This is a genomic window from Flavobacterium sp. GW821-FHT12A05 (assembly GCF_058807735.1).
Genome location: NZ_JBXAQY010000003.1, coordinates 230686 through 288356, shown reverse-complemented (window position 1 = coordinate 288356; position 57671 = coordinate 230686). Strand labels below are relative to the sequence as shown.

Genomic DNA, 57671 nt, shown 5'->3' with positions numbered 1-57671 from the left:
ATGAAAATTCAGCTGCCAATCCAGTTGAAGAGGACGGAAGTACGGTAGAATTTAAAAACAAAGAAGGACAGGTTGTTTTAAAACGAACCTACAACGCAAAGCAGCCACACGACACTTACTACGTATACGACGAATATGGTAACCTGACCTATGTAATCCCGCCAAAAGCAGACGGTGTAATTACAAATGAAATTCTCGATAACCTATGTTACCAATACAAGCATGATGACCGTAACCGTATGGTCGAAAAAAAAGTACCGGGAAAACAATGGGAATTTATCGTATACAACAAGCGTAATAGTATTGTGGCATCGGGTCCTGCTTATTCTCCTTTTCAGGATGACAATACAGCAGGCTGGATAATAACCAAATACGACGTAAATAACAAAGAAGCTTATACAGGCTGGATCAATACAGCCTGCAACTCTGAAACAAGAGTAACTTTGCAGCAAAGCCAAAACAAAGCAGCCGTATTGTTCGAAAAACCCAGCACAATAACTTACGGAGATGGTTTTTATTTATGGCACACGAATAATATAGAACCAACCAATTTTAAGTTTCTTACAGCAAACAGGTATAACAATCATTTATTAGAGTATCATAGAGTAAGACCATTAACAACGGCTGCATCAACTGCATACGAAAACACCCAGCTGACATACGATTATAGAAACAGAGTAATAAAAACAAAACTCACCAACCATTTAGGTGGTTATACCTATACCGACTATAATCTTGATTTTACAGGAAAAAATAATTCTATTATAACAAATCATGTGGCTGCTACAGGAATTAAAGGAGTAATCCTGGGGGATTATTTTTCTTATTCGCCTCAGGATCGATTATTAACCCATACTCACAAAATAAATTCTGCAAACGAGCAGTTAATAGCCGATAACACTTACGATTCTATGGGACGACTCATAAAAAAGAATGTAGGCAATACTAAGGCGGCTCCCTTAGAACAAACCGACTACGCCTATAACATACGTGGCTGGCTTACCAATATAAATAATATAAGAGGGAAACTAGATAATAACACAGGAATAAAATCTTTAAGTCTGTTTTCTCAGCTTATAATGTATAATGAAAATGATTTTGAATACGGAAAAACAAAACGAATGTATAATGGTAATATAGCCGAGATAACGTGGATAACATCTACAAGCGGTGTAGTAATTCGTAACTATGCGTACGAATATGACCAGTTAAATCGTTTAACTAATGCTGTTTATCAAAAACCGAACCTTATAGACAATAAGAACTATTTTGGAGAAAGTCTTGAGTACGATAAAAACGGAAACATACAAAAACTGCAGCGTAAAGGTATTGCCGGAACATTAGCCTATGCTTATGCAGATGATATAGATAATTTGGCTTATTTCTATAAAAACAACTCCAACCAGCTCATGAAAGTCACAGACAAAACCAATAACCCGCAGGGCTTTAAAGACGACAGTGACGGTTCCAACGACATTGAGGATGATTACGACTATGATGGCAACGGCAACTTAACAAAAGACCAGAATAAAAACATAACAGAAATAACCTATAACCATCTCAACCTGCCTAAAAAAATAACATTTGCAACAGGCAATACGATTGATTATATTTACAACGCCACTGGAGAGAAATTAGAAAAAAATATAACCGAAAACGGGGTTGTTACCAATACGAAATACTTAAACGGAGGATTTCAGTATAAGAATAATATTCTGCAGTTTTTTCCAACGGCAGAAGGCTATGTACGAAACACCAATGAAACTGATGGAGCTTATAAATTTCAGTATGTTTTTAATTATTTAGATCATTTAGGCAACGTTCGTGTTAGTTATGCCCAGAATCCAACAACAAAAAAAATAGAGATTCTAGAGGAAAATAATTATTACCCTTTTGGGCTCAAACATCAAGGGTATAATACGGATAATTTACAGCCAAATTATAAGTATAAGTACCAAGGACAAGAGCGTCAGGACGAGCTGGGACTAAACTGGGACAGCTTTAAATGGAGAAACTACGATTATGCAATTGGCAGGTTTATGTCAATCGATCCTTTAGCAGAAAAATATGCATATAACTCAACTTATGCATTTCAGGAAAATAAAATGGGAATGGGCAGAGAACTTGAAGGATTAGAATTAGCCCCAAGAAATCCAACTGCCAGTTTTGGAGGATGGTTTGCAAGCAAATATGATTCCGCGGTAAGTTCCGTACAGACAGCTGCTTCAAATGTTATGCAGGCGGTTTCAAGCGCGATTTCTGGAGTTGAAATAAAACCGGTAGATGGCTATAGAATAGGCGGGGTAACAGTTGGAAAAAATGGTATTGGAGGAACTCCGGGATTATTTAATCCATCACCCGGAGCAACAGCCAGCGGAACAATTGATGGCGATTTTCTTCAAGGCTTAGCTGCTGCTTACAGCCCAATTTTAGGCGGATCAAAAGTTATGAATGGCGCCAATATCTTTTCAAATTTAGCACAAGACCCAACTTTAAATAATCTTTTCAGCAGTGGTGGTAGTGGTGATGGTAATTCTTCAAATACAGCTACAGTTGGTTCTAATGGGAGTGAAAGTACAATTACGGTACAAAGAATAAATTATTCTTCTACGGATGTTCTAAGAGGAAATGCTTCTCAGGTACATACACCTGCGCCTAAAGATACTGTTGTTAAAACAAAAGATAAAAATTTAGTTCCAGTTATGAATACGAAAGACTCCATCAAAGCTGTAAAAGAAACAGAAGCTAAAAATAAATTACCTATAAAATATTAATATGTTTACAAAAAAAGCGATATCCGTAATTTCAATTCTTTTATTAGTTGTTCAATCATTAATTTCTTGTAAAAAAGAAAAAATAAAAGAAAAGAAAATAAAAGAAGTTAATGAAAGACCTATCGAATATGTTATTGAGTTTCCAGATACGGTAATAGTCGATGAATTGAACGATGGCGTTATTCGATATAAAAGTAAGTTGGATACCATTATTACTACTTTTGGAGACAGAAAAAAAAATAGATATACTCGTTTTATTCTAACCGCAACTAAAGATCCAAATTATGATTTCAAACATTTGAAACAAACAGTTAGAGATACTTTTGGAGCTATAAATAATAGAAAGATTCCTTTTTATAGTATCACATTTTCAAAATCAGGTATTTATTATTTAGATGGTATTATTAATGATATAGTTTTAATTGATCTCAACAAAAAAGATAAAGAGGGTAATGATTTATCTAGATATATAGAGCAGGAAGAACGTGTTACTAAAAAAGTTGTTGTAATGGAGAAAAAGAAATAACAGATAAATATAAATACCCAACTTTTCGAAGACTTTTAATGAAAGGCTGTGCAAATATCTCTGACTTTGCACCCGCAACAATAAAACATATAAATAGTAAAACCTCGCAATTGCGAGGTTTTTTTGTCTTATTTTTTTATGAATAAAACTTTTAGAAGTCATTTAAGTGTTTGTTATAAAGTAAGTTTGAAGAAATCGGTTCTGCGAAGTTTTGCGATTTGAATAAGGAACATACAAACAGTAGCGAATTCGGGAGACTTCGCAGAGCGGTGCAACTATGTCAAACATTATAAAATCAATTCCTATTGGTACTACAAAAGAGAAAGGCGGATCTGGTCCTGGAGCAAACGGAATTGCATTTTCTGACGGAAAAAACAATCAAAACCCAAGTGCATTACCCAAAGGAGGCAGAGATGTGCCGTGGATAGATTTTGGAGGATATCTAGAAGCTATGACTACAGTAGCAGCTTTTGAGTTAAATGTCAATTTTGCACCTATAGGAAAAGGAACAAACGGAGGAAGAGCAACAATAGAAAATAAAGTGGATGATGCAATAACTGCAGTTGATAATGGGGCTAATGCTGTCAAGGCCATAAAAGAGATAATAGATGCAAAAAGTGATAAAGAAAGCAAGCAAAAAGTCACTGATTCAGTAACTGTTCTAACATATGATAAAAATCAAGGAACATTAATTAATGAAGAGCGTAAAAAAAAGTAATAATGAAGAACAAAATGATATTATTGAGTATTTCTATTACCATGCTTATTGGAATAGGAATGCTATTTTTTTCCTACAAAAAGGATAAAGTACATGTTTTGAAGAAATATGATTCTAAAACAAAAGAGACAACAACCTTAGAATATATTATAAAAAACGGTGATACTATTTTTCATGGTAAATTTAATTGTTATAGTGCTGCAGGAAATAAAACATCAGAAGGTAATTTTGTAAATGGACACATTAAAGGAAAAAATATCTATTATTTCGATAATGGGAATATTGAATCAATACATTATCGTAAAAGCAGTAAAGTAATAGAAGAAAGTATTTATAATTACTCTGATGGTAAGGTGAGGAAATATACAATGTATGATGATTTCGGAATACTTGATTTTTTGATCACTTATGATGAATCTGGTAATATAAAAAACTATCAAGGTTTACCATTAATTGAGATCTATCAATATAAAATTGCAAATAGAAAACAATTCAAAATTAAAACAAATCAAGTTTTAAAGGTGGGAGATACTTTAAAATATCATTATTTAATAGCTAATATACCTACTGCAAAACGTAGTTTTAAGATTGAAAATCTCGATGTAGATAATTCTAAAACAAAAAGAATATTTGAGCAAATACCACCAGTGGGTATTCATGTAAAAGAAGTCCTAACTCAAAAAGGAACAAATACGATTAGAGCAATTGTTAAGTATGAGTTTCATGATAAAGAAAAAACAATTATTAATGATACGATTTCTTTTAGTGTAAACGTGAATTAGTATTTTGTACAGCTACCGGATCACTACACTTCAAAAAACAGAAAAGATAGTTGATGGAAAAACTGTTAAAATCGAAAAAAACAATTAAGATGGAAAAGAGAAATATTAATAAATTCTTGATGTTATTTGTATTGTTTGGGGTTATGTTTTATTCCTGTAAAAAAGAAAACACAAAAATAGGTGTGTTAAAAACATATTTTTCTAAAGATAAAGAAATACTTTTTTCAGCATATTTTATTAAAAAGGGTGATACTATTTTAGATGGAAAATATATTCTTTGTAAGTACAATGGTGTAAAAATAAAATCAGGTATATTTAAAAATGGTGAAGCAATAGGACCGGTTATTTTTTATTTTGAGAATGGTAATATTGAAAGCATTGATTACAAAAATGAAAAAAGATTATCTGAAGAAACAACGTATTATTATGAGAGTGGAAAAATTAAGAGATATGCATTGAGTGATGATTCAGAAAGAACGGCTTTTATTGCAAAATTTGACACAATTGGAGACATAAATAGTTGGCAAGGTTTTCCGGTAATGGAAGTATATCAATATAAAAAATCTAGTAAACAAAAAAATGATCAACATCTAAAAGTTGGAGATGTGTTTATACATAAATATATTGTTGCTAATATACCTAATACAAGACGTAGATTTAAAATTGAAAATCTTGGTTCTGATAATTCAAAAATTAATAGAAAAATGTTAAAAACTTCACGAACAAACATTGATGTAAAAGAAGTTCTAACTCAGAAAGGAATAAATACAATAAGAGCAATTGTTAAGTATGAGTTTAATGATAAAGAAAAAACAATTATTAATGATACGATTTCTTTTAGTGTAAACGTGAATTAGTATTTTGTACAGCTACCGGATCACCCCTGCTGGCGCGAGCATCTTGCTCGTGAACGCAAAGAATGTAAAAGAAAACCTCGTCAGAAATTGCGAGGTTTTTTTGTCTTATCTTTTTAAGAATAAAACTTTTAGAAGTTATTTAAGTGTTTGTTATCGAATAAGTTTGAAAAAAAATGTGTGGCGCATACTTAATCGGTAAAGAAAAAAACTTTTAGCAAGTTAGGATCTTTCTTAAAATGCATTCTAAAACTAGATTTTAATTAGCATATAGCCACACGAAAGGATTCGTGCGGGAGCGGGGAAATACAAAAAAAGGTGAGAAACCATCAGATATGATTTACCTTGTTAAGGATGATAAAAATCCGAATAATAATGTTCAAATAAGAAGAGAAGATTTTGAAGCTCAACAAAAAAAATAAAAATTAATGAAAAGGATAAAAATAGTTGTTATACTTCTGATTTTAATTGTTTTATATTTTTGTTTTAAAGATGAAAAAACGCATATTTTAAAGGAATATAATCAGTCAGGTAAAATAGTTAAAACACACGAATATGTTATAAGATCTGGTGATACTATTTTGGAAGGAAAATTTGTAAACTATAATGAAAAAGGAAGTAAAATTGCAGAAGGAACATTTTTAGAAAACGAACCTAATGGAGTATGTTTCTATTATTATGATAATGGAAAATTGGAATCTGTATTTTATAGGGAAAATAGTAATATTACCTTAGAAAGCACTTATTATAATCAAAATAATTTAATTAAAAAATATGTTATGTGTGATGATTCGGGTGAGCCAAAATTTATTATTGAGTATGATAATAAAGTAGTAAAAAGGTATACAGGCTATTCAACATATCCAGTAAGACAGTATAAAATCGAAGACAAAAAACAAATTGAAATTAAAACTGGAGACATACTAAAAGTAGGGGATCATATAAAATATGACTATTTTGTAGCAAATATCCCTTACTCTCAAAGAACCTTTAAAATAGAAACTGAAGGTAGTGACAATTCAAATGTAAAACGAACTATCACTAAAGAAGTGCCGACACGCATCACTGTGGAAGAGATTTTGACTAAAAAAGGACTCAATAGAATTCAGGCAATTACTAAATATAAATTTAATGATGGAGTAACCCAAGTAAAGAATGATACAGTTTCTTTTGATATTAATGTAAAATAAAAAATGATAGTAATTTCAAAATTCGAAAAACTTTATCTTTTGAGAAAAGCTTTCTTACCAATTATTTGCATTGGCTTAAGTATTTTGCTTTTAGATGTTAAGTTTTATTATAAAAAAGATGCTAATGTAATGTTTCCCCTGCTGGCGCGAGCATCTTGCTCGTGAACGCAAAGAATGTAAATAAAAAAAACTCACATTTACTGCGAGGTTTTTTTATAAACACTTAATTCACAAAACTAATTCGCGCGGCTTCTTTCGTCTTCATTTTTAAAATTTGCCTGTTTTGATTTAATATTTTCATTACCGAATTTATAACTTACTGAGATTCTAAAACCTCTCGTATCACTGTAACTTTTTACATTCGTTTTAATACCGTTTGAATCATAACTGATTAATGGTTTTTGAGCATTTAAAAGATCCTCTCCAAGAAGCGTAAGCGATAATTTTTTATTTAATGCAAGTACTTTAACCGAAATATCTAAAATATTAAGCGTTGAGATATTAAAAATCTGATAACGTCCCGGCAATTGTAAACCATAATTCAAACCAAGGAAAAATGTTTTAGAAGGATTAACGGTAAAATCATTATTGCTGTAAATATATCCGTTGTAGCCATCGGTCGATTTAATGAAAGCTGTTTTCGATTTCACATTTTGATAATTCAAATTAAAACCTGTAAAACTATTCCACCATGACCATTTATTGAAATTATACGAAGTTGAAAAACCAATTTGATACGTATTCGCATAATTTAAAGGTGTACTTCTGGTTACGTTGGTAACAGGATCGATGATCGATAATTCCTGTCCGAAATCTGAAATCTGAGAAAAGTAAACAGAATTGACCCATTTCTGATTTCGGATAAACGAAAACTCAAAATTATCTATTACAGAAGGTTTCAAATACGGATTTCCTTCTGAATAATAATACGGACTTGTTTTCACCATAAACGGATTTAGATAATCAAAATCAGGTCTGCGGATTCTTCGGCTGTAATTTAACGAGAAAGTATTGTTTTCATTCGGTACATACGTTACGTAAGCTGTTGGGAATAATTTAATGTAATTATTGGTATTGGTTTGATTTAAATTTTCGGAGAAACCTTTTGTCTGTGTAGCTTCAAATCGAAGACCAATCTGCGTTTCCCATTGTGAGTTTATCTTTTTACTTCCAGAAAAATACAAAGCCTGATTGTACTCTTTATAATTAAAAACATTCGACTGATTGGTATTCAAAACCGGATTTCCTGTTTCATTATCATACACCACCAGATTGTTATTTGTGTTGGTATGAAAAGCTTTGGCACCAAAACTAAAGTCAGCCCAAGTATAAGGCAGTGTAAAATCTATAGCTGCCGAATAATTGTTTATTTTGTTAAGATTGCTGTTTGTAGAAGAAAAAAAGCGGTTAGAAATTACGTTTTTAGAAGCATCCAATTCGTTTCCGGAAAAAAAGCGGGAATCGTTTTTTTGATAATTGAAATAATCAAAGTCAACCGAAATATTTTTCCCTAAAGTATCCAAAGCAAAAGTATTATGAAGGTTAACCGCATTCATTTTTGGAGCATTTTCAGCCTTTACATCAGCAGCGATATAAGAACTCGCCGTATCATGATTATAGATAGTCGTAAACGGATTATTAGCCGAAACACGATCATTAAAACTACCCAGATAACTTATTCCTGCAGACCATTTTGTGCTTAGTTTATAATCTATTCCTAAACTTAAACTCAAAAAATCATTTTTAGATTTATTGGCAGTTTCCTGTTTCCATAATTCATTTGGGTAATAAATTTTACTTTCAGAATTCGTTAAAAGTTTTCCTGTTCCTTTGCTTATAGAAGTCTGCAAAGAAAGTTTATCCTGATTATAGGTAAACAATCCGTTGAGGTTCCCGCCAGCGTATGTTTTTTGTGTATACGAACTTCCAATATTAGCATTCCAAGAATTCGCTTTTGCCGTTTTCAGCTTAATATTAATCAAGCCGCTGTTGCCTTCCGCATCATATTTTGCCGGAGGCGTTGTAATCACTTCAATACTTTTAATATTATCTGACGGAATAGATTTTAAGAAAACCGTTAAATCCTCCGGAGTCATTTTTTGAATACGATCATCAATCATAACCAAAACTTCGCCTTTGCCCACAATAGAAATAACCTCATTTTGCACGCGTACTGTCGGAGTCGATTTTAGTGCGTCTAATGCTGTTCCGCCCGTTGCCGTTACCGAGTTTTCGACATTAAAAACAAGTCGGTCGACTTTTTGTTCGATTAGTTTTTTTCTTGATTTTATGGTTACACCTTCTAACTGTAGAGATTCCTTAATTTCAATTGTGCCTAAATCAGTATTTTCATTTAAAGCAATCTCTTTGGCTGCATATTCGGTTCCAAATTGTTCCAGTAAAAGCTTGTAATTTCCTTTTGCCGCTTTCATTTCAAAATTTCCTAAACTGTCGGTAGAAACAGATTCAACTATTTTATTGTCTTGTAATAAACTGGCCGTTACAAATTCGACCTGTTCTTTATTTTGGTTGATTACTTTTCCTTTTAGAGAAAACTGCTGGCTTAATACATGGGTTTGGTTGAGAAGAATAAACAGTAAGAAGATAATTTTTTTCATGGTTTTTAAATTAATTACCTTGCAAAACTGTATCGAAAAAAAGCCGAAAACTACTTTTATCGACAAACCCCCGCGATTTATCTACAAACCCTGTTTATTGCTTTTTTATGAATGTATATCTTTGAGAAAAATTACAAAACATGCATAAGGGAACATTATCAAAAAAGGCAGAATTACTCATTCATATTATCTACTGGTTTTTGATGGCTTACTTTACATTCGTGAAAAACCCAATAGGAGCAGCGTTTTCTGTACCTGATTTGTTTTTTGTTACCTATTTAATTGTTTTTATACTGACTTTCTATTTTCATTATTTCGTAGTAATGAAACTGGTTTTTAAGTCTTTTCAATGGAAAAGATTTTTTGCAGGTGTACTTGTTTCCTATTTGGTTTTTACCTTTTTAAGAGGATTGATTGAGCAAGTTGCAACCGAGATTTTATTTCATAGAGTTAATTATACCGATACAGAATTTTTAAACTACATGCTCGATAATCTGCAATACAGCAGTAAGGCTGTTATTTTGAGTTCGCTGCTTTGGTTTGTTATTTATTTTATAAGGCTTTTAGAATACAATCAGATTATTTTAGAAGAAAACAAAAGCACCGAGATTAAATTTTTAAAGGCCCAGATAAATCCGCATTTTATTTTTAATACGCTCAATAACATTTATTCGATGGTTTATTTTCAATCGGATAAATCGTTAACGGCTATCGAAAAACTGAGCCAGATTATGCGGTTTACGACTTACGAATCGCAGAAAGAAAAGATTAAATTATCAGATGAAATCGATTATATAAAAGCCTATATCGAACTCGAACAATTAAGACATCAGGAAACTTCTTTTGTAGATTTGAAAATAGAAACCGAAAATGAGTTCGAAGAAATTCCGCCTTATATTTTATCACCTTTAATCGAAAATGCCTTAAAACATGGCAAAGCTTCTAATGAAAACCCTATAAAGATTGATTTAAAAGTAAAAGATAGAAAACTCAATTTTAAAGTCCTGAATGACATCGGAACACAAAAAAAAGACAAATTGGGCGGGATTGGATTAGAAAACCTGCAAAAACGATTGGAAATTTATTATCCGCAAAAACATCAACTAACATTTACAAACCAAAACAATCAGTTTACAGCCGAACTTGAAATAGATTTAAAATGAAAAAAATAAATTGCATCATATTAGACGACGAACCTTTTGCAGTAAAATTAATGGCAGATTATGCTTCAAAAGTGCCAAGATTAAATGTTTTATATGCCGATTCTGATGTTTTTAAAGCTATTGAAATATTAAATACCGAATCGGTAGATTTGGTTTTTATTGACATTCAAATGCCGCAATTAACGGGCTTAGAATTAATGCAGATGTTCAATCAAAAGCATAATTTCATTATTACATCGGCTTATCCGGAATATGCTTTAGATGTTTTTCAGTTTCATGTTATCGATTATCTGCTCAAACCCATTGTTTTTAATCGGTTTTATCAAAGCGTTGAAAAATTCATCCGCTGGCAGGAAACTTTTCAAAATCTGGATACCGAGGATTATTTATTCGTAAAAGCCGATAGAAAACACCACAAAATAGCAACAGATCACATTTTATACATTGAAGGTTTAAAAGATTATATCCGAATTCATACCAAAGACGAAAAAATCATGGTTTTGGAGAACATGAAAGATATTCTGGAGAAACTTCCGTCTAATCAATTTGTGCGCATTCATCGTTCGTTTATCATCCCCAAAAACAAAATAAAGGTCATCGAAGGCAACCAGATTAAAATGACAAATGGCGATTTTCTGCCCATAGGCGAAACCTATAGAAAACTAATAAGCGGCTGGTTAAGTTAAAAAGTAAAAGGCTTCCAAAATTATTGGGAGTTTTTTTGTTTATAAAGCGTGTTTTCTTCATAATAAATTAAAGTTTGGGTTTAATAAATCAAATGTTTTCAATGCTTTATCATGTGGGAACTATGTAAATTTAAAATGTAATTATTTCAATTATATCGGGACGGGCATAGTAACTTGAACTTTCAAAACAACAATGCACGAATGATGAAAAAATTACGAATCTCATTAATTAATATACACGGACTTTTAAAAGGATCTGGTCTTGAAATAGGGCGCGATGCTGATAACGGCGGACAAACGAAATATGTATACGAACTGGCCGAATTTTTATCGCAGCATAAAGATGTAGAACACGTTCATTTATTTACAAGACTGATTGATGATCCTGCACTTTCGCCTGAATATGCAGTTCCTGTTGAGGTAATTAATGAAAAATTAGATATACGCCGAATTCCGTTTCTAGGGAAAAAATACAAAGCCAAAGAACAATTATGGGAAGGACTCGATACTTTTGTAAACGGTGTTGTACAGCATATTAAAGAGCATAATATTTTTCCGGACTGGATTCATTCGCATTATGGCGATGCCGGATATGCCGCTGCCGAATTATCAGCCGTTTTAAATATTCCGTTTGCACATACAGGACATTCCCTTGGATTTTATAAAAAGAAAAAATTACTCGAAAGCGGTTTAAGCGAAGAAGAACTCGAAAAAAAGTTTAAGTTTAAAGAAAGAATTGCCGCCGAAGAAAAGACATTAGAATTATCTGAATTTATTGTTACTTCTACGGAACAGGAAATCGAAACCTACAAAGCTTATAAAAACTTTGAACTGGGAAAATACCACGCGATTTCTCCCGGAATCGATACCAGAAAATTTGCTCCTTATTATTTTCAGGAAACCGATATTGACAAACAAATGGAAGAAACCCAGCGAAAATATTGGGTTTCTGAAACCATTTCTAAATTCCTCACCAATCCGCATAAACCCTTTATTCTGGCACTTTCAAGACCAGACCGACATAAAAACCTTCATACACTTATAGATGTTTACGGTAAAGACAAAGAACTGCAAAGCATTGCCAATCTGGTCATTTTTGCCGGAATCCGTAAAGACATCGCCAAAATGCCGGAATCTGAAAAAGACGTTTTAACCGATTTATTATTGTTGATGGATAAATACGATTTGTACGGAAAAATGGCGATTCCGAAAAAGCATGATGTCGAAAATGAAGTTTCTATTATTTATCGATATGCCGCCGAAAAACGAGGCGTATTTGTAAATCTGGCCTTGCATGAAAATTTCGGTTTAACCGTAATAGAATCGGCTAGTTCAGGACTTCCGGTTGTGGTTACGAAAAATGGCGGACCTTCAGAAATTATTCCCGTCTGCCAAAACGGAGAACTGGTAGATCCGCAGGACGAAAATCAAATTAAAAAAGCCCTTCGAAATATTCTAACAGATGAAAATCAATGGAAATACTATTCGAATAACGGCGCTATAAACATTCAAAAACATTACAGCTGGCTGAGCCACGTAAACCAATATGTAGAATTGGTCAACGAAAATTTATCCTTGTCATCAGGCGCAGGAATAAAAAAACTGCATTATCCTAATATTAATGTAGATCGTTTAAAAAGGAAAATCGATCATTTATTGGTTTCGGATATTGACGGAACGCTGATTGAACCCAAATTCAACAATCCGGGATTGAAAGAATTGAAAACGCATCTTGTAAACCGTACAGAAAAAATGGCTTTTGCGATGGCTTCGGGCAGAAATCTAACGCTGGTAAAAAAAGTTATAGACGAAGAACAATTTCCGCTTCCTGATTTTATAATTTGTTCTGTTGGCACAGAGATTTATTACACCAACGGTAAAGATTATATTTTAGACAAAGGCTGGGCAAAATTCCTGGCCGGACGATGGAAAAGAGACGATATCGTGAATCGACTAAAAGAGATTAAATGGATAAAACTTCAGGAAGAAAATGCTCAAAATCCGTATAAGATTTCCTATTACTATGAAAAAGAGCATTACAATCACGAAGAACTGATTCGGGTTTTAGGAACAGGCTGGTACAAAGTAAATATAATTCCGAGTCACGGTCAGTTTTTGGATTTTATTCCCAAACGTGCTTCAAAAGGCAATGCCATAAAATTTTTGTGCCGTAAATGGGCCATTCCGCTAAGTAATGTAATTGCCGCCGGAGATTCAGGAAACGATATTGATATGTTTAGAGGCCCCGTAAAAGGAATCATAGTAGGAAACCGAAGCGCAGAACTGGCTGAATATGAAACCAGCAAAAGTATTTATGTAGCCAAAACCTTTGCTTCCGAAGGTATTTTAGAAGGATTAAAACATTATAAAATAATTAAATAACTAGGTTGGTTTAATGTAAAAAGGTGCTCCAGCGGAGCATAATATGTATAGCAATTATGTACACCGTGGTTTTAAGCTCCAGAGGAGCGAAATAATGTGTTAAAAATTATAGCCAACAAATTAAATAAGTAATAAAATGTATTCAGGATCAGGATTTAGCAACTGGGAAATAGGAGACGTTGATATATTTATAGACGAAAATGGAGTGCATCATTTATTTCACTTGATTATTCCCAATCACGATTATATTGCACATGCAGTATCAAAAGACGGACTTTCATGGAAAAGGGTTAAAAATGCCCTTTGGGTAGGAGAACCGGGAGAATGGGATGATGATATGTTATGGACGATGCATGTGAGCAAAAAGTCAGATGGGGGAGGATATGAAATGTATTACACCGGACTCAAACGTCAGGATAAGGGAATTGAACAAAAAATAGGACGAGCTGTTTCGATAGATTTAATTCATTGGAAAAAAGAAAATCTGTACGGACTTCCTTTTAAAAGTGAAGCACCGCATTATGAAAGTCCGTCAAATAATCCGAGACAATGGATAAGTTTTCGGGATCCTTTTAAATACCATTATCAAGGAGAAGATTATCTGCTGATTTGTGCCCGAAGCGCTTCAGGCCCAACGTATAGAAGAGGCTGTATTGGTGTTGCCAAATTAGAGAATGATGGATTTGTGCTCCAAAAACCGCTTCATTTTCCGTATGTGTATGATGATGTCGAATGTCCTTGTGTAGTCGAAATTAAAGGTTCGCATTATCTTTTGGGATCAATTAGAGAAGACATAAAAGTCAGGTATTGGATGGCATCTGATTTTAAATCAGAATATTGCGCCTTTCATAATAATGTATTGCTGCCACAGGGAAATTATGCGGCAAGAGTTGTAAAAGACGGCGATCATTTTTTAATCTATAATTTTTATTTTGCCGATGGAAATGTAAATACCCACCGCGTAATTCCTCCTCCAAAAGAACTCGATATTGATAAAAGCGGCCGACTTTTATTGAAAACCTATCATCATTGGGAGAATTTGTATCAAAAGTCGATTTTGCAGAAAGATCTTCCGCAGCCATTACCCATTTTAGGAAATCCAACAGCCGAATTTCAAATCGAAAATGAAAACAAATGGAGATTTGGATGCCGAAGCGGTTATGAAATTTACTGCTTCGAAAAACCTTCAATGGATTTTGTCTGGGAAGGAACACTTTCGGTAGAAGGAATGGGAAAAACCGGATTTGTAATAGAATGCGATAAAGAAGGAACTGGATATTATATTTCTATCGATTTTATGAACGGTTTTGTACAATTTAGAGCTTGGGGATTTAATGAAAAGGATGTGAAGAATAATTTCATTTTTGAAAACATTCAGACGAATCAATTTGAAATTCATGAAAACAAACAGATTTATTTCAAGATAATCCGTTATGGAAACTATTACGAACTTTCTATAAACGATATTGTAAAACTGACTTTACTGGATTTTAAATACAGCGAAGGAAAAATAGGAATCTACGTTTGTTCTGCCGTAGTAGCCGTTACAGATTCAAAAATCCACACCATCCCGGAACCTGAAAACGAATACGCCGCTTCGGATCCGGATAAATATTTAAAAGATTATATGAGAATCAATCAAATTCAGCCTTAGTGCTTAAAAAGACAAAAACTCCCAATATACTTGGGAGTTTTTCGATTTATGCAGCTTTTTTTCTTCTAAAGAAATTAAAACTTGTTGGTTTTGCTTTCTACAATTTTACTCACTTTAAATACCAGATAAATGGTCAGTAACATGATAGCAGAAGCAACCATAGCCAAAGTATCATAATGTTCCAGTGGCGCATAACTGTCCTTTTGATAGATAATGAATCCGGCAAGTACTGCTCCAAAACCTCCGGCCATTTGCTGTAAAGACGAGTTGATACTCATAAAAGCACCACGATCCTGCGGATCAGGAATTGCCGACGTTAAAGTTGTAGACGGAACCATTCTGCTCATGATAGTGGCCATCATAAATACGTTAATAACCAATACAATCCAAAATGGAGTTGGACCAAAATGAGAGTAAATGTTAATTAAAATAACCGCCATAACCGTTGCAACAGCAAAGATTTTAAATTTATTTACCTTATCACTCAGTTTACCAATAAACGGCATGGTAAATAAAGTAGCAATTCCGGTAATCATAAATAATAAAGGTAATTCTTCATTGGTTACTTTAAGATTGTTTATGGCAAAAGCACTACCAAAAGGCATCATCATAAAACCACCAATAGAAAGCAGGGCAGTAGATAAAAAACCAACCTGATAATTCTTTTTAGAAATAGTATGTACCAAATGCAGTAAAGCGGTTTTCTCTTGTTTTAATTTTAAATGCTCTGTAATAGGATTTAATTTTAAAAACAAAACCATGGTAATAAGCGCTGCCATTGCTGCGATCCATAAAAAAGGAACGTGCCATCCCCAGGCATTGGCGATGTATAAACCAATCGGGATTCCAAGAACCTGGCTTACACCAAATCCCATTTGAATAAATCCCATTACTTTACCACGCTGCTGTAAGCTGAATAAATCAGCTACGATAGCCATAGAAATAGAACCAATTACACCGCCAAATAAACCGGTGAAGATTCTGGCCGCTACCAACAGAAAAAAGTTGGGTGCTATTGCGCAGAATAAAGTTCCTATTGTAAAACCAATGTAAAAGAAAAGCAATAGCTTTTTTCTATCAAATTTATCTGCAAAACCAGCCGTTAAAAGTCCTGAAATACCAGCACTAAAAGCATAAGCAGAAACGGCAATACCAAATTGCGATGCCGTAATTTTTAAAGTTTTCATCATAATATCGCCCAGAGGAGACATTACCATAAAATCAAGCACAACTGTAAATTGTGTAATGGCTAAAAGAAAAATAACAAGTTTTTGATAGCCATTAAAACTTGGTGCAGAAGTTTGTTTTTCGTTCATATATATTATTGTAGTTCTTTGCAGTCAAAATTGTGAAAATTCAGTAATTCAATTATTTGTCCTGCGTTAAGTTTCTCGCTTATAATCCGTAATACACAATCAATATCTTCTTGGTCAATAGTCCATTGCAAAATAGATTTGTTTGCATTTAAAAATGTTGCGATTTTATCCTTGTTTTTTTCTGTTTTTATATTAGTTGCAAATATCAAGACATTCATAACATAATTATTTAAGGTTTTAGTGCTTTAATTACTAAGCTTAATGCTTCTTGTTGAATCTCGGCTGTTAATTTAAACGGAGTGGAGCCTCCAAGTCCTTTTCCTTTTTCATGAAAACGCAGTAAATTATATAAAGGTCCATAAGCAATACTCCAGAAAACTTCTTTTGATACGGGTACTATTTCTTTTCTTTCAATTGCTCTGTTTAAAAACTGCGTCATAATCTCTTTTAATTCCATCAGGCTTTCGTTTACGATATATTCTCCATAATTAGAATTTTGAAGAATTTCCCAAAAGGCAATTTTGTCTTTGTTTTTCAGCATAAACTCTGATCTGTTTTCCCACTGCTTGGCAAGACCTTCTGCAAAAGGCATGTCAGGCGAGAAATCTTTTAGGGAACTTTTAAAAAAATAAGTCCCCATTTCAGTCCCAATTTTTTTGATTAAATCTTCTTTGTCAGCATAATAAATGTAAAGAGTCGCTACTGAAATACCGCATTCCTTGGCGAGACGGTTCATCGCAAAGCCCTCAATGCCATGCTTTACGATCATTTCTATAGTTTTTTGTTTAACTAATTCTTCTTTATTAACATCTCTCGTTCTCAATCTAAAAGGATTTTAATTGGATGCAAAGATATAATAATAAATGAACGATCGTTTACTTATGATAAAAATATTTATTGAAAACCGAAAATTTAAAGTTTAGATAACCTGTTTAATACCAAAATTTAACCTCCAAAACTTAAAATATTGGGTTATTATTTTCTGACTTATTTTATGTTTTTATTAGTAAGAAACCCTTGTAAATAAAGGGCTGATAATAATTTGAATTCTAATGTTATTCTAATGTTGCGATAAAAATTTAGTTTTAACTTGCGCCCTTAATTTATTTTTTTGCAATGCTCAACAGAATTAAAAATAGTCTTTTATGCAAATGCCTTCAGGCGTTGCTAATCGGCTATTTTTTAATGAGCAGCATTAATATATCGGGTACTTTTGGCCGAATCATAAATGATAATACCGAAACTCATTCGGTTAAAGGCATGACCTGTAACTTCCTGAAGAAAATCTTCAAATGCGACGGCATCCCGGAAGAACTGGACGATTACGAAACTAAAGACACTAAAACGACGAAGCTTGCAAAAGGAATTTTGTTATTAGAATATTTAGTACCGGCTTATACTTCATTAGCTGGTTTTTCCTTTCAATTAAAGGGGCAGCGAAAAAACTACATTGATAACGCTGTTTTTTCTTTTGGCTTTCATGGTAAGATAGATTTACCGCCTCCTCGGGTTATTATATAAATATTTAATTTTGTTTGGATTATGATTTTTTTTGTAATCCTGAATGCGATTTTTTTCGTACTTTAATATCATCTATTAATCTTGTATTTATATATAAATTCATGACACCCTTAAAAAGATTTTTCAACTTACTAAGGCTTGATAAGCGCGACGTATACCAAATTATATTTTATGCTGCTTTTGCAGGTTTGGTAAACCTTTCTCTTCCTTTAGGAATTCAGGCTATTATCAATTTTATTCAAAGCGGACAGCTTAGTGTTTCCTGGATTGTTCTTGTAATTCTGGTAACTATTGGCGTTGGTTTTGGCGGCGTTTTAACCATCTTGCAGCTTCGAATAGTAGAGAATCTGCAGCAGCGAATTTTTGTTCGTTCTTCTTTTGAATTTGCCTACAGAATGCCTTTAATTAAGTTTAAAGAAATGTATTCTGAATATGCGCCCGAAAAAGCAAACCGTTTCTTTGATACCTTAATGGTGCAGAAAGGAACAGCAAAACTATTACTGGATTTTTGTACAGCGTTTTTGCAGGTTGGTTTTGGTATCATTTTATTGGTTTTGTACCATTCCTTTTTTATGGTAATAGGCCTTTTGTTTATTGTGATTTTATATGTCATTTTTAAATTTTCGTACCGCGACGGACTCGAAACAAGTCTTAACGAATCGAAATTTAAATATAAAGTAGCAGCCTGGCTTCAGGAAATTGCACGCAACCGCGAGAGCTTCCGCAGAAAAGGAGGTTTCGAATATGCATTAGAAAGAAACGACGGCTATGTGAGTCAATATGTAAATTACCGTGAAAAGCACTTTCAGGTAATGAAAAAGCAATACATTCAGCTTACTATTTTTAAAGTTATTGTTACGGCTGCCTTATTGTCGATTGGTGGTTTTCTGGTAATTCACCATCAAATGAACATTGGGCAGTTTGTGGCAGCTGAAATTGTTATCGTATTGCTGATCAATTCGGTAGAAAAAATAATCTTTGGTCTGGAATCCTTTTATGATGTTTTAACTTCTGTAGAAAAAATCGGCCAGGTTACCGATATGGAAATTTCATGCATTCCAAACACATCAGACGTAAGCGATACCGGAATTAATATCGAAACCGAAAACGTAGGTTACAATTATCCAAATCATAATAAAAAGTCACTTAAAAATATTAACCTGAAAATTAATCAGGGCGAAAAAGTATTATTAAGAGGAACAAATGGTGCAGGAAAAAGTACTTTATTGCGATTACTTTCGGGCGTATTAGAACCGGAAAGCGGCGCTATGTATGTAACCGATAATTTCATGAACCGCGTTGACGAAGATACGTTTAGGGCAGAAGCCGGAACTTTTTTACAAGGCGATACGCTTTTTGCCGGAACGATTAGAGAAAATATTCTTTTTGGAAACGAAATGCTGAATAACGAAGATTTAAAATGGGCTTTAGACAACGTAGGTTTAACGCCGGATATTAAAACTTTCCCGAACGGACTCGAACATCAGATTCATCCGGGCGGACGCGAACTTTCGGCTTCAGATGTTCAGAAAATACTTTTGGCACGAAGCATTGTACACAAACCTAATATATTATTCCTTGAAGATCCTGTTGATAAAATGGATGAACTGACTTCGGCTAAAATTGTAGATTTTTTACTTTCCGAAGAACACGAATGGACCGTAATTGTTACTTCAAAAAATGATATCTGGAAGAGCAAATGCGACCGTATGATCACGATCGATGATGGAAAAATTATTAACGACATAAAGCTTTAATTATGCTCAATATATCAAAAGATAATCATGTAATTATCGCACCGGGCAAATACAAATCTATCACCAGTGTTGCCCGCAGACCTCATTATAAAATATTAAACAGAGTAATAATTGGTTTTTTATTGTTTGGAGTGGCCTGTCTTTTCCTTCCCTGGACACAAAATATCTCCGGAAGCGGTTCTGTAACCACTTTAAAACCAGATCAAAGACCGCAGACTGTACATAATGCCATTGCCGGAAGAATCGAAAAATGGTTTGTACAGGAAGGCGATTATGTAAAAAAAGGCGATACGATTTTGTTTATTTCTGAAACTAAAGAAGATTACTTAGATCCAAATTTGGTTGGAAATACCAAAGATCAGGTCGATGCCAAAAAAATGGCGGTAGAATCGTACGGCGATAAAGTAAACTCATTGGATGTTCAGGCACAGTCGCTTAATACCGAAAGAGAACTGAAATTACAGCAGGCTCAAAACAAAATTAAACAAGCCCAGCTGAAAATAAAAAGTGACAGCATGGATCTTGAAGCGGTAAAAACCCAATTGAGAATTGCTAAAACGCAGTTCGATCGTTCGACAGCGCTTAACAAAGAAGGTTTAAAACCTTTAACAGATGTGGAGCAAAAGAGATTGAAACTTCAGGAATCTGAAGCATATATCATCACACAGCAAAACAAGCTTTTAAGCAGTAAAAACGAATTGATAAATGCGAGAGTAGAAATCAACCGAATTTCGGCAGAATACGCAGAGAAAATTTCGAAATCAAGAAGTGATAAGTTTACGGCTTTAAGCACGCAATACGACACCAAAGCACAGGTAAATAAATTAGAAAATCAATACGTAAATTACAGCTTAAGAAATGGTTTGTATTACATTACAGCGCCTCAAAGTGGTTATGTAAACCGTGCGTTACTGGCGGGTATTGGAGAAACAATTAAAGAAGGAACTCCTATTATCAGCATTATGCCGTCAAGTTATGATATTGCGGTAGAAACCTATGTAGATCCTATCGATTTACCGTTGGTACACCGCGGTGCAAAAGTGCGTGTTTGGTTTGACGGATGGCCGAGAATTGTATTTTCGGGCTGGCCGGGATTGTCTTACGGAACCTTTGGCGGTAAAGTAGTGGCGATTGAAAACTTTATCAGTGCCAACGGAAAATACAGAATTCTGGTTTCGCCGGATGGAGAAGATAAATGGCCAAAAGAACTGAGCATTGGAGCAGGAGCGCAGAGTATTGCCTTGCTCGAAACTGTTTCGGTATGGTATGAAATATGGCGAAACTTAAACGGTTTCCCGCCAAACTATTATAATTCAGGCGAAAAAGAAACAAAAGATGGTAAAGACAAAAAATAAATTGAAATACGTTGCGGCGCTGTTTTCTCTCTTATTTTTATTAGGCTTTTCTAAGGCATACAGTCAGGATTTTAATAAAGAGGAATTAAGTTACAGTGAGTTTTTAGGATACGTAAAAAAATACCATCCGTTGGTAAAGCAGGCTAATTTAGAGTTAAGCAATGCTCAGGCCGCACTTATGGTGGCGCGTGGCGGATTTGATCCTAAAATTGAAGTTGATTACAGCAAGAAAGAATTTAAAGGAACCGAATATTATTCGCTTTTAAACAGCAGTTTTAAAATTCCAACCTGGTACGGTGTTGAGATAAAAGCCGGATTCGATGATACTGACGGACAATATTACAACCCGCAGAATCGTACTCCGGAAGCGGGTTTAACCTCTTTAGGAATCACCGTTGCTTTGGGGCAGGGAATGTTTATCAATCAGCGTATGGCCGATGTAAGGGAAGGAAAACTGCAGCTGAAATTAAGTGATGCACAAAGAAAACTAAAAGCAATTGAAGTTTTGTATAAAGCCAGCGAAGCTTATTTTGAATGGAGAAAAAGCTACAACGAAGCAGAACTTTACAAAAGCTATCTCGGTTTTGCAAGTACCCGTTTTAAAGGCGTTAAGAAGCTGATAGAATTAGGTGATTCTCCTGCAATTGACAGCGTCGAAGCAGGAATTACAGTTAGAAATCGTGAACTAAATGTAGAGAATGGAAATTTGAAATTGGCAAAAGCCAAACTGTATCTTTCTAATTATTTATGGATTGAAAATGTTCCGGTTGAATTAGGTGATGTGGTAAGACCGGAAGATAATTTAATCCTGACAGTAGAAGGAACACTTAAAACAGATGCCATGATGGTGAATGTAGAAAGTTTGGAATCGCATCCTAAAATTCAGGCTTTGGAAACCAAAATGGATATGCTTGAAATTGGCCGAAAACTAAAAGCCAATTCACTGCTTCCTAAATTAAATGTAGGATATAATTATATTTCAGAACCTGCTTATTTTGATTCTTTTAATGCCGATGATTATAAGTTTAATATTGATTTCAGTATTCCAATTTTCCTAAGAAAAGAAAGAGGAAGCCTAAAAATGGCAAAACTTAAAATTCAGGATTTAAAATTTGATATCGAACAACAGCGATTAGAGCTTAAAAACAAAATTAAAGCACAGCAAACGGAAATTGCGTCTTTAAGAAGACAGAAAAACGTAATTGACAATCTGGTAAAAGATTATACCACAATGCTGAATTCAGAGGAGAAATTATTCTCTTTTGGCGAAAGCTCGATCTTCCTTATTAATTCAAGAGAAAACAATTTGGTCAGCGCCAAACTATCTCAAATAGGAATCGAAAATCAGTTTTATATTTCAAATGCCGAATTGTATAAAATTCTGGCCAACCCTGATTAAATTTAGATTCTTGGATAAACAAAAAAGCAGCAATATTTGCTGCTTTTTTGTTTTGATAACGTTTGTCAGTCTGAGCGAAGTCGAAGACCTTCTGTACATGAAAGTGCTTCAATTACGCTCAGCATGACAAAATGATAATAAATCTGCGCAATCTGCGAGAGACTTAAAAAACTTTGTGCCTAGTGCCTTAGCGGCAAAAAGAAATTAGAATTTCGATGCAAATTGCTTCGCAAAATCTTCCAATTTAGTTTCCCCATCTACAGATAAACCGCTTGTTAAGAAATCTTCGGCAATTTTACCGCTTCGTAAACCAGTTCCCATTTCAGTATATAATTGAGCAATTTCTTCCGGTAATCCTGCTTGAGTCATTCCTTGCAAAGATTGTTCATCTGTAAATTCAACCCAAGGTAAATCTGCTTTTCCAATTGCAGTTCCTAAAACTTTAGCAGCATCTCCCGGAGTACGAACATCACTTATAATATAACGAATGTTTTTTTCAGACGGAGATTTAACTAATTCTTCGGCTGCAGCCTGAGCAATATCTTCTGGATGAACCAAAGGAATTTTTACATCAGATGGATAATTACCGCCCATAATTCCCGCTCCCTGAATCATCGGAACATCATTATAAAAATTAGTATAAAAATAACCCGCTCTTAAAAAAGTAACAGAAGTTTCAAGCGCATTATACAATTTTTCAATATTGTGAAGTCCTGCAATAGGTCCGTTTCCGGTTGGTAAATCAGCACCAATACTGCTTAACATTACCACACGCTTAATATTCGTTTCTGAAATAGCTTTCGCGAAAGCGCTTCCGGCTTCCGTTGTATTGGCAATTACATTTTGGCTTCCTAAATTTGGAGGTGTCATAGCAAATAGGGCATCGGCACCATTTAATGTTGCAGCCAGAAATGTGCTGTCGCTTACTGAACCAATTGCTGCTTTGACTCCTAAATTTTCGATTTCGTTTTTTCGGTCGGCATTACTGCTTATTACGATTACGTCGTGTCCAGCGTTAACTAATTTTGTGGTTAAAGGCTTTCCAATATTTCCTAAAGAACCTGATACTATAATTTTCATGATATATAATTTTTTTTATTACAGTTACAAAGGTATCTTTGTACTTACTTTTATACAAGTACTTACCCTAAAGTATGTATCATGACAGCAATTAAAGAATCATCGACAATTCAGGAAAATAAGCAGTACGCCTTAGATAAATGCCCTGTTACTTTTGTAATGGAAAAAATTGGCGGCTACTGGAAACCCATAATCCTGTATCATTTATCAACCGGAGATATGCGTTACAGCGAATTAAAAAGAGCCATTCCGGCTGTAACCGAAAAAATGCTCATTCAGCACTTAAAACAATTAGAAACTGACGGACTTGTGATACGAGAAGCAAAACCAGTCGTACCTCCCTTTGTAACTTACAGACTCAGTAATGCCGGAGCCGGCCTAATGCCTGTTATTCATGAAATGGCAAATTGGGCTTTTAAAGTTAGGGATGGGGAGTTTTCTCTTTAAGATGCTAAGGTTCTGAGGTGCTAAGTTTCTAAGGTTTTAGTTGCTGAGAGGCTAAGGTTCTGAGTTGCTAAGTTTCTTAGAATCTTTGTCTTTATGAGGTGCTAAGTTACTGAGATGCTAAGATTCTGAGGTTTTTACTCGGAAACTTGTCAAATATAGCCCGTGGTTTCAACCACGCGGATGCAATATTATCGCGCCTTATATTATGTTCTTGTCAAATATATTCCGTGGTTTCAACCACGGGGCGCGATATTATCACGTCTTGCATTGTGTTCCCGTGGTTGAAACCACGGGCTATGTTTGAAGATGGGAATTAAATTAAGGATAATAATATACCCAGGTTACCACTTTAAAAATGCATTTTTAAAGTGAATGCTTAGTTGCTCAAATTAATGTATTTTTCTTATATTTCAGAAATCAAAAACATAAAATATGAAAGATATTAAGATTGAGACTTTTGCTACTTGGGAATTACAGACTGGCATTTTTGGAACTTTTTCAACACCATTAATATTGCAAATTGACGTTAAAAATAACACAAATACGAGATTTGACATCACCGGAATCTGTGTATCATTAAAAAGAGATTTTTTTCTATTTGGAACATCTAAAGATATCTTGTATGCCAATAAAAATGAAACTGTTGCTGCAAATTCTAAATTTACGTTTAAAATAGATATGTATCATTTACAATCTAATTATTCAACTGATAAAAAATTTACAATAAAAGTATTTGGTAAGAATAAAAATTATGAATCTGAAGAATTAAGTATTAACCATCTTCAAAAACTAAAAGCATCGTACTCTTAATTTATTCTGATCTTAATCATATTCGGCTTTTCAGCAACATTATTATCAACGCATTCAAAAATATCGATTGATTTTACTTTTGCTTTAAAAAATGCTAGTTTGAATATCTTTCTGACGAAATTAAGGATTGTAGGGTTCATGTTTTAATAGTTTTAGAATAATATGTATTTTATTAATTTAACAACATCTTCATAAATCATAACAAAAACTAACATGACATGCTTAAAAACTAGCTCATTTTGAGCTAGTTTTTTTTTTGATTTTGTCTAATTCAAATTCCACACTTTCCCGACTTTTCTAACAAGATTGATTTCATTTTCAAACATTGTTGAATTCGCCATAATTCAAACTCAAAAATTATGGCTTACATCAAATATGACTTCACAACTTGCTACGATGAATACGATTTCTCACAAGTTGATTATGATGAAATCTATCCTGATTTTGAACCTCCCACATTGCAAGAAACGTGCGAAGATATTCTAGAAAGTTTGCTAATTCACTTCGAAATAGAGCTTCCTAAACCCATATTTATTAGGTTTCCTGACCCGGTGAAATTGTTAACAACTTGTTTAAAAAAGATAAGAAAAACCTTACCAATTACACCAAAAAGTATTATTTTTAATAAAACAAAGATGAGCAAACATCCTGATATTGAAACTGATACTGCACAGATTTTTAAATCTGTATACGACATGGGTAAGACTTTAAATAACGATAAAGCATGTCGAGAACACCTAGAAAAATTACGTTGGAATGGAGAACCAATTTGTCCTCATTGTGGAAGCCAACGAGATAACCATTATCGAATTAAGAAAAGAGGTGAAGATAAAGGTTACTATAAATGCAAAGATTGTAGATTACCATTTAGTGTTACAATAGGTACAATCTTTGAAAAATCAACTATTCCCTTAGATAAATGGTTCATTGCTATTTTTAAATTTACAACAAATAAGAAAGGTATTAGTAGCTATGAATTAATGCGAGAATTAGGTGTTACACAAAAGACAGCATGGTTTATGTTAAACAGAATTCGAAATTCAGTTCGCATGAGAGACGATTTCGAATTTGATGGAATCACACAAGTTGATGAGACTTATGTTGGAGGAAAAAATAAAAATCGTAGCAAAGGGAAAAAGGTTGATAATACACAAGGTAGAAGTTTAAAAACAAAAACTCCTGTATTTGGGATGTTAAACAATGGGATTGTTTATACACAAGTTATTAAAAATGCGAAAGGAAAAACATTAAAAGGCATAATTGATGGGAAAGTTAAAAAAGGTTCTATTATCGTAAGTGATGGATGGAGAGGATATCGTGGATTGGAAAAACATTATAGTCATGAGGTTATTAAGCATAATTTAGGAATGTTTAAGAAAGGAGCATATCATACAAATGGAATTGAAGGCTTTTGGGGGATTTTGAAACGAGGCATCGTTGGAATATATCATTTTACAAGTGACAAGCATTTACATCGTTATTGTGATGAATTTGCTTATCGATATAATATTCGCACAATGCCCCTAGGAGAACAGTTTAATTTTACGTTGATTAATTGTGATGAGAGGTTAAGATATAAGGAATTGATTTCGTAAATATATTGTAATTCAATTATCTTAGACCTGGGAATGACTACACAACACTTGATATTCGTCTATGGCAAAGAAATACAAAAAATATGATCGTATTTTCAAAATAGATGCAGTCCTATTAAGCTATGAAAAAAACACTCTTAAAGAATTTTCAGAAGAACTTGGAATATTACCATGTTTACTAACACGTTGGAGAAAAGAATATCAAAAATTCGGAGAAGGGAGTTTTCTAGGATCCGGATATGACAGAGTAAATCCTGAAGATAAACCAATTTTTGATCTAGAAAAAAAATCAAAAGAATATGAGCTCAGATACGAGATTTTAAAGAATGCAACACCTTTTCTTTATCGAGGCAATTTAGCAATTTATGAGTTCATAAGAGATAATGAGCATCAATATTCAATATTGAGAATGTGTGAAGTGTTAGAAGTCGGATATGGTAAATATCATCGATGGAAAAAGAATGGGATTTCTGAAAAACAACGCCAGACAAGTATTTTAAAAGACGATATAAAATCGTTGTTTTTTCGTTTTAAAAAGCATTATGGCAGAAATAAAATCACAAAAGAACTACATAAGTTAGGATATAAGATATGTGAAAGGCAGGTATCGTTTTATATGCATCAATTAGGATTAAAGCATGTCAAGAAAAGAAAATTTAAAGTAACGACCGACTCAAAACATGGTTATTATACAGCACCAAATATTTTAAATCAAGAGTTTAAAGTATATGATTATTCCAGAGTTTGGGTGTCGGACATTACTTATCTTACAACTAATAAAGGTTTTTTATATCTTACAATCATCATGGACTTATACGACCGGAAAATAATTGGCTGGAGTCTAGCAGCCAGACTTTTTACTAGTAAAACTACATTGCCGGCTTTAGAAATGGCAATACAGAATCGACAAATATCAAATGGATTGATATTTCACTCTGACAGAGGCATTCAATATGCAAATAAAACTTTTACCAAAAAACTTGAGTCTTATAATTTTATAAGAAGTATGAGCCGTAAGGGAAATAGTTTTGACAACGCAATGTCTGAAAGTTTTTTCAGTTCTTTAAAAAGAGAGTTAATTGACAGAAAAAGCAATCTACGAACTAAGAAACAGATGAGGGTAGAAATATTTGAATTTATAGAAAAATGGTATAATTCAAAAAGAATACATACTGCATTGAATAATAGAACTATAGAGCAATTCAATGCAGATCACTATTTTGAAAATATTTTTAAATATGAAAAAGGCAGATAAAATAATACTTAAAGAAAGAAAAATTCTTAAACTTGAAAAAAAAATTAAGAAATCAGATTTGAAATTTGAAATTCTAAAAAGTGCTGGTATATGCCTTCATCAAGGAAAGTCTAAAGTTTTTGATTTTATACTAAACAATGAAAAAACATATTCTATTAGATTAATGTCAGAAGCTTTAGGTATAAATAGAAGAGAATATCATACATGGAAAAATGTACCATTGAATGAAACTCAGAAAAGAAAAATTTTAATGCAAAAAGAAATAACTTCAATATTCTTTACTTTTGAAAGACGTTATGGCAGTGACCGAATTGCCACAGAACTTCAAAAATCAGGATATCAATTATCAGCTGTGACTGTAAGAAAATATATGAGTGAAATGGGATTGACAAGTATGGTAAAAAAGAATTAGACCAAAGTATAGTTGTTTTTTCAGTTATATATACTATAAAAATCTACCCTATGAAAACATTAACTCAACGTATTGAAGAATCATTGAATAAGACAATCAAGAAAGTTGAAGAGAAACCTGTCGAAGAAGATTTGTCAGATATAATGAGAACAAGTATTGCAAAAGATAGTGCAATTACAAGAGGTACGTCGAGAGATGTGGAGGATAAAAAATAACTATCGACTCAAAGCAAATTGAATTTGTCTTGTTAAATCTTCTTTGGGTATTAATAATATGAATTTCATAAAATCCGTTATTTCGAATGAAGCTTCACTAGAATGAGATTGGCCTATAAAAGTTGCAAATATTATCTTTTCGTCAATATATTCGACTTCGATTGAAAAATCTACTCCTTTATATTTAGCTATATACTTGACAGCATATATCTTTTCTAAGTTATTAATCAAGGATAATGTAAACAAGTTCTTCTTATCGTATTTTCTAATATGATTATCTAAATTGCTTTTAATTAGATTATATATTTCACTCATTAGTTTCCTTTTAAAGTAAGGAATAAAGATACTTAAAAATTTATACAGACGAAGTTTGAACATAATAATGATATTTTAAACTATGTATAATAAAACAATGTTCATAAGCTATCAAAACATTGTTCTCTTTCATTTTCTCACGTTATCCTTTTTAATTATTTTTGTATTGTAAAAATATTCGTGCTTAATTACGTTATTGCTAAATCCAAATTACCACCCTGAGGCTCAATAGCTTCTAGATTTAACAAGCCAATAATGTATGTGAGGTACGCCGTTATGGCGTGGCTTTACATCATTGCTTGTTTAAGGGTGTGGTAACCCTGGATTTAGTTTGGTGTAATTGTCCACGCTTCTTTTTTCACTAAACATTTATAAATCCAAATTACCACACCAATGAAAAAGCACTACCAAAAGTACTGTATGCATTTCGCGTACGCGATTATTTCTATTTTCACATTCTTATTTTCTACACGGACAGTCGGTCAAGAAAACACTTCTTTATCAATCACGGAGGACATCTGTAAGCTCATGAAAGAGAAAGATTTGAAATTACAACAGATAGTTCATGACACCATTGTCGAAACTAAAAGACCTGTTTTATTTATGAGCAACGAACCCCTAAATGATAATGAAATCATCGGTTCATATTCAGCAACTCCAATTACATATCGTTATGCAAGAAGAGATGACCGTCGAGGGAAATATATTGAAAGCGAGCTCGTCGATAATTCAATAGAATACAATAATGACGGTAGTTTAAGTGAAACAATTTACAGCATTTACAAAAATGATTCTTCTGGTAAATTGTATGCAATAAAAAATGAAAGCCTGAAATCCATTTCTGATTATGCTAAAACTAAAGAACTTATAAAAATCGTTGAGAAACAGGGGTACAAAGTTTATCAAACCAACGAAGCATATTATGAGAACTATTATTACATCAAATCCAAAACTTGTGAAATAAAATTAGATAACTGGACTTATAATGAATTGAAAAAGAATCCATCGTATTTCACTTCGCTAGATAATTATCAGATCAAGCTGAAATCATTAGTTCAACAAACGATTCCACATTCAAAAAATCTTGATAAGTATTTAGGTCTTTATCGTATTCAACGTAACAAAATGTCTACTTCTAATATAAATGCTTGGAAAAATGCAACTACACAAGCACAAAAGCTTAATGATCAAATCTCAAAACTTGGAGAGCAATATGCAGGGAATTATTCCTTTACTCCGTTTGATCAAATGACAGGATTGAGGAAACAATTTACAGATAGCTTAGGTTCTTCTAAAGAAGTGCTGAGGATGTGATTAGAACAAACAAAAAGCCAGCTTTAGACTGGCTTTTTGTTTGTTCTAAATTATACCCATTTTAAGCGATAATAGTAACCCACATCAGGATTTAATAAATAATATTCATAAGTTTTACTTGCTTTGTCAAAATGAATCTGCCTTACTTGCGAGTAAGCAACGCTTAAATTAGAATCAATTTTTTTCTTTTCTAGAATTGCATTTTGAGAGAATCCTTTAGGTTTATGTTTTAAAATGACTCTAAAATGCAATAAATCAATCTCTTGTTCGATTTTTGATTCTAAGTGAGGGGAAGATTTTTTATCTGTATCGTCTAATTCAGCTTTAAAATGAATTACTTTATTTCTGTTATAAAATAAAGGTTTTTTAAATTTAAGTATTGCCTTGTCATACTGATTTGCGTCGTTTGCATCAATTACGTTTTCTACAGTTTGTAAGTCTGAAGTTATAATAGGAAGATGTGTTCCAGTCCATTTGAAACCGTAATCTATTTCAGTCAACACTGGTCGTTTACATTGTATTACCTTGTAAGTTTCAAAAATAATTTTATTCCCATCCAATGTTTCGTATTTCATGAATGTAGATTTGTTTTCATATTCTTTAGTGCTGCTTTTTTCAAGAATTTTATGTACTAAAATTAAAGCTGAAATAAGAAAGCCTATTAAGACAATACAAAAACATGACAATGCTATAATGACAGCATATTGATTGTTAATGAATGCTGGTATTACAGCTATTACAGATATAATAGTTGCCGTGAGATAGAAGCCTTTAGAAAAGGTATTGGAAATAGTTTTCCAAATAGATGAAATAAGACTCATTTATTAAACAGTATTTTTTATTTTTTGACTGCTCAATATTAAGTATTTTTTCCTTATGTTAAGAATCTCCTCCCATTTTTTTGTCGTTTTAGTAAGTAATTTTGTAATTATTGTTTTGGACAATAAACTTGGTGATTTTGTATATGGTTCTGTTAATGGTTTTATGGTTTTCCGTAATTTAAAAATAATAAAGAAATTAAAATTATCTGTTATATAATTTCACTTTACTATTATAATTTACATTACAAATATAGCAACAAATCGTTACAATTTACATATTATGAAGAAATGAACATTACTGAAGTTTTTTATCTTCGAACTGAAGTTCGAAGATAAAAAACTTCAGTATCATGCAACAAAAATATTTCTAAAACTTGAATAAAGCAAATTAATTTACTAAAATTTTAATTTTACGGTAAATATTTAAATGCAAATTTCGCTATAAAATTCCGAAGAAAAAATTAGTTGCTAAGAAATTGGACACATCTGTAAAGCAAAAATTTAATGCAAGTTTTTAGAAAAATCGTCTTATTCAGACGTTTTTTCTTTTTCTACAGATTCATCTTCATTAACAACTTCTTCTTTGTTATCAATTTGATTCTCTATAACCGTTTCTTGATTTTCCTTTAAGGGCGCAAAGCTTTCTTGAATGTGATTAGAAAGTGTTTTCATGATATCTTTGTTTAAAATTATAGTTTATATATAATTAAACAATAATCAGGTTGAAGAAGTTGCAGACATGTTTGCGTTAGCTAATTAACAATACTCTCCTCAAAGTCTTTAAATTTGAAATAGAAAAATTGATATATTACTATATTTTTTCATATCTTAGAATAAAGCTGTTTTTATGGAAGTTAAGAATGAATTATTTAAAAAAGTGCTCAAAATTCTTGCTCAAAACCCAAGCAAGTTATACAGTTTAGAAGAATTAACTATGTCTGTAATCCCTAATAACCTTTTATATCAAGATATTTCATTTGAAAGAGAATTTCAAGCCCAAGTTTTAAATGCGCTTATTAGTTTAGAAAATGATGGTCTGATAACATTAAATTCAAATACAGATGAAAGTTCTATTAAGTCGAAAGGGCTTTTTACAAGTTGATAATTTTGTAAGTTAATCGCTTATATTTGTTTTATTTTTTATACCTTTGATAATGTGTTATTTGCATTGAAAATAAGACAAGAATCATCCTAACATTATAAGACTGTGCAAACTAACACAGAATTATCTTTAAAATTAGAAGGGATATCGGGCTACGATTTTAATTGATTTTAAAGAATATTAAAAGAGCAAATAGAAATATCTGCTCTTTTTTGTTTTGATATATTTTGTGATAAAATAAAAATGTCTCTTACGGTGGATATCTTCAAATGGTACACAGGGTATTATTATCTTTATTAAAAATCTAGGTTTTGTTTAGAAATTAAAGTGGTAACCTGGGTATATTATTATCAAATTAAGTTACAACTTGTCATTTCTGACAATGATTGTAGTTATTTGGTTTTAAACTTTGACAAAGATCACTGTAAACTGAATACTGAGACTGAACACTGAAAACCGAGACTAAAAGCTAAGACTGTAAACTGAAAACCGAGACTGAATACTGAATACTGAACACTAAAAAACTGACCACTAAATATCGCCGCTAATCTAAAGCGATAGCGATATATAGTAATAATACATTTTCAATATTTGAATAAATCCCACTTAAACAAGGGATTAGGGTTTGGGCATTGTTTTAGACTATTTGATTTAAAGTAGAAAATCAAAAAGCTAAAAAATTACCAACAATTAATTATTCAAATTATGAAACCAATTTTCAACCAAAATTTCGGGTCTTTAAAACTGTTTTTAGGCCTAATAATTATCAGTTTATTTTCTCTTACATCTTGTAATAAAAAAGAAGAAACTAAAATTGCCGAAGAACCCGTGGCCAAAGCAGATTCTGCAGTTGTAAAACCTGCTGATCCTCCCGCTAATTTCAAACATCAAACAGCATTGGTTAATGGTGTAAACATTCATTATGTTATAGGCGGTAAAGGCGAACCGCTGGTACTTGTGCACGGTTTTGGACAAAACTGGTATATGTGGAATCGCCTGCTTCCTGAACTTTCTAAACATTTTACGGTAATTGCGCCAGACTTAAGAGGTGTTGGCGAATCGGACAAACCGGAAACGGGTTACGATAAAAAAACAATGGCGACAGATATTCATGAGCTGGTTAAAAAACTCGGATATAATAACATTAATCTGGCCGGACATGATATCGGACTTATGGTAGCCTACGCTTATGCTGCGCAATACGGAACGGAGGTTAAAAAACTGGCCTTAATGGATGCATTACTTCCGGGAATAGAACCTGTATGGTCAAAAGTTTCGGCTTCGGCGTGGTGGTTTGGATTTTTTGCATGGCCAGCTTCGGGAGATATTGTAAAAGGAAAAGAAAAAGAATTTTTAACCAATTTCTGGCCAATGGTCGGACACGTAAAAGATCCCTTTACTCCGGAAGAAACTGCCGAATTTGTACGTGCTTATGCCGTTAAAGATGCAGCGAAATCAAGTTTTAAATGGTTTGGAAATTTCCCTCAGGACGGAAAAGACAATTTGGTTTTTGCTAAAACAAAACTAAAAATGCCTTTACTGGCCATGGGTGGCGAATATTTTGCAGCCGCTTTTCTTAAAGACCATTCTAAATTGGTTGCCGAAAATGTAACCGAATCTAAAATTGCAGGCGCAGGACATTGGCTGGTTCAGGAAAATACGGCACAAGTTCAAAAAGATCTTTTAGCCTTTTTTACCGCAAAATAACTTCATCAGAAATAAAAAATGAAAACTAAAAAAATCATTTCAGGATTTGCCTTCATGGTATTGTTTATTCTGAGTCAAGCTATTTACGCTCAATTTCCTATGCCGGATCATGTTCCTATTTGGGATGCCAATAAGGTAACACTGCAACTGCATAAAATTGCTGAAAATGTCTATGCTGTTTCGCCTTCTACAGTCGAAAATGAAACCACAAAAGGTATTGCACAGGCGACTTCGGCGGGTTTTATTGTGGGTGATAAAGGCGTTTTGGTTATCGAAACTTTATTGAGCAAAAGGCTGTATGATCAGCTTTTTAAATTGATAAGAAGCATAACGAATAAACCCATTATTTACGCCATTAATACGAGTGATCACGGCGATCATTGTTTTGGAAATTATCTGCTTCCTAAAGAAACAATTATCATTCAGAACGAATTCTGCAAAGAAAACCTTTCTAAAAATTACGAGAATATCAAGAAGTTCATGATTATGCTTTTTGGAGCGGGCAGGGGAATAGAAGAAAGTGTATATCGCCCGGCAGACATTACAATTCCCATTAACCAAAACATGAAAATTGATATGGGAAAAGGAAATACTGTCGATATTATTAATGTGGGAACGGCACAGTCTCCGGCAGATCTTTTCGTTTATTTGCAATCCCCTTCGGGAAATGTATTGTGGGCGGGAAATCCTTTTATTGCCGAAAGTCCAGCGATTCCATGGCTTTTTGACGGTTATTTTTTAGAGCCTGTTAACAATCTCAACAAAATTTATAATAGGATAAGTGATAAGGACATCGTAGTTCCCGGACATGGAAGGATAACCAACAAAGCCGGAATAAAATACACGATTGATTACGTTGAAGCTTTAAAAACAAATGTAGAAAATGCAATAAAAAGCGGACTCACATTAGAAGAAACCAAAACAGCTGTTACAATGAAAGAATTTGATAAAGGCTACGAACTCTTTAACTGGCTTCATTTTAATTTCAATGTTCCCAATGCATACAAAGACATCAAGCAAAACGGAGCCAAACCATAACGCCATTATTAAAATTTAAAATCAGCCCTAAAAGGCTTTAAAATATCCCGAATTTAGAAAGCAGTATTTTCTAGATTCGGGTTGTTTTTTTCTACATCAATAAGAATTGTATTTAAACCCCAAATTTTTATGTAAATTTGATTAGAGGGATATCGAAGAAAACGGATAAAGTTTTGTCCTTTAATTTTTTATAACAACTAATTTTAAGTAACAACCCCAAATTATTAAGGAATGAAGAAACACTTTTTACCTGCATTTTGGCTCCTTTATATGCTCTTTTTTGCCATTCCTTTTCCTGTGTTTATGTATTATGCCATAAACAGCGAATTTGATGTAACGACTTTAAAAGATAAAAATCCTTGGCTGGCCTTAGGTTTAGCTGCGCTTTCTGTTATTCTTTGGCTGATAGTTTTGCTGGGTTATTTCCAAAAATGGATTTTGCAGATTTTCATCACAAAACGAAATTTGGAAAATATTAAAAGAAACGGCGTAAACAGAGAAGCAAAAATTATAAGTGCCGTAAAAATATCGGGTCCAAAAGCAAAATACAATACCTACGAATTGGAACTTTTGTTTAAAAATCTATCTGATACAGAGATTATCCATAAAACAGAAATTACCGACAGCAAACCGCATGAACGCCGTTTTGAAGCCGGAAAAAAGTTAAACCTAATCCTGAACAGAGACCCCAAAAAACTTCCGGCGTTTGTTGTAGCTTCTTCAAATGCTTCACTAAATCCGTCGGGTTTAATACTGAGAACATTGGGTTTGCTCTTGCTGCTGGCTTTGGTAGCAGGCTATTATTTCTACGCTTATCAGGATGAAAGTTACGGCATGGGCTGGCGTTTTATGAGTTTTGGACATCCTTTAATTGTATGCCCAATAGTGCTTATTTTCTATCGATATTTATTGAGATTTATTTTGAAAAAGCTTACGGGATTAGGCGATAATTCGGTTTTAATAAAGTTTAAAGGAATAAAAACCCAGGCCAAATTAATTAGCGTAAGTCAGACAGGAACCTATATTAACGAACAGCCTATGATGCGTTTTGAACTTGAATATACCGATAACAAACATCATATTCACCGAAACAGTTTAAAGAAAGTCGTTGGACTTTTGGAACTCGATGTTACCAAACAAGCACAAATAGAAATTTTTTATCTGCCGGAAAACCCAAATGAGATCGCATTTGCAGATGACTTAAACAAGATACATTAGAATGAGAAAATCAATTATTATAATAGCCTGTTTTCCTTTTTTTATGGGATGCGAACAGATATCTAAAAGTATAGAAGAAACATTCCAGACCCATGATTCACTCGTAAATACAGAAGCCAAAAATACTGAAACGAAAACCGAAGCGCCTCCTGTAGATGTTCAGAAACTTATAAACGAAGCCTTAGAAAAACATTCGGCAGCAGTAAATAATACAGAAAATAAAGCAGGAGATCTTTTAAAAGATGCAAACAGATTAAAGAAAGCCGAAGAAGCTTTAAAGCAATTGCCTCAATATGCAGGAAAAGAAATCTTTGTGTATTCGACTTTGTATTTTTACAATGACGGAACTATAAATATTATGCTCCAGCATCCTGAAAATAAAAAGTATGTCGATACTTATGAGTACAAAAACAACACATGGTCAGAACCGAAACCAGTTCAGTTATCGGTAAGAGACGATGTGCAAAAACGTTTGGTGCCGCTTAAAAATATCAGTTTTCCCAATGCAGCCAAAGTGTTTGAGATTTACAATAAAAAAACGGCAGAAGTAGAAGGTGCTAAACCCGCAACAAGTGTTTACATTTCAATTTGGGACAATAAAATTAGATGGTATCCTTCAAGTATTAGTGGAAGTCGCGAAAGATATTCCATTCAATTTAATGAGGATGGTACATTGAAAACTTTTACCCAGGACTAACTTTAATGGTACCAATGTACATGCAGGGGCTTATTCATCCACGGTAATTTTATTATAGAAAAAGAAAAAGGAGATCGTAGAATTAAGATATCATAAGCTCTTTTTTCTATCGTAAGTTCCCATTTGTCCTCTAATTCAACCAGAATACCATTGCGTACCAGCCAGTTTCCTCTAAAACCTTCTATAGAACAATCTCCAATAGCATTCCAGTGGCTAATTACAGATTTTAAGAGACTGTTTATTAGTAATCGGTCGCTTTCAGAAATTTCAAAATCATCTGTAAGTGTATCGTTTATAGAAAGGCCGCAAAGTATCTTATTTAAAGATAAATAAGCTTCATTTGTATGAGTTTGTCCTGTAACAAGACATTCTAAATATTTAACCGCTTTTTTTTGATTTTCGATACTAATGAAACGATTATTTTTAGTCAGTTCAAGTCTTTCAAACAGTACTGTAAAATAACTGTTTAGTATTACAGCTCCGGCATTTCTAACATTAATTCCGTTTTTAACTGAATTAGTATAATTCATAACCTCCATTTATACTTTTTTTTAATTAATCTATAGCGAGATAAAATTATAGATCTTTTCGCAACTGTATATGAGTATTTATACCTAAAAATCGATAAACGATTAGAATTAATTAAAAATACATACCAAAATCAAAAAGTACTTGAAGATTTAATAAATACAGATACCGTAAAACTTATAAGAAATTTGTACCTTAGTTAAATGCTTGGCTCTTATATTAAAAGCCATTTTTCTATAACTTAAAGAACTTACAAATGCCTTGGAATCCAGAAATATATAATAAGTTTAAAGATATTCGTTATCAGCCGTTTTATGATTTGGCCGAATTAATAAAACCAGTCAAAGACATGAAGGCCATTGATTTAGGATGTGGAACAGGGGAGCAGACCGCTATTTTGGCCGATAAATTTAAAGAAGCTCATTTTCTGGGCGTTGATTCTTCTGCCGAAATGCTCGAAAAATCAAAATCTCTTGAAACCTCTAATCTTCATTTTCGTAAAGCCACAACCGAAGAAACCATAAATGCAGCAGAAAAGTGGGATTTAATTTTTAGTAACGCAGCCTTGCAATGGTCAAACAATCATGAAGTTTTGTTTCCCCAGTTGATAAATCTTCTTAACAAGAACGGACAATTTGCAGTACAAATGCCGGTGCAGCCAGAAAATAAACTCAACAAAATTTTAATTGAATTAGTAAACGAAGAACCTTTTAAAACCTACTTAAAAGGATTTAAAAGAGATTCCCCTGTTTTAACTATTGACGAATATGCTCAAATTCTTTTTGACAGCGGTCTAGAGAATATCCAGATCATGCAAAAAGTATATCCTATAATTGCCAATGATCATGATACCTTATATCACTTTATTTCAGGTTCTGCTTTAATACCTTATATGGAAAGATTAGAAGGCGAACAGAAAGAACTTTTTATCAAAACATACAAAGAACGAATCGCTTTAAATTTTCCAAAACTTCCGGCAATTTATTCTTTTAAAAGGCTTTTGATTTATGGCACCAAAGCATAAGAATAAAGCTCCAGCGGGGCTGAATAGATAATTACGGATTATTTAATCGCGTAGGCGGATAACCAAATTGCTTTTTAAAGGCAAATGAAAAATGGGACAAATTTTCAAAACCCACTTCAAAATAAACTTCGGTTGGTTTTTTCTTGTTTTCAACCAAATGATAATGGGCCAGTTCTAATCTTTTTTTAGTCAGCCACTTTTGAGGTGTTGTATTAAAGTATTTCTTAAAGTCCCTGTTGAAAGTTGACAAGCTGCGTCCGGTTAAATAACCCAGTTTTTCCATTGGCATATTAAACATAAAATTACGCTGCATAAAATCGATTAAATCAATCTTTCCGGGTTCGTCAAAACTGGCCAGAATATTATCGATTCCTTTGTCTATTTCTCTTAAAATACTAATTGCTTCGGTAATTTTTAAAGAAGCGATATTTTCGGGAAATTGTCCTTCAATATCAAAATAAGGAAGCAGGGAAGACATACAGCTTTCTAATAACGGATGATTATTATAGCTGATAATTTTCTGTTCTGTATTTGTTTTTCCACTTAAATCAATACTTTTATAAAACTCTTTTAAACGATTAACAGAGAGATGCATCACTACCGTTTTATGAGGCTGTCCGTTTTTGGGATAGTTGATAATCGTTGCGAGCAGGTTTCTCGGAATTAAAAAAATATCTCCCGCTTTAAAAGTAAAAACAGCATCGGTCTGAATGATTTTTGTTTCGCCCGAAATAAACCAAATCAGCATATGATCTTCAAAAACCAGATCAGATTTGAAAAATTTATCTTCGTAGCAAGACAGCTTTATTTCCGGAGTTAAATATTTTGAGATATGTTCCATTTGCAAGAATTAAGTAAAGCCAAATCTGATTTAATAAATTAAAGATAGCATAAGTCTGTAAAATTTAACCGCAAAGTGCGCAAAGATTTACGCAAAGTCCGCTATGTTTATTTAAGCTGAAAATTTTAGAGCAAAGTCCGCAAAGCTGGTTCTAAGTATCCCGATAGCTATCGGGATTGTGAACTTTGTGTTTTTATATCACCATCCTTGTAAAAAAAAACTTTGCGGACTTTGCGGTAAAAAAAACAATGTTGGCAGTATATAATATTTTAATTTTTTCATTATCGAACCTCAAATGGCATTCCTAAAAGGCGTTCGCTTAAATCCCACAATCTTTTAGCATTTTCCTCATCTACAGAATAAGGCTGAACGCCATATATAGTAGAAGGGTCATCAAATTTATGTTCGATATCGCCAAGATCAAGGACTGCAATATCAGCATCTTCGCAATAAACACCGCCAATATTTTCAAGTAACGGGCTTGTAGCGCACCAAACCGTTGTAGCAGCACCCTGAGGCAGTGTTTTTAATAAAGCCGCAACTTCGGGTTTTAAATTGCCATCCTGATCGTGAGTTCCCATTTGTTTGAATAGTTCTATAGGTTCTTCTCGGCCTAAATCAGTCCCCAAAACACTTCCCGGATGCAGTGAATAAGCTCTAACATTAAAATCTTTGGCTCGATTGTCTAATTCTAAAGCAAACAAATTACAAGCGGTTTTAGATTGTCCGTAACCTTGTAAAGTATGATATTCACGATAAAGGAAATTAGGATCCTCAAAATCAAATGGCGCCATTTGATGACCGTAAGACGATACGTTTAAAACTCTTGCTCCGCCTGCCTGTTTAAGTGCCGGCCATAATCTGGCAGTAAGCTGAAATTGTCCCAGATAATTCGTAACCAATTGCGACTCGTAACCGCGGCTGTCTCTGCGAAGCGGCACCCACATAATTCCCGCATTGTTAATCAAAAGATGTAATGGTCTGCCGGAAGCTAAAAATTTAGCTGCAAAAGAATCAATAGAATCAGAATCCATAAAATCTAGAGTTTCTAATTCAACATTGGCAATTCCTTCCAGATTTTTTTTCGCTTTTGCGATATCACGCGCCGCTACAATTACAGTTGCACCTGCGCTGGAAAGTGTTTTGGTTGTTTCGAGTCCAATTCCTGTGTGTCCGCCCGTTACAATGGCAATTTTTCCGGTTAAGTCAATTCCCTTAATGACATCTTGTGATGTAGACTTTGCATTAAAACCTGAATGTAAAGGTTTTTGCATTTTTCCCTGATAATTATTTTGTTCCATTTTTATTTAAACTTTAAATGTTATGAGGCAAAATTAGACAGAGTATAAATTTTCGATTTTGTTTAAAACGCCAATTTTACTTTGTTTAAAAAGTCATCCTGCTTGGGTTATTTTTATTACCTTTAATTCTACGCAACAGTCTATTAAAATTATTTTATGAAAGCATTGGTAATAGGAGCTACAGGCTCAACGGGGAAATTTTTAGTAGAACAGCTTCTGGAAAATCAGGATTATACTTCGGTAATAACTTTTGTGAGGAAATCTTCGGGAAAAATGCATTCTAAGCTTACAGAACATGTTGTTAATTTCGATAATATCGATTCTTTTCAAGATTTAATTACGGGAGATGTTTTGTTCTCCTGCCTCGGAACAACATTAAAAGCAGTCGGATCAAAAGAAAACCAATGGAAAATAGACTTTGATATTCCCGCCGTATTTGCTTTTACAGCAAGAAATAATGATGTAAAATCGTTTGTATTGGTTTCGTCTTATGGAGCATCGGCCCAAAGCAATGTTTTTTATTCTAAAATGAAAGGAAAACTCGAAGATCATATTACAGCACTTAATTTTGAGCAGTATATTATTTTCAGACCCGGACCTTTGGTACGCGAAGATTCTGACCGATTAGGCGAAAAAATTGCGGTTAAATTGATTAGAATATTGAATTCAATTGGTCTTTTTAAGAAATTCAAACCGCTTCCAACTTCACTTTTGGCGGCAAAATTAGTAAAAGCTCCAAAAACGCTTCCGTCTGGAACTACGATAGTTGAGCTCGAGAAAATTTTTGATTTTTAATGGTTTTAACAGAAACTCAGAAATTGAAAGAAATTGTACTTGGTTTTTATAATGATTGGTCGTGTTTTTTTATAAATTTGTTTGTACAGAGAACTAATGAACAAATAGGAATCTCGTAAAATTCTATATAACAAAATCCAGCTATGAGTACAAATACCGCTTCTATACTATCATCAGATTTTCTAACCGATATAAAATCACACACTGCAGATTCTCACAAAAAATTAGAAAGGCTTTCGGTTTCAGCTTCTATTTTGTCGCCGGATATGAAAATAGAAGATTATATTCATTATCTGAGTTTAATGCACGATGTTCATAAAAATACAGAAGAAGTTGTTTACCCATTGCTTTCTCAAATTATTCCCGATTTAGACCAAAGAAAAAAGAAACATCTTATCGAAGAAGATCTTTCTTTTCTTAACCACAATAAAACCACTTCATCTACAGTTTTTGATAAAACAGAAATGAGCTTGCCTTTTGCTCTTGGCGTATTTTATGTTATTGAAGGATCAAGTCTGGGCGGCCGATTTATATTGAAGAATATTGTAAACAATAAGCAGCTTTCTAACGATCAGGGCGTTTCTTATTTTAAAGGTTACGGAGACAAAACAGGCAGCTTTTGGAAAAACTTTCTAAACATACTGGCAGAATACGAACAGAATAATAATGGTGCAGATAGTATTATAGAAGGAGCTGTATATGCTTTTGATAGTATTTACAATCATTTTGAGAGCATAGAAAAATAATGAATATTAAAGATATAGTCAATCGTGATCTTGTTACGTTAACCAACTGCGAACATGAACCCATTCATATTCCGGGTAGTATACAGCCTCACGGTTTTTTAATAGGTCTTGATCCGGAGTGGAAAATAGATTTTTGTACTGCAAATATTTCTTCATTTGTCGATTTACAGCATACCGATATTTTAGGGAAAAATTTCGAATCTATTTTTGGTTCAAAAGCACAGGAATTGATTTTTGATTATATCAATGAAGATAATGTTCAGAATGTATTTCCGTTAGAAATCAATCTGTTTGAAAAAATATTTCAGGTCAGCATACACAAAAGTGCTGCTATTTATGTACTGGAAGCCGAACCAAAGTTTCCGGACAGAGAAAAACTAGCCGATGTTTATACACAAACGATTCAGTTTGTGACCCAAATGAACAAAACGACTTCTCTAAAAGATTTGTGTGCGCTGGTTGCCGAGGGAACCCGACAAATAACAGGCTACGATCGTGTCATGATCTATAGATTTGATGAGCAGTACAATGGCGAAGTATTTGCCGAAGATTGCCGTGAAGACCTGGAACCCTTTTTAGGATTGCATTATCCGCATACCGATATTCCGCCTCAGGCTAGGGAATTATACATAAAAAATCAGCTTCGGTTAATTGTTGATATTGATTATAAACCCGTTCCCATATTTACGATTGATGATAATAAAGAGAATAAAAATCTCGATTTAAGCCTTTCGATATTAAGAAGCACCTCGCCAATTCACGTAGAATATTTAAAAAATATGGGCGTCGGCGCTACACTTACCATTTCACTTATTCACCATGATAGACTTTGGGGATTAATTGCCTGCCATCATTATTCTAAAAAGAATATTTCGCCTGAAATTAGACTGGCAGCAAAACTTCAGGGACAATTTATAACCTCTCAGATTGATATTAGACAATCTAACGACGAAAACGTAAATGCCGGAAAAGCATCACTTGCCCTGGAACAGTTAACGAGTTTAGAATTGCCGCTTTCAGAAGAATCTTTAGAAATAATAAGTAAATCGCCTCAATTGCTTCATATTTGCAACGCATCAGGGGTTTCTATTTCAACAAAAGATAAAATTTATAAAAATGGTTTAACACCTTCTGATGAACGTATTATAATGTTAATTGAGCAAATTAGCCATAAAACTTCAGATAAGACATTTGTAACCAATAAGCTCAATGATCATTTTCCGGAAATGGAACACTGCGCTAATTTTGCAGGTATTATTTACCATTCGCTTGACAGCGCCAACCATATAATTTGGTACAGACCCGAAACCATTTCGGAAATTAATTGGGGAGGAGATCCCGAAAAAGCAATTGTAAAAGACAGTACGGGCTTACATCCCAGAAATTCATTTAATATCTGGAAACAGATTATAAAGAATCAAAGCAACGTCTGGAAACAATATGAAATAAATACAGCAACAAGATATGCACATGCACTTCATAATCATTTGATGATGATTATGCTGAGCGAGGAGGAGGAAAAATACCGTACACAAAGCGAAATCTTGAAGGAGACAAACTCTGAGCTCGAAAACATCAACTGGATTAGTACACACGATTTGCAGGAACCGCTGCGTAAAATTCAGCTGATTACTTCAAAAATGCTTACGGAACTTGATGTTATTCCGCTGGAGTCTGTTTCTAATTCTTTAATAAGAGTATCGAAATCAGCAGGCAGAATGAGGATTCTGCTTGAAGATATTCTTAAATATACCCGAATTAAAAATACAAGGGATGCCTTGCAAAAAATAGATTTGAATGAAATTTTGCAGGCAACTATAATCGAGATGAATGAAAACATCACCGAGAGCAACGCCGTAATTGAAAGCGAAAATCTTCCGGAAGTTTATGCGCTCAGCTTTTTAATGAGACAGCTGTTTTCTAATATTATTCAGAATTCCTTAAAATACGCATCGCCGGATAGATTTCCAGTTATTAAAATAACAGCTTCGCAAGAACCGGAATTGTTTGGTCATGTCAATAGAATTTACTGCCATTGGGTTAATTTCTCTGATAACGGAATTGGTTTTGAACAGCAATATGCCGAAACGATTTTTAAAGTTTTTACCCGACTTCATAATCAGGATGAATATACCGGATCTGGTGTAGGACTGGCTTTGTGCAAAAAAATCATGCAGACTGTTGGCGGTAATATTCAGGCAACTGGAAAGCTGGGAGAAGGTACGGCCATAAAAATTTATTTTCCGTGCGATCCCGAAGAATCTCTTTTATAAGAAAAAATTAAATCCATTCTCCCGAAGCATCGTAAGTATTGGGTAAATATGTAAGGTATTGAACCATTCTTGGTGTTTCGCCTCTATTTGGCGAAGCGCAATGCGGTAAGGCATTATTCCAAATAATAAAATCGCCCGCATCGCCCAAAATAGGCTGCGCTTTTAACGTTTCAACGGCTAAATCTCTAGGATTTTCATTGGGATTAAGATTTTTCAGCCAGTCGCTTATTTTGTTATGAAATCCTGCTACACAATGAAAAGCGCCATCATTTGGGCCGCAATCGGTAAGATAGAGCAGTCCCTGAAGTCCATATACAATAGGTTGTTTTAAACTGGTATCCCAGTGAAGTCCGCTGCCTAAAAAAGTAAATTCTTCTGTTTCGGGCGGATTAAAACTTACCTTATCGATGGTTTTGTAAATGCTTGTTGTTTTATAAAGCTGTTCGTAGGCTTTTTTTATTCTGGGAGAAAATCGGTTTTTATTTAAAGTTTCATGATCCACGAAGTTAAGCATTAGTCCTTTTTGGTTTTCATGTCTTTTATACCAGGTTTCTTTTTTGTTGGGATCCATTTTTAAATATTCCCAAATTGCCTGCTGCGTAGCTTCGCAATCTGCTTTCGAAACGGCATTTTTTACTATGACATAACCGTTCTCATTCCAAAATTCAAGATCCTTTTCAGATAGAACATCATCAATAGCATCTTCGTTATCGGTCGTATTGTTTTGCTTTCTGTTGTTAATCCAGTTTTTAAAAGTTTCCAAATCAGGTTTTTCAAAATATAGAAACTGCAAAGTATCTTCCATGCCAATGCCTAACTGATATAAAGTTTTAACTTCTAAATCCCAATTATGATTTACAGCAGTATCCTGATGTTCTGCTGGCTGTGCGGTACGTTTCCATAAGTTTTCAAGAGTAGTCCAGGGCATTTTTTGGGTTTGTTTATTGTTTATTGTTTGTGGTTTGTGGTTTGTGGTTTGTGGTTTGTGGTTTGTGGTTTGTGGTTTTTGGTTTGGTTTTGATTTAGAATAAAACCTGATTTCTTTTGGTGAAATTAAAAAAAGGAAATGAGTTGAAACCCCGTGTTAGTACGTGATTTTGAGTTTTAGAGATTTTAAATTGATATTAAGTGATATAATAATCCTTTGGACTTTCTGCAGGAATCATCTTTTTATCATTCAATTCTAAAAGTGTATTTTCTATCATTTGCGACATAGCATCAAGCGCAAGATCGTTTGGCTGTAATCCGAATGGATTTTCGAGTTCGTCTGCTATTGCTTCAAGAGCAACAAAAGTGTAGGCAATAAACGAAATTATAAAAGGCGTAATCCAGCCCATTGTTTCTACAAAACCAAACGGAAGCATAAAACAATAGATATAAACTGTTCGATGAAGTAATACATTGTATGTATAAGGAATTGGTGTACTTGCAATTCTTTCACATCCACCCACTATGTCCGAAAGTTTGTTTAAATTTTCTTCAAAAGCAAGTTGTGTCATGCTGTCTATTTTTCCTTCGGTTTTTGCATTTTTTACCCAAAGTCCCAGTTCTCTTAGTATAAGTACAGGTTTGTAATGTACTTCTTTTAACTGCGTGGCAAATTCTTCCAAAAGTAATCTGTTTAAATCATGATCTGGATTTGTATGCCTAAGCTGGTGTTTTAAACTGTAAACAAAAGCAGTAAGCAGTTTGATGAATTCTTCTCGTTTGGTTTCATATTCTTTGCCGTCTATAAGCGTTATGCTCTGGCGTGCAAGCGATCGAGTATCGTTAAGCAAAGCTCCCCAAAGTTTTCGGCCCTCCCAAAATCGGTCGTAGCTTACATTATTTCGGAATCCGAGGAAAATGGCAAGGGCTATTCCAAACAAAGTAAATACAGCAGGATTGATATGCAGATTTTTCTCTATAAGAAAAGGTTTGAAATAGACGATCAAAAACGAAAATAAGAGCAGTAATAAAAGCCTTGGTAAGAGTTGTGGTAAAACAGAACCTTTCCATTCAAAAAGCATTTTAAACCAGTTATTTTTCTTCTTTATAATCATTTTTGATGTCGTAATTAGAACCAGAAAACTTTATTGGAAATAGAGTATACGCAGTGGTTCCAACAAAAATAAGAAAAAATGCAATAGTTTTTTGCTTGGTAAGATTTAGGAACGCAAAGTCTAAAAGCTTAAAACAAACTTTAAAAGTACTACTTACGAGCTTAACGAGATTAATCCTTTATTATACTGCGTATTCTGTCTTTTTAAATTTCTGGAAAGCATTGGCACAAGCTCCTAATAAACCGGCTTTGTTTCCTAAGCTTGCCGCAACAATTTTCGTATTTGAGAAAGAAACCGGAATGGCGGTCTTTTTTACTCTGTGTGTTAATTCATCGATATAAAACTGACCTGCTTCGCTGATTCCGCCTCCAATTATGACCTTCTGCGGACTAAATATGTTGACACAATTCACGATTCCGGCTGCTAAATAATCAAAGTGATGCTCCATTGCATTTACTGCGTGATCTTCGTCGGCAAGATATCTTTCGATAATGGTTTTTCCGTCAATATGTTCTTCGGCTGTTTTATTTTGAGTTTTGTAATATTCGATTAAGGCCGTAACCGAAGCGTAAGTTTCCAAACAGCCGCGTCCGCCGCAAGCACATTGAATTCCATTATGTTGAATTACAGTGTGTCCCAATTCGGCGCCGCGATTATGATAACCGCCAAAAAGTTTTTTATTGATCATGATTGCGCCGCCAATTCCGGTTCCTATGGTTAGGAAAATGGCATCTTCGCTGTCTTTGGCCGCACCATAGATTACTTCTGCAAGTCCCATTAAGTTAGCATCATTATCAATTACAATATCATATCCTGTACGATCATTTAAAATTTTTCCTAGCGGCAGCTGCTCAAAACCAGGCAGATTAACACCGCCGCCCACGATTACATTATTTTCTATTAAACCCGGAAAACCAATACCAATACCCACAATAGGTTCGTTTAACTGATCTGTGCATTGTGTAATCGCTTTAACAATTAAATTTATGATCTCTTCTTCGGTCTTGGCCTCTTTAAGAGATACTATAAATGAAAACAAGATTTCTCCGAGTTCATTAACAACACCGCATTTCAGTGAAGTGCCGCCTATATCTATTCCAATTGCATATGATTGTGGTAGTTGTGTATTGTTTGTGGTATTCATAATGCTGATTTTATTATTATTTATCTTCTGTTAGATATAATTAATACAGAATGGCAAGTTCTGCATTAATGTCCAAAAATCAAGTAATTATCTAAAAAAAATAAAGGCCTATTTTAAACTGATCTTTATTATGATTTAGGTTTATTTATGGATTTTGCAAAATCACGCTGTATTTGAAATTATTTCGGAGTTTATAATTACTTTTTCTTTTGCTCTTATTTCTTTTTCAGGCTTGCAGTTCCCTTTGTTATTTGATTTATAAAAAGTGCAGAATTAGTTTTTACTACTTTAATCCAATAATTATCCGAAACAAAATAAATTTCCTATCAAAACGAGAACCTCTTATCGTTTTGATAAGGATTTTGATTGTTATAAAAGATTACTCGTTTTTGTAAGTGATAGATATATAGTGTTTTATATGGGTTTCGAAGCTTCGAATTGGCAATGGTATGTGATTTGAATATTGGATTTTGTATTTCCAGAGAATAGAACTTTCGTATCATAACTAAAAATTGGAAATGCACTAAATCAAATATGAAAACCATACTAATTAATGCCGATTTTTTGAGTAAAAACTTTTTTGTGTCTGCTCCGTTTCAAAACAAACCAAACTTATCTGTAAATACGCAATCAGCAGAAGACTTTTCTGATTTTACTATTGAAACGACTAATGCCAATCACGTTTTCTGGGTAAAAGAAATCTCCGAAGTTACCTTGTCATCTGCCAAAGCAAGAGGAACAGGAATCTCTGGACGTTCTCCTGAATTACTCGAAGAAAAAATAAAAAAAGGGGAGGCTGTTATTGCTTTTGCAGCAGATGGTACCTGGGCAGGATTCTCTTTTATTTCCTCTTGGGATCATGATCGTTTTGTTTCAAATTCCGGATTGATCGTAGCGCCTCAGTTTAGACATACCGGACTTGCCAAAAGAATTAAAAGAAAAATTTTTGAATTAAGCCGTCAAAAATATCCAGAAGCCAAGATATTTAGTTTAACAAGTGGTCTGGCAGTAATGAAAATGAACCACGAATTAGGCTTCGAACCTGTAACGTATTCTGAGCTGACTTATGATGAAGTTTTTTGGGAGAATTGTAAATCCTGTGTCAATTGCCCAATATTATGGAGCAAAGAAAGAAAAAACTGTTTGTGTACGGCAATGCTTTACGATCCTAAACAAAAAACGGCCAGTATTTAATACGGCCGTTTTTCTATTATAATTTCTTTAAAAACTGAATAACTTCTACAATTTCAGTATTTAGATTGTTTACTCTTTCTAAAGTTTGAGAACTGTATTGCTGCAGTTTAGCTTCTTTTTCAACAGTAGATAAATAATCACTTAGGTCTTTGAGCATAAAGATGTCAAAACTGGATTTCATGTTATGAGAAAGTCTCATTATGGCATCATGGTTATTATTTTTGAATGCTTCGCTTAATTGAACTACTTCATTAGGAATTTTTTCTATAAAAAGACTAATCATATCCTGTTTAAAGCTGCGATCGCCGCCGGATACTTCATCTAAAAAAGAAAGATCTACGTTTCTGTTTATTTCAACAGCAATGTTTTTACTTGTTACTTTTTTGATGGCTTCTAAAAGGGCGGCCTGCTTAAATGGTTTCGGGATATAAGCGTTCATTCCTTCTTTAAAACAGCGTTCCTGCTCGCCAACAAGGGAATGCGCTGTCATGGCTATAATGGGAATGGCATTTTTTAATTCGTTTCGGATGTAATTTGTGGTTTGATACCCGTCTTTAACAGGCATTTGAAGATCCATTAATATTAAATCGTATTCGTTTTTTAATAAAAAATCAATTCCTTCCTGTCCATTTCCGGCAATATCCAATTCAAAACCAAAGTTGTCGATTACGTTTTTTACCAATTTTTGATTCAGCGTATTGTCTTCGCAAAGCAGAATTTTAAGTTTATCAAGCGTAATTTCCTGCGATGGTTCCGGCGCTGCTTCAATATAATCTGTTTTTTTATAGGTTAATACAAAGAAAAATTCAGAACCTCGTCCTTGTTTGCTTTTTACCTGAATCTGCGAATCTTGTAATTCTATTAATTGTTTTACAATGTTGAGACCAAGTCCTGTACCGCCAAATTTTCGGGTGGTGCTTTCTTCGGCTTGCGTGAATCGTTCAAAAATAGCAGCCAGTTTATCTTCCTGAATGCCAATTCCGGTGTCTTTAACAGAGAATCGCAGCGAATAATCATCGGCTGTTTCGTTGATTTTTTTAACCGAGACCGTAACTTCGCCTTCTTCAGTAAACTTAAGCGCATTTCCGGTAAGGTTTACTAATATTTGGTTTAATCTTCCCTGATCTCCAATTACCATTTCGGGCATTTCGGCATCGAGGAAAAGGTTGAATTCAACTTCTGCAGGAACTTTTACTTTTAATAAATCGTAAACGTGTTTAAGTGTATTTTTTAAATTAAAAGGTTGTGCATCAATAGTTAGATTTCCGGATTCTATTTTGGAAAGATCCAGAATGTCATTAATAATTAATAGCAGGTTTTCTTCGGCAATTTGTACGCTGTCAATATAATCACGCTGTATGGCATTGAGTTTTGTCTGGGCCAAAAGATCTGTAAAACCAATAATCGCGTTTAACGGCGTTCTGATTTCGTGGCTCATATTGGCCAAAAAGCTATCTTTTGCCAATACGGCACGTTCTGCTATTTTTTTTGCAGCTGCGAGTTCAATATTTTTTGTTCTTAACTCAAGCTGATTCATGATGTGCTTTGCCACAATGGACAGAGCATTACGCTGATTTTCGTTAAGCTCTTTAGAAACGTGATCGATGGCACAAATGGTTCCAATGTTGTAACCGTCTGGTGTTGTAAGCGGTATTCCGGCATAGAAACGGACTTTGAAACCGCCGGTAACATTGGGATCATTTTTAAATCGGTCGTTTAAAAAAGTGTCGTTTATTTCGACCATTTCGCTTTCGATAATAGTATATCGGCAGAAACTGATTTCTCTCGGCACTTCTGATACTCCAATTCCAATTTCAGATTTAAACCATTGCCTGTTTTCATCTATAAATGAAATATGGGCTATGGGCACAGAACAGATATAAGAAACGAGTTTAGTAGCATCATCAAAAGCATGCTCGGGCAGTGTGTCAAGTATATTATAACGTTTTAAAGCTGCCAGACGTTCGAGCTCGTTGTGCGGTAAAGGTTGTTGGGGAGTATTCATTCTGTGGGGCGTAAAGTGCAAAAGTATAAATAATATTAGACAAAGCTTTAAAATACTCCCACAGACTATACAAAATGATTACTTGATTATAATCAAGGGTATATCATAAGGAATATAAAGGCAAATAAATTAACCAAAAGAACAACTCCATACACGATATTCGATTTTCCTTTACTCAGCGAAAGCATTACGGTAAATACAGATAAGGCTAACAGAACAATAGATTTTATATCAAGCCCGAGAATAATAGGCATGTCCATCATAATACAAACTGTCGCAACACTCGGAATAGTTAAACCAATACTTGCCAAAGCAGAGCCCAAAGCTAAATTTAAACTGGTCTGCAATCTGTTTTTTCTTGCTGCAATAATCGCTGCAATTGCTTCTGGAAGCAAAATAATGATGGCAATTACAACTCCAACCAAACTTTTTGGAAGACTGTAACTTACAATTATGCTTTCGATAGTAGGAGAGAGCGTTTTAGCTAATAATACTACGATTCCTAAACTCACGAGAAGGAAAACAAGACTGGTATAGAATGTTTTATTGTTGATAACTATAGGTTCGACTGATTCCTCATTTTCATCATCACCAACGGTCAGGAAATATTGGCGGTATCTGCTGGTTTGTGCAAATAAAAAAGACGAATAAATAACAATACAGGCAATCGAGGCAAAAATAAGCTGTGGTACGGAATAGTAAGATCCCGCAACACTTTGTGTAAAAGTAGGAAATACTAAAGTAAATACGATAATGGAAACAAGTGAAACTAAACCAATAGTTACAGATGAAGGAGAGAAATTCTGTTCGTAATGTTTTAAGCCTCCAATTAGCAGACACAAACCAATAATTCCGTTAAGAATAAGCATTGTGGCGGCGTATACGGTATCTCTGGCAAGTGAAACGGCTTCCGGACCATCTGACATCATTAAGGATATAATAATCGAAACTTCGATTACGGTTATGGATATAGCCAGAATAATGGTTCCGTAGGGCTCTCCAACTCTTTCTGCAATAATTTCGGAATGATGTACGGCTGACATTACGCTCAGAATTAGCAAAATACTTGCTGTAATCTGAAATATACTGCTGCCTTCTATAAGTCCGCTAAAGAAAAGAATCCACGATAATGCCGGAATGATAGTTGTCCACTGAAGTAATTGTTTCATTTATTTTAATTTAAAATTTAACAAATGCCTTCTCCCAAGTCTTGAAAAATCAGCATTTTTTGATTTTGTAAGATAGGGCTTTTTTGCGGAAAATGACAAAAAAACAATGTTAAGAGATTAAATTAGATTTGATTTTTGGTTCAATTCTTCTACTTATTCATTTTTTTGATCTGGCTTTTTCTTCTTATTAAACTGTAATCGCAAACTCCATTTAGGGCATATTCTATTTTAAATTCGGCTAGAAGTTCGGAGATAATTTCCATAGTCGCATTTTCATCAAGTCCAATTTGCGCACCAAGATCTATAACGTTATGATTTCCGTTGCTTTTAATTAAAGCATTTAAAAATCGGTCTTTATCTCGTATTATTTTAATCTTTTTATGAAATGTATACGTCATTCTCGTCAGACTGTATACGAGCTCTTTGCTGTTCATGATAAAATTCTTGTGTTTGTAAGGAACGGTTAAAAATTATGGTATTTTGGATAGTGTTAATATTTATTTTGTATTAACTCTTTCAAAAATCAATGAAGAAAAACTTCTCACGCCTGTTTTTATGCATTCTTCATCGACTTTAAAATTAGGAGCATGGTTCATGGCAATAATTCCTTTTTCTAAATTAGAACCTCCAAGAAAAAAATAAGCTCCGGGAATTTTTTGCTGGAAATAAGAGAAATCATCATTAAAATAAGGAATCTGACCATAATCTGCTGTTACGGTACCTTTTCCGTAAATGTTGTCAAGTGCTTTTATAGCATTAATGGTTATTTTTTTATCATTAATGACGGTTGGATTTTCCTGTATAAACGAAATAGAAAGGAGCTGATTTTTAAAATTACCGGATTCTATAATTTGCTTAACATTAGGAATAATGGCTTTTAAATTAGAAAAATTGGTTTCGTATAAGTAAGCATCCAAGGTCAGTTCCTTATTTTTAGAACGGATATTAAATTTCTCGTCCATAATTAAGTAATCTTTAAAGATGGTATTAGGGTTCGAAAGTCCCAGTTTTGGGTCAATTATATTTTGAAGTTCCCAAGGTTTGCTTCCTGGCGCAATGCGAACTAAAGCATCATGAATTTTTTTAGTGATTTCATTTGTCTGTTCTTTCGTAAGCTCGTCCTTAAATTTAATTTGTATTCTTTTTTGGTAGGCATACACTTCATTGGGCTTGATCATTATTTGACCAACAGCCAGCGGCGTAACATGTAATGAGTAAATTTCATCAAGATGTATTTTGTTCAGTAAGCCTGCATTAATCATATTTTTTGCTCCAACAAAAGTTTCTTCCTCTGGTTGAAAAATAAAATATACGTTTCCTTTTAGGTCTTTTTTGTTTTTTGCCAAAACTTCGGCTATACCCAATGCAATTGCCATGTGAACATCATGCCCGCAGCCGTGCTGAACGCCTTTGGTTTTCGATTTAAAATCAACATTATCGTCGAAATCATTTGGAAGCGCATCCATATCGGCACGCCAGGCTATATTTTTACCTTTTTTTCCGCCTTTTAAAATTCCAATTACACCATGACCATAAATATCGGTCTCGACTTCAAGTCCAAGATCAAGTAAATATTGTTTTATTTTTTCCTGAGTACGAACTTCTTTGCCAGCCAATTCCGGGTTTTCATGAAAATCTCTTCTAATGTCTACGAGCTTTTTAAAAACAGCATCAGTTTCAATTTTTATCTTTTCATGAATTAAGCGGTTCTCGTTTTGCTGGCAGAAAGCTTTTTGGCAAAATGCAAGAATTGTTAAGATGATATACAATAAAAATTTTGTGCTCATGGTTTGGTTTTGGTTTTGGCTTCGTTAATGAAAGGAATAAGGCGTATAATATATAGACTGCAAATGATTGAAAATGTTACACTAAAGAAAAATTATTGATTATTTTTCAGCCATTCTAAACGTCTTTGATCCGGAAGATGTGTAATTTTAAAATCTTCAAATGTGGCTGTAAATCCTTTTCCGTCCGGGCTTGCGGCCATCATACCCACTTGCACCGTTTTATGTTCCGGAAAATATACGGTATTAGTCATTGTATAATTAATTCCATCAATAGAATAAAAAATTTCTACAGCATCTAGTCGGCGAACGGCTTTCATCCACACATTTTTAGGCTTTTCTTTTAAACCCATTACACTCCATGAACTTTTATCGATGGTTTGTACGGTACTAATATTATAAACACCTTCTACATATTCTACACCCGTTTTAATATAATTGTTTTCGTCTATTCGAAGCATTAAACATACCTGATCGAATCTGGTTTTATAAACGCCGCTCATTTTTACAACAACTTCAAATTCGCCGCTTCTTTGGGTATACAAAAATGGCCCGTCGTATAATGTAAATCCGTAATGACTCTTGTTCCAGTAATCAGACTGAGGTGTAACCTGCATAGTAAGTTTGTTGTCTTTTATTTCCCACTCAGACGGCTCGTTAAGCCATTGCATTGAATTTAACTTTTGAGCATTTCCTTTTACCGCCATGATGCCTATAAAGAGTAAAACTAAGTGCATTTTTTTCATGATTTCTTAAATTTGAATTTTATTAATAATTTACAAAGTAGGCGATTCGTTATTTTTACAGCAATAGTTATTTATAACCATTTTGAGGAAGAAACGATTTTTTTTCTATTTTTAGCCCTCTCTATAGTAATTCAATACTATTAGATAATCAAAGAATTACTGTTATGAATCCTATTTCTAAGTTAGAAGACCAATTTTCTTTTGAATCTATTGACAGCCCCGAAAAACGCAGAGAAGCGCTGGAGGAAGCTATTAATACTATGAAAGAATATGTAAAAATAGATCACTCGGTTGCTGTATTATCTGATCTTGCCGATAATAAGAGTTATATTTTTACTGGTGATTTCGGGAGTTTTTTTGAAATGGATACTTCCGGATACTTGACAATCGATTCTATTTGGGAAGAAGATATTTACCAGCGCATTCATCCCGAAGACCTTTTTGAACGTCATCTTTTAGAATTAGAGTTTTTTAATTTCTTAAAAACCCTTGCGCCCGAAGAAAGATTAAATTATGCTACCAAATGTAAAATCAGAACTTTGAACAGCAAAAAGGAATACCAGCGCATTCTGCATCGCAGCTTTTACCTTAAAAACAGTTCAGAAGGAGGATTGTGGCTGGGCGTTTGTCTTTATAATTATTTATTCGAAAAGCATCCGGCAGTAAACGGAATTGATGGAAAAATCATCAATACTAAAACAGGCGAAAGCATTTATGTAGATACGTATGTAAATTGCATTAATTTGCTGACGTCACGCGAAAAAGAAATTTTATTATTGATAAGCAAAGGTGAAATCAGTAAAGTAATTGCCGATCAATTAAATATAAGTATCAATACCGTAAACAGACACAGGCAGAATATTCTCGAAAAACTAAACGTTAATAATTCGATTGAAGCAGTACGAACAGCAGATGCTTTAAATTTACTGGCTTAAATCTTATAACTTTTACAAATGATTGTATAAGCTTCCTGGTGCCGTTTTTAGGTAATTTTAATAAAACTTAAAAACTACAGGATATGAAAACAAATAATCAAAATCCGAATGACGCTAAGCAAAGCGGTTCAGATAATCGAAGCGATATGAGAAAGCATCAATATAAAGATCATGATGAAGTTTTAACAAACGATGAAAATTATGATATTGACACGCACAAATTTAAAGGTGAAAAACCTGATTTCGACGACAAGTTAAATAATGAAGAAAAGAAATAATCCAGACGTCTCAAATGCAAAGTTTGAGACGTTTTTTATTTGAAATGTACTCGGAATCTTAAAATAATTCCAGTTGATTTCCGGGATTTATAGGTTTATTTTTGGGAGGTTTAGCATCGCCAAAAACCGTTCGTCCGCCGTATTTGTATGATTCATCGCGTTCTTTTTGAATGAGCGCGTCAAAGTTAGAATTGGGTGTAAAACTTTCCTCTGCTTTTCTTGAAATCTCAGATAATTTACGAATCGCCTCTATTTTATCGCTGTTGCCAATTTTAGCGCGGTTAATGGCTCTTTGTAAAGTATCAATAGTTTCATCATAGATTTTTACCGGAACAGGAAACGGATGTCCGTCTTTTCCTCCGTGGGCAAATGAGAAACGTGCAGGATCTTCAAATCGGGTAGGAGTGCCGTAAATTACTTCGCTTACCAATGCTAATGATTGCAGCGCTCTAGGTCCCATTCCTTTTAATAGCAATAGTTCTTCAAAATCTTCCGGCTTGTTTTCATGAGTAGCCCAAAGCATGGCGCCTAGCCTTTTCATATTTACATCTTCCATTCTAACATCATGATGTGCTGGCATCGAAAGATGCTGTATCTCTTTTATTATTTTAGCAGGAGATTCTTTTGCTAATTCTAAAATACCTTCTCTTGATTTTGCTGCAGACTGAGCCGTAAGGTTTAAAATTGTACCTTGATTTTCGCCGTAAATAAAAGTATGAGGTTCTTCTACAAAAGATTTTAAATCCTGTGAATGCCAATGGTATCTTCTGGCGGTTTTAGAATTTGGATTCATTCCTTGCTGAATAACAGCCCATTGTCCTTTATTATCAACTATGAAATTATGCTGATAGAGTTGAAATCCGTCCTGAATGGCAGTATTATCAACCTTAGCTGTAAGTCGGCTGCAGTTGGCCAGATTGATGCCGTCGAGACCCGTTTTTTCGCCCACAAATAAAAGTTCCTGCGGTGTAAGCATAGAATGTTTGCCTTTTCCGCCGCAGATATAAATTCCGAGTTCTTTTGAATGTGGATTTACAGATTTTTTTAATGCTCCAAGTACCGAGGTTGTAATTCCCGAAGAATGCCAATCCATTCCCATTACAGCGCCAAAACTCTGAAACCAGAAAGGATTACTTAGTTTGCTGATTACTTCTGAAGTAGAAAACTCCATTGCAATGGTTTCTACAATCGCAAAGCCAAGTTTAGACATGCGTTCGGCCAGCCATAATGGAACATGTCCATAATGTAAAGGAAGATCTGCTGTACCGGAACGTTTCATAGATTGGATTGAATTTATACAAAAATACGGAATTCTGGCTTTTGATTTTTTCTCTATTTTTTATGAGATCTTTTTGCTGAAAGAATAGCAGCTTTCTTGCAAAAAACGAGTATTTCATTGTCATAAATTGGCGATAATTTGATTTCTTCTGCTAATAATGAGGTAAAAAATAGGTGTGTTTTTCTATTTAATTTCTCTCTGTCTAAAAAAAATCTTACACGGCAATAAATTCTTCAAAACTATTAACTGTCTTGTTTTTAGTGTTTTAAAAAATCGTAATTAATTTATTTAACTTTTTTTTTGCAAAAATTTCGAATAAACTTTTCAGCTAAATATATTTAATATACTTTTGTTCTATCAAATTAGTAGAATTTAAAATAGCAGCAGCAAATAAAAGGACTTGTGAGTTTTTGGTCTTTTCATTTTGGAACAGGCAGGATCATTTTAAAATTTATAAGGAATGAAAAACGGCTGTTAAAAAAGCTGCAATCTCTAAATCATGCAAATTTTTTGAATAGGATCAATCTTAAAGTTCTAAGATTAAAATCTTGTAAAAGCCAATTTTAATAATAGTAATCAAAAAGAAAAATAAAATGAAAAAACGAATGTGTAGCAGATAAATAAAAAAACCATTTCTGTTCCAGCAGAAATGGCGAAGCTTAAAGAAATTGTACATCTCTTATAAGGGAAGCGAAAGTAAAGTAAATCTGTCTTCGCCTTATTTATTAAACTAAAACAAAGTAATGAAAAAAAAATTAAATAGATACGCATGGTTATGTATTTTCTTGATTTCCATAGGGGTTAGTGCTCAGGAAACCAAACCGTTAATCCAGTCGAAACTAGAAGGAACAGTAATAGATGCTGCT

At 33.7% G+C, this 57671-nt stretch carries 54 protein-coding genes (2 of these 54 only partly in view); 34 read left to right on the top strand and 20 right to left on the bottom strand.

Annotated elements, in window-relative coordinates:
* From AC1RRQ_RS07925 to AC1RRQ_RS07900, 6 genes are all read left to right on the top strand, one after another.
* A protein-coding gene (locus tag AC1RRQ_RS07925; RefSeq protein ID WP_493022474.1) for a DUF6443 domain-containing protein crosses the window boundary here: on the top strand, window positions 1-2774 show its 3' portion. It extends 646 nt beyond the left edge of the window; only the last 2774 of its 3420 coding nucleotides appear in the window; its start codon lies beyond the left edge, outside the window; it ends in the stop codon at window positions 2772-2774.
* A 1-nt stretch (window position 2775) separates the two neighbouring features.
* Entirely contained in the window at window positions 2776-3300 is a 525-nt protein-coding gene (locus AC1RRQ_RS07920; protein WP_493022473.1) for a hypothetical protein, read from the top strand.
* 277 nt (window positions 3301-3577) lie between these two features.
* Window positions 3578-4018 (top strand): hypothetical protein, encoded by a 441-nt coding sequence (locus AC1RRQ_RS07915; protein ID WP_493022472.1) that lies wholly within the window; start codon window positions 3578-3580, stop codon window positions 4016-4018.
* A 2-nt stretch (window positions 4019-4020) separates the two neighbouring features.
* The gene (locus tag AC1RRQ_RS07910) at window positions 4021-4800 is read left to right on the top strand and encodes a toxin-antitoxin system YwqK family antitoxin (RefSeq protein ID WP_493022471.1); all 780 of its coding nucleotides are present in this window, start codon (window positions 4021-4023) and stop codon (window positions 4798-4800) included.
* Between the two features lie 89 nt (window positions 4801-4889).
* Window positions 4890-5657, top strand: coding sequence for a toxin-antitoxin system YwqK family antitoxin (locus AC1RRQ_RS07905; RefSeq protein WP_493022470.1), 768 nt, complete (start codon window positions 4890-4892; stop codon window positions 5655-5657).
* 425 nt (window positions 5658-6082) lie between these two features.
* Window positions 6083-6844, top strand: a complete 762-nt coding sequence (locus AC1RRQ_RS07900) for a toxin-antitoxin system YwqK family antitoxin (protein WP_493022469.1) — start codon at window positions 6083-6085, stop codon at window positions 6842-6844.
* Between the two features lie 236 nt (window positions 6845-7080).
* On the opposite strand, the gene AC1RRQ_RS07895 is transcribed toward AC1RRQ_RS07900, so the two are convergent.
* Window positions 7081-9462: a TonB-dependent receptor domain-containing protein gene (locus AC1RRQ_RS07895; RefSeq protein ID WP_493022468.1), complete on the bottom strand. Its 2382-nt coding sequence runs from the start codon at window positions 9460-9462 to the stop codon at window positions 7081-7083.
* Between the two features lie 140 nt (window positions 9463-9602).
* Between AC1RRQ_RS07895 and AC1RRQ_RS07890 the strand changes: the two genes are divergently transcribed.
* The 4 genes from AC1RRQ_RS07890 (at window position 9603) to AC1RRQ_RS07875 (ending at window position 15347) form a co-directional block, all read left to right on the top strand.
* Complete coding sequence (locus AC1RRQ_RS07890; protein ID WP_493022467.1) at window positions 9603-10625, top strand: sensor histidine kinase; 1023 nt, start codon at window positions 9603-9605, stop codon at window positions 10623-10625.
* Complete coding sequence (locus tag AC1RRQ_RS07885; RefSeq protein ID WP_493022466.1) at window positions 10622-11311, top strand: LytR/AlgR family response regulator transcription factor; 690 nt, start codon at window positions 10622-10624, stop codon at window positions 11309-11311. Before AC1RRQ_RS07890 ends, AC1RRQ_RS07885 begins: the two co-directional genes overlap by 4 nt.
* Before the next feature lie 201 nt (window positions 11312-11512).
* A complete protein-coding gene (locus AC1RRQ_RS07880; RefSeq protein ID WP_493022465.1) occupies window positions 11513-13693 on the top strand; it encodes an HAD-IIB family hydrolase in 2181 nt (726 codons plus the stop codon).
* Window positions 13694-13829: 136 nt separating this feature from the next.
* Complete coding sequence (locus AC1RRQ_RS07875) at window positions 13830-15347, top strand: glycoside hydrolase family protein (protein WP_493022464.1); 1518 nt, start codon at window positions 13830-13832, stop codon at window positions 15345-15347.
* Between the two features lie 74 nt (window positions 15348-15421).
* On the opposite strand, the gene AC1RRQ_RS07870 is transcribed toward AC1RRQ_RS07875, so the two are convergent.
* Genes AC1RRQ_RS07870 through AC1RRQ_RS07860 form a run of 3 tightly spaced genes read right to left on the bottom strand, consistent with a single transcriptional unit; the run spans window position 15422 to window position 17486 of the window.
* On the bottom strand, window positions 15422-16663 hold the full coding sequence (locus AC1RRQ_RS07870) for an MFS transporter (protein ID WP_493022463.1): 1242 nt from the start codon (window positions 16661-16663) through the stop codon (window positions 15422-15424).
* Between the two features lie 5 nt (window positions 16664-16668).
* Entirely contained in the window at window positions 16669-16881 is a 213-nt protein-coding gene (locus tag AC1RRQ_RS07865; RefSeq protein ID WP_493022462.1) for a hypothetical protein, read from the bottom strand.
* A gap of 11 nt (window positions 16882-16892) precedes the next feature.
* Complete coding sequence (locus AC1RRQ_RS07860) at window positions 16893-17486, bottom strand: TetR/AcrR family transcriptional regulator (RefSeq protein WP_493022461.1); 594 nt, start codon at window positions 17484-17486, stop codon at window positions 16893-16895.
* A gap of 362 nt (window positions 17487-17848) precedes the next feature.
* Between AC1RRQ_RS07860 and AC1RRQ_RS07855 the strand changes: the two genes are divergently transcribed.
* The 4 genes from AC1RRQ_RS07855 (at window position 17849) to AC1RRQ_RS07840 (ending at window position 22695) form a co-directional block, all read left to right on the top strand.
* Window positions 17849-18184: a hypothetical protein gene (locus AC1RRQ_RS07855; protein WP_493022460.1), complete on the top strand. Its 336-nt coding sequence runs from the start codon at window positions 17849-17851 to the stop codon at window positions 18182-18184.
* Window positions 18185-18285: 101 nt separating this feature from the next.
* Window positions 18286-19941: a peptidase domain-containing ABC transporter gene (locus AC1RRQ_RS07850; RefSeq protein ID WP_493022459.1), complete on the top strand. Its 1656-nt coding sequence runs from the start codon at window positions 18286-18288 to the stop codon at window positions 19939-19941.
* A 2-nt stretch (window positions 19942-19943) separates the two neighbouring features.
* A complete protein-coding gene (locus tag AC1RRQ_RS07845) occupies window positions 19944-21296 on the top strand; it encodes an HlyD family secretion protein (RefSeq protein ID WP_493022458.1) in 1353 nt (450 codons plus the stop codon).
* Complete coding sequence (locus AC1RRQ_RS07840) at window positions 21277-22695, top strand: TolC family protein (RefSeq protein ID WP_493022457.1); 1419 nt, start codon at window positions 21277-21279, stop codon at window positions 22693-22695. The genes AC1RRQ_RS07845 and AC1RRQ_RS07840 overlap by 20 nt, the downstream gene beginning before the upstream one ends.
* 204 nt (window positions 22696-22899) lie before the next feature.
* Here AC1RRQ_RS07840 and AC1RRQ_RS07835 read toward each other — a convergent pair whose 3' ends face one another.
* Window positions 22900-23775 (bottom strand): NmrA family NAD(P)-binding protein, encoded by an 876-nt coding sequence (locus AC1RRQ_RS07835; protein ID WP_493022456.1) that lies wholly within the window; start codon window positions 23773-23775, stop codon window positions 22900-22902.
* 81 nt (window positions 23776-23856) lie between these two features.
* Here AC1RRQ_RS07835 and AC1RRQ_RS07830 point away from each other — a divergent pair, with 81 nt between their 5' ends.
* The 6 genes from AC1RRQ_RS07830 to AC1RRQ_RS07805 all read left to right on the top strand — a co-directional run bounded on the left by AC1RRQ_RS07830 (window position 23857) and on the right by AC1RRQ_RS07805 (window position 28509).
* A complete protein-coding gene (locus AC1RRQ_RS07830) occupies window positions 23857-24222 on the top strand; it encodes a winged helix-turn-helix transcriptional regulator (RefSeq protein WP_493022455.1) in 366 nt (121 codons plus the stop codon).
* A 432-nt stretch (window positions 24223-24654) separates the two neighbouring features.
* Entirely contained in the window at window positions 24655-25032 is a 378-nt protein-coding gene (locus tag AC1RRQ_RS07825; protein ID WP_493022454.1) for a hypothetical protein, read from the top strand.
* A 359-nt stretch (window positions 25033-25391) separates the two neighbouring features.
* A complete protein-coding gene (locus tag AC1RRQ_RS07820) occupies window positions 25392-26627 on the top strand; it encodes an IS1595 family transposase (protein ID WP_493022453.1) in 1236 nt (411 codons plus the stop codon).
* A 61-nt stretch (window positions 26628-26688) separates the two neighbouring features.
* The gene (locus tag AC1RRQ_RS07815) at window positions 26689-27882 is read left to right on the top strand and encodes an IS3 family transposase (RefSeq protein ID WP_493022452.1); all 1194 of its coding nucleotides are present in this window, start codon (window positions 26689-26691) and stop codon (window positions 27880-27882) included.
* Window positions 27866-28294, top strand: a complete 429-nt coding sequence (locus tag AC1RRQ_RS07810) for an IS3 family transposase (RefSeq protein ID WP_493022451.1) — start codon at window positions 27866-27868, stop codon at window positions 28292-28294. Before AC1RRQ_RS07815 ends, AC1RRQ_RS07810 begins: the two co-directional genes overlap by 17 nt.
* Window positions 28295-28344: 50 nt before the next feature.
* Window positions 28345-28509, top strand: coding sequence for a hypothetical protein (locus tag AC1RRQ_RS07805; protein WP_493022450.1), 165 nt, complete (start codon window positions 28345-28347; stop codon window positions 28507-28509).
* Here the strand turns inward: AC1RRQ_RS07805 and AC1RRQ_RS07800 are convergent, their stop codons facing one another.
* Window positions 28510-28824, bottom strand: coding sequence for a hypothetical protein (locus tag AC1RRQ_RS07800; protein WP_493022449.1), 315 nt, complete (start codon window positions 28822-28824; stop codon window positions 28510-28512).
* A gap of 528 nt (window positions 28825-29352) precedes the next feature.
* Between AC1RRQ_RS07800 and AC1RRQ_RS07795 the strand changes: the two genes are divergently transcribed.
* A complete protein-coding gene (locus tag AC1RRQ_RS07795) occupies window positions 29353-30138 on the top strand; it encodes a hypothetical protein (RefSeq protein WP_493022448.1) in 786 nt (261 codons plus the stop codon).
* Window positions 30139-30188: 50 nt separating this feature from the next.
* On the opposite strand, the gene AC1RRQ_RS07790 is transcribed toward AC1RRQ_RS07795, so the two are convergent.
* Both AC1RRQ_RS07790 and AC1RRQ_RS07785 read right to left on the bottom strand, forming a co-directional pair.
* Window positions 30189-30959: a hypothetical protein gene (locus tag AC1RRQ_RS07790; RefSeq protein ID WP_493022447.1), complete on the bottom strand. Its 771-nt coding sequence runs from the start codon at window positions 30957-30959 to the stop codon at window positions 30189-30191.
* A 528-nt stretch (window positions 30960-31487) separates the two neighbouring features.
* A complete protein-coding gene (locus AC1RRQ_RS07785; protein WP_493022446.1) occupies window positions 31488-31631 on the bottom strand; it encodes a hypothetical protein in 144 nt (47 codons plus the stop codon).
* Window positions 31632-31806: 175 nt separating this feature from the next.
* Between AC1RRQ_RS07785 and AC1RRQ_RS07780 the strand changes: the two genes are divergently transcribed.
* The 5 genes from AC1RRQ_RS07780 to AC1RRQ_RS07760 all read left to right on the top strand — a co-directional run bounded on the left by AC1RRQ_RS07780 (window position 31807) and on the right by AC1RRQ_RS07760 (window position 36721).
* A complete protein-coding gene (locus tag AC1RRQ_RS07780) occupies window positions 31807-32061 on the top strand; it encodes a hypothetical protein (protein ID WP_493022445.1) in 255 nt (84 codons plus the stop codon).
* A 705-nt stretch (window positions 32062-32766) separates the two neighbouring features.
* Window positions 32767-33768, top strand: a complete 1002-nt coding sequence (locus AC1RRQ_RS07775; protein ID WP_493022444.1) for an alpha/beta fold hydrolase — start codon at window positions 32767-32769, stop codon at window positions 33766-33768.
* Between the two features lie 18 nt (window positions 33769-33786).
* Window positions 33787-34806 carry an MBL fold metallo-hydrolase gene (locus AC1RRQ_RS07770; protein WP_493022443.1) on the top strand — a complete coding sequence of 340 codons (1020 nt, stop codon included), beginning with the start codon at window positions 33787-33789 and terminating at the stop codon, window positions 34804-34806.
* Between the two features lie 231 nt (window positions 34807-35037).
* Window positions 35038-36024: a hypothetical protein gene (locus AC1RRQ_RS07765; RefSeq protein ID WP_493022442.1), complete on the top strand. Its 987-nt coding sequence runs from the start codon at window positions 35038-35040 to the stop codon at window positions 36022-36024.
* Between the two features lies 1 nt (window position 36025).
* Entirely contained in the window at window positions 36026-36721 is a 696-nt protein-coding gene (locus AC1RRQ_RS07760) for a hypothetical protein (protein ID WP_493022441.1), read from the top strand.
* Window positions 36722-36723: 2 nt separating this feature from the next.
* On the opposite strand, the gene AC1RRQ_RS07755 is transcribed toward AC1RRQ_RS07760, so the two are convergent.
* On the bottom strand, window positions 36724-37251 hold the full coding sequence (locus tag AC1RRQ_RS07755; RefSeq protein WP_493022440.1) for a contractile injection system tape measure protein: 528 nt from the start codon (window positions 37249-37251) through the stop codon (window positions 36724-36726).
* Window positions 37252-37505: 254 nt separating this feature from the next.
* Here AC1RRQ_RS07755 and AC1RRQ_RS07750 point away from each other — a divergent pair, with 254 nt between their 5' ends.
* On the top strand, window positions 37506-38273 hold the full coding sequence (locus AC1RRQ_RS07750) for a methyltransferase domain-containing protein (RefSeq protein WP_493022439.1): 768 nt from the start codon (window positions 37506-37508) through the stop codon (window positions 38271-38273).
* A 31-nt stretch (window positions 38274-38304) separates the two neighbouring features.
* On the opposite strand, the gene AC1RRQ_RS07745 is transcribed toward AC1RRQ_RS07750, so the two are convergent.
* On the bottom strand, window positions 38305-39114 hold the full coding sequence (locus AC1RRQ_RS07745; protein ID WP_493022438.1) for a helix-turn-helix domain-containing protein: 810 nt from the start codon (window positions 39112-39114) through the stop codon (window positions 38305-38307).
* A 281-nt stretch (window positions 39115-39395) separates the two neighbouring features.
* Entirely contained in the window at window positions 39396-40415 is a 1020-nt protein-coding gene (locus AC1RRQ_RS07740) for an SDR family NAD(P)-dependent oxidoreductase (RefSeq protein ID WP_493022437.1), read from the bottom strand.
* Between the two features lie 156 nt (window positions 40416-40571).
* Between AC1RRQ_RS07740 and AC1RRQ_RS07735 the strand changes: the two genes are divergently transcribed.
* The 3 genes from AC1RRQ_RS07735 to AC1RRQ_RS07725 all read left to right on the top strand — a co-directional run bounded on the left by AC1RRQ_RS07735 (window position 40572) and on the right by AC1RRQ_RS07725 (window position 44229).
* Window positions 40572-41210 carry an NAD(P)H-binding protein gene (locus AC1RRQ_RS07735; protein WP_493022436.1) on the top strand — a complete coding sequence of 213 codons (639 nt, stop codon included), beginning with the start codon at window positions 40572-40574 and terminating at the stop codon, window positions 41208-41210.
* A 143-nt stretch (window positions 41211-41353) separates the two neighbouring features.
* Window positions 41354-41956 carry a biliverdin-producing heme oxygenase gene (locus AC1RRQ_RS07730; protein ID WP_493022435.1) on the top strand — a complete coding sequence of 201 codons (603 nt, stop codon included), beginning with the start codon at window positions 41354-41356 and terminating at the stop codon, window positions 41954-41956.
* On the top strand, window positions 41956-44229 hold the full coding sequence (locus tag AC1RRQ_RS07725; protein WP_493022434.1) for an ATP-binding protein: 2274 nt from the start codon (window positions 41956-41958) through the stop codon (window positions 44227-44229). The genes AC1RRQ_RS07730 and AC1RRQ_RS07725 overlap by 1 nt, the downstream gene beginning before the upstream one ends.
* A 7-nt stretch (window positions 44230-44236) precedes the next feature.
* Here the strand turns inward: AC1RRQ_RS07725 and AC1RRQ_RS07720 are convergent, their stop codons facing one another.
* The 3 genes from AC1RRQ_RS07720 to AC1RRQ_RS07710 form a co-directional block, all read right to left on the bottom strand.
* A complete protein-coding gene (locus tag AC1RRQ_RS07720; protein ID WP_493022433.1) occupies window positions 44237-45157 on the bottom strand; it encodes a phytanoyl-CoA dioxygenase family protein in 921 nt (306 codons plus the stop codon).
* Window positions 45158-45353: 196 nt separating this feature from the next.
* A complete protein-coding gene (locus tag AC1RRQ_RS07715) occupies window positions 45354-46271 on the bottom strand; it encodes a bestrophin family protein (RefSeq protein WP_493022432.1) in 918 nt (305 codons plus the stop codon).
* Between the two features lie 181 nt (window positions 46272-46452).
* Window positions 46453-47415, bottom strand: a complete 963-nt coding sequence (locus AC1RRQ_RS07710) for an ROK family protein (protein ID WP_493022431.1) — start codon at window positions 47413-47415, stop codon at window positions 46453-46455.
* A 534-nt stretch (window positions 47416-47949) separates the two neighbouring features.
* Between AC1RRQ_RS07710 and AC1RRQ_RS07705 the strand changes: the two genes are divergently transcribed.
* The gene (locus AC1RRQ_RS07705) at window positions 47950-48609 is read left to right on the top strand and encodes a GNAT family N-acetyltransferase (RefSeq protein ID WP_493022430.1); all 660 of its coding nucleotides are present in this window, start codon (window positions 47950-47952) and stop codon (window positions 48607-48609) included.
* 16 nt (window positions 48610-48625) lie between these two features.
* Here the strand turns inward: AC1RRQ_RS07705 and AC1RRQ_RS07700 are convergent, their stop codons facing one another.
* From AC1RRQ_RS07700 to AC1RRQ_RS07680, 5 genes are all read right to left on the bottom strand, one after another.
* Complete coding sequence (locus AC1RRQ_RS07700) at window positions 48626-50614, bottom strand: ATP-binding protein (RefSeq protein WP_493022429.1); 1989 nt, start codon at window positions 50612-50614, stop codon at window positions 48626-48628.
* Between the two features lie 92 nt (window positions 50615-50706).
* Window positions 50707-51783 carry a calcium:cation antiporter gene (locus AC1RRQ_RS07695; RefSeq protein WP_493022428.1) on the bottom strand — a complete coding sequence of 359 codons (1077 nt, stop codon included), beginning with the start codon at window positions 51781-51783 and terminating at the stop codon, window positions 50707-50709.
* Window positions 51784-51932: 149 nt separating this feature from the next.
* Window positions 51933-52217: a hypothetical protein gene (locus AC1RRQ_RS07690; protein WP_493022427.1), complete on the bottom strand. Its 285-nt coding sequence runs from the start codon at window positions 52215-52217 to the stop codon at window positions 51933-51935.
* Between the two features lie 63 nt (window positions 52218-52280).
* Window positions 52281-53570, bottom strand: a complete 1290-nt coding sequence (locus AC1RRQ_RS07685) for a M20 metallopeptidase family protein (RefSeq protein ID WP_493022426.1) — start codon at window positions 53568-53570, stop codon at window positions 52281-52283.
* A gap of 92 nt (window positions 53571-53662) precedes the next feature.
* Window positions 53663-54313, bottom strand: a complete 651-nt coding sequence (locus AC1RRQ_RS07680; RefSeq protein ID WP_493022425.1) for a DUF1349 domain-containing protein — start codon at window positions 54311-54313, stop codon at window positions 53663-53665.
* Window positions 54314-54477: 164 nt separating this feature from the next.
* Between AC1RRQ_RS07680 and AC1RRQ_RS07675 the strand changes: the two genes are divergently transcribed.
* Together AC1RRQ_RS07675 and AC1RRQ_RS07670 are read left to right on the top strand one after the other, a co-directional pair.
* Entirely contained in the window at window positions 54478-55248 is a 771-nt protein-coding gene (locus AC1RRQ_RS07675; RefSeq protein ID WP_493022424.1) for a response regulator transcription factor, read from the top strand.
* Between the two features lie 83 nt (window positions 55249-55331).
* Entirely contained in the window at window positions 55332-55526 is a 195-nt protein-coding gene (locus AC1RRQ_RS07670) for a hypothetical protein (RefSeq protein WP_493022423.1), read from the top strand.
* A gap of 58 nt (window positions 55527-55584) precedes the next feature.
* Here AC1RRQ_RS07670 and AC1RRQ_RS07665 read toward each other — a convergent pair whose 3' ends face one another.
* Entirely contained in the window at window positions 55585-56805 is a 1221-nt protein-coding gene (locus tag AC1RRQ_RS07665) for a DUF763 domain-containing protein (RefSeq protein ID WP_493022422.1), read from the bottom strand.
* Between the two features lie 743 nt (window positions 56806-57548).
* Between AC1RRQ_RS07665 and AC1RRQ_RS07660 the strand changes: the two genes are divergently transcribed.
* Window positions 57549-57671, top strand: the start of a protein-coding gene (locus AC1RRQ_RS07660) for a SusC/RagA family TonB-linked outer membrane protein (protein ID WP_493022421.1). The gene runs 3057 nt beyond the window's last position; only the first 123 of its 3180 coding nucleotides appear in the window; the start codon lies at window positions 57549-57551; the stop codon falls past the right edge of the window.

Coding starts and splice junctions, on each gene's coding strand:
- AC1RRQ_RS07920 (WP_493022473.1), top strand. CDS start 2,776: ATGTTTACAAAAAAAGCGATATCCGTAATTTCAATTCTTTTATTAGTT.
- AC1RRQ_RS07915 (WP_493022472.1), top strand. CDS start 3,578: ATGTCAAACATTATAAAATCAATTCCTATTGGTACTACAAAAGAGAAA.
- AC1RRQ_RS07910 (WP_493022471.1), top strand. CDS start 4,021: ATGAAGAACAAAATGATATTATTGAGTATTTCTATTACCATGCTTATT.
- AC1RRQ_RS07905 (WP_493022470.1), top strand. CDS start 4,890: ATGGAAAAGAGAAATATTAATAAATTCTTGATGTTATTTGTATTGTTT.
- AC1RRQ_RS07900 (WP_493022469.1), top strand. CDS start 6,083: ATGAAAAGGATAAAAATAGTTGTTATACTTCTGATTTTAATTGTTTTA.
- AC1RRQ_RS07895 (WP_493022468.1), bottom strand. CDS start 9,462: ATGAAAAAAATTATCTTCTTACTGTTTATTCTTCTCAACCAAACCCAT.
- AC1RRQ_RS07890 (WP_493022467.1), top strand. CDS start 9,603: ATGCATAAGGGAACATTATCAAAAAAGGCAGAATTACTCATTCATATT.
- AC1RRQ_RS07885 (WP_493022466.1), top strand. CDS start 10,622: ATGAAAAAAATAAATTGCATCATATTAGACGACGAACCTTTTGCAGTA.
- AC1RRQ_RS07880 (WP_493022465.1), top strand. CDS start 11,513: ATGATGAAAAAATTACGAATCTCATTAATTAATATACACGGACTTTTA.
- AC1RRQ_RS07875 (WP_493022464.1), top strand. CDS start 13,830: ATGTATTCAGGATCAGGATTTAGCAACTGGGAAATAGGAGACGTTGAT.
- AC1RRQ_RS07870 (WP_493022463.1), bottom strand. CDS start 16,663: ATGAACGAAAAACAAACTTCTGCACCAAGTTTTAATGGCTATCAAAAA.
- AC1RRQ_RS07865 (WP_493022462.1), bottom strand. CDS start 16,881: ATGAATGTCTTGATATTTGCAACTAATATAAAAACAGAAAAAAACAAG.
- AC1RRQ_RS07855 (WP_493022460.1), top strand. CDS start 17,849: ATGAGCAGCATTAATATATCGGGTACTTTTGGCCGAATCATAAATGAT.
- AC1RRQ_RS07850 (WP_493022459.1), top strand. CDS start 18,286: ATGACACCCTTAAAAAGATTTTTCAACTTACTAAGGCTTGATAAGCGC.
- AC1RRQ_RS07845 (WP_493022458.1), top strand. CDS start 19,944: ATGCTCAATATATCAAAAGATAATCATGTAATTATCGCACCGGGCAAA.
- AC1RRQ_RS07840 (WP_493022457.1), top strand. CDS start 21,277: ATGGTAAAGACAAAAAATAAATTGAAATACGTTGCGGCGCTGTTTTCT.
- AC1RRQ_RS07835 (WP_493022456.1), bottom strand. CDS start 23,775: ATGAAAATTATAGTATCAGGTTCTTTAGGAAATATTGGAAAGCCTTTA.
- AC1RRQ_RS07830 (WP_493022455.1), top strand. CDS start 23,857: ATGACAGCAATTAAAGAATCATCGACAATTCAGGAAAATAAGCAGTAC.
- AC1RRQ_RS07825 (WP_493022454.1), top strand. CDS start 24,655: ATGAAAGATATTAAGATTGAGACTTTTGCTACTTGGGAATTACAGACT.
- AC1RRQ_RS07820 (WP_493022453.1), top strand. CDS start 25,392: ATGGCTTACATCAAATATGACTTCACAACTTGCTACGATGAATACGAT.
- AC1RRQ_RS07815 (WP_493022452.1), top strand. CDS start 26,689: ATGGCAAAGAAATACAAAAAATATGATCGTATTTTCAAAATAGATGCA.
- AC1RRQ_RS07810 (WP_493022451.1), top strand. CDS start 27,866: ATGAAAAAGGCAGATAAAATAATACTTAAAGAAAGAAAAATTCTTAAA.
- AC1RRQ_RS07805 (WP_493022450.1), top strand. CDS start 28,345: ATGAAAACATTAACTCAACGTATTGAAGAATCATTGAATAAGACAATC.
- AC1RRQ_RS07800 (WP_493022449.1), bottom strand. CDS start 28,824: ATGAGTGAAATATATAATCTAATTAAAAGCAATTTAGATAATCATATT.
- AC1RRQ_RS07795 (WP_493022448.1), top strand. CDS start 29,353: ATGAAAGAGAAAGATTTGAAATTACAACAGATAGTTCATGACACCATT.
- AC1RRQ_RS07790 (WP_493022447.1), bottom strand. CDS start 30,959: ATGAGTCTTATTTCATCTATTTGGAAAACTATTTCCAATACCTTTTCT.
- AC1RRQ_RS07785 (WP_493022446.1), bottom strand. CDS start 31,631: ATGAAAACACTTTCTAATCACATTCAAGAAAGCTTTGCGCCCTTAAAG.
- AC1RRQ_RS07780 (WP_493022445.1), top strand. CDS start 31,807: ATGGAAGTTAAGAATGAATTATTTAAAAAAGTGCTCAAAATTCTTGCT.
- AC1RRQ_RS07775 (WP_493022444.1), top strand. CDS start 32,767: ATGAAACCAATTTTCAACCAAAATTTCGGGTCTTTAAAACTGTTTTTA.
- AC1RRQ_RS07770 (WP_493022443.1), top strand. CDS start 33,787: ATGAAAACTAAAAAAATCATTTCAGGATTTGCCTTCATGGTATTGTTT.
- AC1RRQ_RS07765 (WP_493022442.1), top strand. CDS start 35,038: ATGAAGAAACACTTTTTACCTGCATTTTGGCTCCTTTATATGCTCTTT.
- AC1RRQ_RS07760 (WP_493022441.1), top strand. CDS start 36,026: ATGAGAAAATCAATTATTATAATAGCCTGTTTTCCTTTTTTTATGGGA.
- AC1RRQ_RS07755 (WP_493022440.1), bottom strand. CDS start 37,251: ATGAATTATACTAATTCAGTTAAAAACGGAATTAATGTTAGAAATGCC.
- AC1RRQ_RS07750 (WP_493022439.1), top strand. CDS start 37,506: ATGCCTTGGAATCCAGAAATATATAATAAGTTTAAAGATATTCGTTAT.
- AC1RRQ_RS07745 (WP_493022438.1), bottom strand. CDS start 39,114: ATGGAACATATCTCAAAATATTTAACTCCGGAAATAAAGCTGTCTTGC.
- AC1RRQ_RS07740 (WP_493022437.1), bottom strand. CDS start 40,415: ATGGAACAAAATAATTATCAGGGAAAAATGCAAAAACCTTTACATTCA.
- AC1RRQ_RS07735 (WP_493022436.1), top strand. CDS start 40,572: ATGAAAGCATTGGTAATAGGAGCTACAGGCTCAACGGGGAAATTTTTA.
- AC1RRQ_RS07730 (WP_493022435.1), top strand. CDS start 41,354: ATGAGTACAAATACCGCTTCTATACTATCATCAGATTTTCTAACCGAT.
- AC1RRQ_RS07725 (WP_493022434.1), top strand. CDS start 41,956: ATGAATATTAAAGATATAGTCAATCGTGATCTTGTTACGTTAACCAAC.
- AC1RRQ_RS07720 (WP_493022433.1), bottom strand. CDS start 45,157: ATGCCCTGGACTACTCTTGAAAACTTATGGAAACGTACCGCACAGCCA.
- AC1RRQ_RS07715 (WP_493022432.1), bottom strand. CDS start 46,271: ATGATTATAAAGAAGAAAAATAACTGGTTTAAAATGCTTTTTGAATGG.
- AC1RRQ_RS07710 (WP_493022431.1), bottom strand. CDS start 47,415: ATGAATACCACAAACAATACACAACTACCACAATCATATGCAATTGGA.
- AC1RRQ_RS07705 (WP_493022430.1), top strand. CDS start 47,950: ATGAAAACCATACTAATTAATGCCGATTTTTTGAGTAAAAACTTTTTT.
- AC1RRQ_RS07700 (WP_493022429.1), bottom strand. CDS start 50,614: ATGAATACTCCCCAACAACCTTTACCGCACAACGAGCTCGAACGTCTG.
- AC1RRQ_RS07695 (WP_493022428.1), bottom strand. CDS start 51,783: ATGAAACAATTACTTCAGTGGACAACTATCATTCCGGCATTATCGTGG.
- AC1RRQ_RS07690 (WP_493022427.1), bottom strand. CDS start 52,217: ATGAACAGCAAAGAGCTCGTATACAGTCTGACGAGAATGACGTATACA.
- AC1RRQ_RS07685 (WP_493022426.1), bottom strand. CDS start 53,570: ATGAGCACAAAATTTTTATTGTATATCATCTTAACAATTCTTGCATTT.
- AC1RRQ_RS07680 (WP_493022425.1), bottom strand. CDS start 54,313: ATGAAAAAAATGCACTTAGTTTTACTCTTTATAGGCATCATGGCGGTA.
- AC1RRQ_RS07675 (WP_493022424.1), top strand. CDS start 54,478: ATGAATCCTATTTCTAAGTTAGAAGACCAATTTTCTTTTGAATCTATT.
- AC1RRQ_RS07670 (WP_493022423.1), top strand. CDS start 55,332: ATGAAAACAAATAATCAAAATCCGAATGACGCTAAGCAAAGCGGTTCA.
- AC1RRQ_RS07665 (WP_493022422.1), bottom strand. CDS start 56,805: ATGAAACGTTCCGGTACAGCAGATCTTCCTTTACATTATGGACATGTT.